This window comes from Roseibium sp. AWQ4_254 (genome assembly GCF_056161025.1).
The window spans coordinates 1-57,671 of the sequence record NZ_JBSWYH010000003.1 but is presented as its reverse complement, the minus strand read 5'-3'; the positions used below and the strand labels follow the sequence as shown (position 1 = coordinate 57,671).

Genomic DNA, 57,671 nt, shown 5'->3' with positions numbered 1-57,671 from the left:
AAGACGTTTGACCAGATCCTCTTCAAGGCGCGCCTGGAAGTTGATGCTTGAAGGCACCGCTTCAAACCGCAAAAGATCGTCGATCAAGATCGTGGTCAGTGCCGGAACACACATGGCCATCCGCTTCAGAAAAGCCTGCCCCGGAGCCGTCACCCGGCCTTTTGCGTCTCCCACGTAGATGGGACAGGACGTTCCAAGAGGCGGCCCGGCATCAAGATCCGTTGTCATCTTGTGGACGGTCCAGCGCGTCCAGGGATCGTTGCGCTCCTGAAGATCCCTATAGGGCTGCGCGCCAGCGCCATGGCCTGAGGGCAAATCAGCGGGATGAAAATTGATAACCCCAAATCTGGGGACTGCCAGAAGCTCCGTATCAAAAAGCTGGCCACAGCCGCAGACCAGAATGACATCGGGAGCCCATTCCAACAGCTGCCGGCGGAACCAGTCAATTTTCAACTCTCCCGTATAGACCGGCAGCCCGGCCATCAGGCCTGTCTCGATCACCTCTTCCGTCATCGTGAACCGCTCTTCGGGCTCGAAAAAGCGCCAGACCCGGCGGCGCCTGCTGATTTTCGCCACATCTTCGACCGCATCGTCCGTGCACACCGCAACCAGCTGAAGGTCTTTGGGCCGTTGCTGCTCAAGGGAGAGAAGCGTCTGCAGCATCTGCTCACCGACCTGAAAGGCCGCTACGGCAAGAACCTTGAGCCGCGCCGCCGCACGGGACTGCCGCTCCCGAGGCGCTGGCAGGATCAGCTCTCCCCAGCGGGAGCCATCGACATATTGAAATTCGCGGCCCGGCTGGTCATGACGAAGTGTCCGGTTCAAACGGTCCTGACTGATATCAACGGGCATGCGGCTCCCCCACTCGAATGCAGGCCAAGGACGGCACACGCACAAGCTGAAGCACCAGTTTCAGGTCACGTGCGCCAAAGTCAAGCCAACGCAGAGGCCACCTATACCAACCGCACTTAACAGCCCCCTCCGTGAGGGGATCGTCCATCGTTCCAGCGACAGAACCACAGATTTTGTTTGCCTTCAGAGGCGTTTCATTCAGCTGGTACGGCGACTGTCTCGGGGCCGGGCCCCTTTTCGGACACCTGCCGTTCGCTTCAACCGGCGTGAACTGGCGAGATGCGGACAATGCTGCGGTTCCGCAGTATTGCTGAAGTGGTATCGGCTAGGCGGATATTTCGGCGATGTGTTGCCCTGCCCGCGCTTGTGCAACTCAAAAGTCAAATGGCCGACAGCGTCGCGAAGACAACGATCAAAATGCCCGCGATGCCCAGTGTGAGCAACAAGGTGCGCGGTGGCGTCGATTCGCTCGCGGCCGTTCCGGCGTTCGCGCTTGCCAGCCGCAGACCAATAGCAATCACCGCCAGACCCAGTAAGGTCCCGATCCACTCCATTGCGGCCAACATTGTTGACATGGGGGTCTCTGCTATCGGGAAGATATGTGCAAGATCGAGTACATAGACCGCAACATAGGCCACACCTGCGATTATTGAGGTAATCCCCGCGTGGCCGGTGCGAAAGATGCGATAGCCCAGAACGAGACTTCCAATGCCGAGACAGGTGAGAAAGATATTGAAGGCGGCAAGCACAGCGACGCTATAGCCCGGAAACGTTCGGGTTTCGACAAATCCACCCGGGATCATCAAGGCGAGATTGACGGCACTCAGTATGACAAGGATGCATAGCGCACGAACAAGCGTCACAGGGAAATACCTTCCGTAAATTGAGAGGGGAGGAGCGGTGCCATCAGGAGCAAAAACGCGCGCTGCGAAAGAGCGGCTTCTGCGTCCTTTGACAAAGTGGACTCATTCAGGGCAAACCATCGATCCACGGTTGCGATCATGTTCAACTCAACCTCGGTCAGTAGCGTGACAGGAAGGTCATCGCGCACTGCGCCGATAGACTGACCTGCGACAAGCAAGTCATCAATAGAGCTGCGTAGCGCGGCCAGTGGTTCCGCGAAGGACTGTTGCGCGGCAGATTCCCGGTGCAACGTCCTGAGCAAGCTAGCAAGACGGTCGTCACCCTGAAGGGTTTTTGTAAACCGTGCACAAAGCGCACCAAGTTCGAGCCAATACCCTGTCGCGTTGGACGCAGAGGCTGCTTTGCTGACTTGATCAAGGAAATCGCATTGTCGAACGCGGCGCTCAAGCGTTGCGCAGAAGAGTGCGCCCTTGTCGGCAAAATAGTGATAAGTGCGCCCCTTGCTCTCTCCCGCGCGGGCAATGATGCGGTTCAGCGACGCCTTTTCAAACCCGTGCTCACAAAATTCCGTCTCGGCGGGATTAAGCCAAATGGCTTGCGCCTGCTCGTCCAGCGCCTCGAACCTTTGGCGCGCTGTTGTCGTTTCAGTCGGCATCTATGATCCAGTTAGACTGATGGTCTAAAGCCAACCAATAATTAGACCGTCGGTCTAATTCTGTCAATAAGGGCTCCAAGCAGACCTTACGCCGCGCGTGGCACCGGTGACCGCTCCGGGCCGAGAGCCACAGACCTAGCCGGAAGCTGGAGCCCAAGGAAGGGCTCTTTCTCCTCTTTCGCCGCATGGCACGCGAAGGCCAGTTTAAACGCTCGCGTCCGATCTCGCCCCAGCCGCAAGCGACCCCGCGTACGCCCCGCAGCATAAACATACAAAGCCCCGCCGCCGGAGACCCGGTGGCGGGGCTTTGAAAGCGGTCCGCCCCATGAGCCCTCTAGAGGGCAGGACGGACGGGTCTGAACAACTTTATAGGCGGCTTAGCCTTCGGCTGCGCCAGCCATGCCAAGCGCGTGCAGGTAAAGGTCGAGAACGGCCTCTTCCTCTTCCCGCTCATGGGGCTGCTTCTTGCGCAGGGACACCACCTTGCGCAGGATCTTCACGTCATAGCCGTTGCCCTTGGCTTCCGCATAGACATCCTTGATGTCGTCGGAAATCACTTTTTTTTCTTCTTCCAGACGCTCGATACGTTCCACAAAGGCGCGCAGCTGATCGGCTGCCACTCCACCCGGATCGGACATGAATTTCGTACTCCTTGTTTCTTCTTCTTTCTCGATCAAAACAGGTTCCGGAGATGAGCTGCCCCTCCGGGAAACCGATTAGGGACGTGCCGTGCCAGACTTGAGCGAGCCCGTCAAGCACACGGGCCCGACAGCAGGCGCTCCCGCGACAGGACCCGTTTCAGGTGTTGCGGCCCGGCCTCAGTGCTGCGGCTTGGCCTTCTCGAACGCCGCTTTCTGCTCGGCCGTGGCTTCGCTCTGGTATTGGGCTTTCCACTCGTCATAGGGCATGCCGTAGACGATTTCGCGCGCCGCCGCCTTGTCCAGATCAAGGCCCTTTTCTCCGGCCGCATCCTGATACCAGTTGGACAGGCAGTTGCGGCAAAATCCGGCCAGGTTCATCATGTCGATGTTCTGCACATCGCTACGCCCTTGCAAATGGGCGACCAGCCGCCGGAACACAGCTGCTTCCAATTCCAGTTTCGTCTGCTCATCCATCACACGAACTCCCTCATTTCTTGCGTCCAACGGGCCTGCCGCTCACTCCGTCTGCGTCCTTGAAGCGAAATGGCGCACGCTCCGGCACTCGGGCCGCTCCCGGATCCGGCGCAGAACCGGTTCCAGCCGATCCGCCCACGCGGCCTGACCGGCGGTGTCCGCAATCAGGTCCTGGCGCACTTCCAGAAGCGCTTGCGCCAGACCCCGGCGCGTGGCGTGCCGGTACATTGTGTCGTTTTTGAGAGCCCCGTCATAGGGCTCGTTGTCCCCCACGACAAGATCCTCCTGCGCCCTGAGCCCGGCCAGCATCGGCGCCACCGCCCGCAGGTCGCTGTCCCACAGCACCGTCACATGCCAAGGCCGGGGCACCCCTCGCCAGACGGGGGTAAAGCTGTGCATGGAAATGATCACCGGCGGCGGGCCAGCCTCCAGCATCCGGTCCAGCGTGGCATCGATCAGGTCATGATAGGGCTTGTGAAAGCGTTCGATGCGCCGCGCCCGCTCCTTGGCGTCCACCTTGGCGTTTCCCGGCACCACCGCTCCGTCCGACAGGCGCATGATCAGGGTCGGGTCGTCCTCGCCCCGGTTCGGGTCGATCAACAACCGGGAAAAGGTCGACAGACAGGCCGGAGCCTGCAGGCGCCGGGCCAGGTCCAGCGTAAGCGCGCGCGCACCGATATCATAACCGATATGCCGCTCGAACTGCTCAGGCGCAACGCCGAGATCACCATATTCCGTTGGAACCCGGTTCTGCGCGTGATCGCACAGAAGCAGCACGCCCGCGCTCAAGTCGCCTTGCACATATTCATAGGGCTGAAAGAGGTCGCCGGAGGTCTCTCTTGGCATTGCTGCGGTCTGTCTCATTGTCTGGCATCATGGAAAGGGGCGCGCGGCCCGCGGCTCAAGGCGCTCAGGTTTACGGCAAACGGCTGCCGGAACCAAGCCGGAATGCACAAAACCGGTCTTTGGATAGGATTTGATTCGAACGCCCGGACAATTCGGGACAGCCTTTGGAAAAGTCTGTGAATTCAAATATCTGCAGTTGCAGGAAATCCACTTGTCACCGCTTTATTCATGGCTAACCTCTTTGCGGGCGGAAACTGCCATGTTCCCGCCCCAATTCTGGCCACATAGGTGACAGTCTGGGTCCTGCGGGCAATTTTTCGGGGCAGTTTTAATAATTCCGGTTGGCGCAACGCCCGCACTTAAACCGGCGAACGGCGTTGACAAGACCCTGTTGTCGACGCAAAAAGCGAATGTCAGTAAAGCAGCAAAGTGAACGACTGCATATGGTTGAAGTTGGGGAAGGGTACCAGGGGTGGTCTCGGGCTCGGGTTGCCGCGCCTGTGAGAACCTGTGCCGCCGCTTTCCTCACCTTGCTGTTTCTCTCCGTAACCGGTAACGCCGCGAAAGCCGATCTCAGGCTTTGCAACAAGACCGACAGTCAGGTTGGTGTGGCCATTGGCTACAAGGACAAGGCGGACTGGGTCACCGAGGGCTGGTGGAATCTTGCCTCCAACTCCTGTGAAACGCTGGTCCCCGGCTCGCTTGTGTCGCGGTACTACTACATCTACGCGGTCGATTATGACCAGTTCGGCGAATGGGGGGGGCGCGCTTTCATGTGCACCCGGGAGAAGGAATTCACCATCCGCGGAATTGAGGACTGCGTGGCGCGCGGGTACGAACGGACAGGCTTTTTTGAAATCGACACGGGGGAGCAAAGCAGCTGGACGGTCCAGCTCACCGAACCCGTGCAACAAGGGACAGGTGGGCGATGAGGCGAAACCGGCGAGTCAAAATTCTGGCAACTCTCGGACCCTCTTCCTCAGAACAAGACATCATTGAAAAACTGTATCGCTCCGGTGCGGATGTGTTCCGCATCAACATGAGCCATACGGACCATGACCGTCTGAAAATGCTCGTTGAGCGCATTCGTTCTGTTGAGGAAACTATTGGGCGGCCGATCGGCATTCTGGCAGATCTGCAAGGCCCGAAACTGCGCGTGGGCACCTTCTCCGATGGTCCGGTGCAGCTGGAAAACGGCGCCACTTTCACGCTCGATGCAGACACGTCCGGCGGCGACGTTGCCCGGGTGCATCTGCCGCATCCGGAAATCCTCAAGGCTCTGGAACCGGGACACCGGCTGCTGCTGGATGACGGCAAGATCCAGCTGAAAGTGACCGAGGCCAGCAGCACCCGCGCCGTGACCGAGGTGGTTGTCGGCGGCAAGCTGTCGGACCGCAAGGGCGTCAGCGTACCGGATTCGGAAATCGCCACCAGCGCCATGACCGAGAAGGACCACAAGGACCTGATCGCCGCCCTCGACCAGAAGGTGGACTGGGTCGCGCTCTCCTTTGTTCAGCGTCCGGACGACCTTGCCGAGGTGCGCAAGATCACCCGGGGCCGCGCCGGGGTTCTGGCCAAGATCGAAAAACCCCAGGCCATTGGCCGCCTGGACGAAATCATTGAATTGTCCGACGCCATCATGGTCGCCCGTGGCGATCTGGGCGTGGAAATGCCTCTGGAACATGTGCCAGGCCTGCAAAAACGCATCACCCGCGCCTGCCGCCGGGCCGGCAAGCCGGTGGTGGTCGCCACCCAGATGCTGGAGTCCATGATCTCCTCCCCCGTGCCGACGCGCGCGGAAGTCTCAGACGTGGCCACCGCCGTGTTCGAAGGCGCCGATGCAGTCATGCTGTCAGCGGAATCGGCGGCCGGGGACTTCCCGGTGGAAGCCGTTTCCACCATGGACAAGATCGCCCAGCAGGTCGAGCAGGACGCCAACTACCGCACCATCATCGATGCCCAGCGGGCGGAGCCGGAAGCAACCGGCGCCGATGCGATTTCCGCAGCGGCCCGCCAGATTGCCGAAACGCTCAATCTGGCGGCTGTGGTCTGTTACACCACTTCCGGGGCCACGGGCCTGCGCGCCTCGCGCGAACGCCCGTCCTCGCCGGTGATCGTTCTGTCGCCGGTTCTGGCCACCGCCCGCCGCCTGTCCCTCGGCTGGGGGCTCCACTGCGTTGTCAGTGAGGATGCCGCCAGCGAGGAAGACATGGTGGACCGGGCCTGCCGGATCTCCTTTTCGGAAGGCTTCGCCAAGCCGGGCCAGCGCGTGATCGTGACCGCCGGTGTGCCGTTCGGAACGCCCGGATCCACCAACATGCTGCGCATTGCCTTTGTCGGCAATGACGGCCAGGGCGGCATCTGAGATCTGAAAAATCAGCATCCGGCCTGCCGAAGGACGAGCCGCCCCATGGGCGGCTCAAGTCTTTTCCGGAACCTTCCGGGCCCTTTCAGAGGGTATGGGCCCTTGCGCAGCGCCTGCCGGTGCTTTTCCTCCAGAAGCCTCTGAGACGACTGCCGCCACCAACTCCTCCAGAGCGCTGACAATCGTTTCGCCATGGGTGTGATGCGGCATGTGGCCAGCCCTGTCGAGCATAAGAAGCCGCGCGTTCGGTAAATCCCGGATCAGCCCCTCACAATGGATCGACGGCCATACGACCGTGTCTTCGGTACCCGTCACCACAAGCGCGGGCTGGGTCAGGCTAGTGTAGCGCTTGGACTGTTCGGCAATCACCCCTTTCAGCCTGGCGATCTGGCGGGCATTCGCCTGAAAGCTGGCAGGCCGGAACAGCAGCGGCAGGCGGATCTCCTGCGCATAGGTCTTGGGGGCCGGATCGGGAAAGAAGACATTATCCATGGACCGCCCGGCCAGCCGTTCCCCGGCCGGGACAACAAGCACCCAGGAAAACAGCGGCCCGATCACCGGCCAGGACGCCAAAGAGTAATACCAGGTCACGCCTCCGGGCCAGACATGGCTGACGGGCGCCAGAAAGGCAAGGCCCTTGACCCGGTCCGGCGCCAGAAGGCCAAGCGCCGCCGTTACCGCGCCACCATAGGAATGACCGATCACAATCGCCGACGAAATACCCAAATAGTCCAGAAGACCGGCCAGCACTTTTGCCTGCCCCGCCGGCACGTCATGCCGGCCGGGAATGGCCTCGGAAAATCCGAGCCCGGGCCTGTCGGCAAACAGCACAGAATAGCGGCCCTTCACCCGGTCCAGAAAAGCCATCCGCGCATCATAGGCATTGCCGCTGGCCCCATGGACAAAGACCAGCACGGGCCCGGCGTCAGCCTCCCCGTTCCCGGCCTCCCTGCTCAAAGGGTAATAATGATAGTGGACCTTGATCCCGTCGATCTGAGCAAACTGGCCATCAGGCTGAAGCCGGGCTGCAAGCTGCCGGGTCCTGAACAACGTGTAACAATATCCAGATAGAGCAAGGGCGGCGGCCAGAAGAACAAGCGTGATCATGGCGGAGACAGAGGACTACTCTTGGCTGGACGGAAAGGCGGACGGTCTCAGGCCGGTTCCCCCTCGGCGGTTTTTTCCAGATCCTCAATCGACTCGACCGCATTCTCCAGGCCGGGATTGATGTCCAGAGCCCTCCGGAACGTTTCCAGTGCGTTCTCCTCAAACCCGAGGCGGCGCTGAATGATGCCAAGCCCGGAAAGCGCCCCCCAATGACGGGGCTCCAGGGCCAGAGTGCGTTCAATATCCACCAGGGACTTGCCGAAGTCTTCACGCATATAAAAGACGGTCGCCCGGCGGTTCCAGCCCTCGGCATAGGAGGGTTTGAGAACCACGACCACGTCCAGCAAATCGAGGGCCAGAGACAGGTCTTCCGCCTGGATCGCCTTGCCTGCCCGGGACATCAGGATATCCACTGTGGGACTGCCGGAGTCCATCCAGATCCGCTGGATTTCGCGCGCCACTTTCTTGGCGGCGGAGGGATCATCGGCTTCGGCCAGATCGGAGAAGAGTCCGTCAAGCCTGGATAGTTCCTCTTCCGGGTCCGCTTCGTCGACGGCCACCTGACCGCCTTCTTCCGGCTGGTCTTCCGGCAACGGACTGAAATCCTCCACGGAGGGCGGTTCCACTTCCGGTCCAAGATCGGGAACAGGCTGCGCCGCCGCAAGGGCAGGCATGAGAGCTATCAGGGCTGTAAACACAAAAATCCGCATCCAACGATTATGGGACGTTGAATGCGGCGGTCAATCCGGGAATTTGACACAACTTCGTGCGCGTTTTTGTCTGGCGCCAGAAACGGTCATCTACAATCAGACAACCATCTGACGCCAAAGGACTTTCCGGGCCGACCCGAAGAGCCGCAGCGCAGGCGCTTAGCCCTGACGTGCCTTGAAGCGCGGGTTTTTCTTGTTGATGATGTAAACACGGCCTTTGCGGCGCACCATGCGGTTGTCGCGGTGGCGGGTCATCAACGCTTTGAGCGAGTTCTTGATCTTCATGTCACTGTCCCCCTGAAGGGCCCTGCTACTTTAAAACCAAATGAGCGCCTGAGGCGCTCACAATCGACTTGACCGATCCTAGAAGCAGCTGCAGGCCCTGCGCCTGTCTTCTGATCAATCCGCGCTTCATGAAACCTTCATTCAGCGCAACAATGGTGGGCGTGACAGGGATTGAACCTGTGACCCCTTCGATGTCAACGAAGTGCTCTCCCGCTGAGCTACACGCCCGAATTTCTCGGTAGTTGGCGCCGCCGCGCCGTGGTGGAGTGCGATATAACGGGGATCTTCCGCCAGTGCAACCCCCCTTTTTCACCGAACTGTCAAAATTTCCCCAGTCCAGTCAAACTCCTGCGAGGCGCCTGACATCAGGCCGCCAGCATGCGCTCCACTTCCTGCACGAGATCCTTCAAATGGAACGGTTTGGACAGCACCTTGGCATCTTTCGGCGCGTCCGATTCCGGATTGAGCGCGACCGCCGCAAATCCGGTGATGAACATGACCTTGAGATCCGGGTCCAGCTCGGTCGCCCGCCGGGCCAGCTCGATTCCATCCATCTCCGGCATCACAATATCCGTCAGAAGCAGGGAAAACGGCTCTTCCCGCAAGCGCTCATAGGCGCTTCTGCCATTATCGAACGAGACGACATCATGCCCGGCATTCTCCAGTGCCTTGGCAAGGAAGCGGCGCATGTCGTTATCATCTTCAGCAAGCAGGATACGCGGCATTTTCAACGACCAGTCTTCTTTTTAGGTTTGGTGGCGTAAGGTCACACCTTGTGTGGGTTATAGCTCGAATTCCACAGAATGATAGGGTGAATTGGTTCTCGAAAGGTTTTGATCCGGGGACTGTGGACTGCGTGTTGATTCCTTGGCACCATGGGCCAGGGCTTTGAGAACCGTTGAAACCGGCGGCCCCATGGTCACAATGTGCAGGACAGACCCTTTGACGGACGACAAGCAGTCTTCAAACACACCGCCGTTCGAGGCCGATTTCAATGGCCTGCCTGCCTTCGATGTCCTGTGCCCCGCTGACCAGCGCGTGCCTTTTGTGTTCAACTCCCCCCATTCCGGACGGCAATATTCTGACAGCTTCCTGGCCTCGTCCCGGCTCAACAGAACCTCCATCCGCCGCTCGGAAGATGCCTTTGTCGATGACCTGTTTGCCCATGTGGTGCCTCTTGGAGCGCCGCTCTTGCGCGCCCATTTCCCTCGCGCCTATCTGGATGTGAACCGGGAGCCATATGAGCTCGACCCGAAAATGTTCAACGGCCGCCTGCCGCCCTATGCAAATGTGCGCTCCATCCGGGTGGCTGGAGGGCTCGGCACCGTAGCCCGGATTGTGAGCGAAAATCACGAGATTTACCGGCACCGGCTGCCGGTGGAAGAAGCGATTGGCCGGATCGAGGAAATCTACAAGCCCTACCATTCCACCCTGCGCCGCCTGCTGGCCCAGACCCATGTCACCTTCGGCCATGCTGTGCTGATCGATTGCCACTCCATGCCCTCCAGCGTGAAGTGTCAGACGACCGATGCCCGGCCCGACTTTATTCTGGGGGACCGGTATGGGACGAGCTGCAACAGCGACCTGACCGAATATGCCTGTATGATCCTGCGGGGCATGGGCTACAGCGTCAGCCGGAACAAGCCCTATGCGGGCGGCTTCATCACCGAACATTACGGCCGCCCCGCCAGCGGGCTGCATGCGCTTCAGGTCGAAATCAACCGCGGCCTTTACATGAACGAGACCACCCAAGAGCCCTCAGAAGGCTTTGGCGATCTTTTTCACAATCTGAAGGATTTCGCCCAGCAGCTGGTGGCCATGCCCGACGCCGCCCTGCCCGCCGATCCGATTGCCGCTGAATAGAGCCAATCCGGCCCCGCACTCGCGCAAAGGTGATCGCGCCCTGCCAGGAAATGGACATAAAGACGCCACCACCCAGCCGCACACTCCGCAGCTGGTAAACTTAACAGGTGGACGGGCAGATATACATGACACGCAGAACTTTCATGAAAAGCGGATTGGCGGCCTTGATCTTGAAATTGATCCAGCCCCGTGCCGCACGGGCTGAACAGGATAAAACCCCAGATAGCCTAGCGCTTGTAACGGTGGATCTTCCAAGTCCGGCCCAGCTGCGCGGCGCTTGGGCTGCAGTGGCGGCCCTCCATGCAGCCTATGGCTGGACACAATTTGTCTATGCCACCCCGGAGCAATGGTATTTCCATGATGGCGGCGGCAACTGGGCATGCCTGCGCTTCAAGGCCAAGGGCCAGGCAGTGCTTCTCGGCCATGACCACGAATATTCTGATACCTATTTCCGGGAGGCCGCAGCCTATTTCCAGGAACAGGAAACGGATCTGCTCGCAGGTGCGCCGGACTGGTGGGGCTTCAACCTCGACCCGCAACCCTTCGGCGAGTGGATCGGCTTTATCTATGGCTGGAACGGAACCGGCTGGCAGCGGGCTCCTTATGAAACGAAGGACGGCTTCAACCACGTCGGACTGCTGCGGGACCTGGCCCCGGCGTCCATGGCCGAGTTTGCCGCACAAGCCCCCGGCAATGAGGGCCGCAAACCGGATGAAGATCTTTTGAAGGCTCTCATTGCCGCGGACGGCAACCTCACACATGAGATGCTGGAAAAGGCCGTGCCCGGCTGGAACTCAGAGGCAGGCCTTGAGGCTGCCGCAAAGTTTCTCCAAGCAGACGTCTAGTGACACAGCAGATTATTCTGAGAGTTTTTCCATAGATTTTTATGCGGCTCAAATTCGCCGACCACAGAACCAATCATCACAGCCGCTGAGGTCCTCCACGGGTTTGGATACGGACCGCAGATCATGATTTCCACTCGGGCCCAAGACAATTTCCGCTCTGGGAGGTGCCCGGACATCACGTGTCAGTCTTTGTGAAGGAACACGCAATGCCCACGACCCGAACCGCAGGTGCACGCCGCTACCATTTCATTCAAAGTGCCCTGGGCGCCGCCGCTCTGATCCTTGCTTTGCTTCTGCCCAAGCTGGTGCAAGCGCAGGAACCGCGCGACATACTTGACGACAACGCCGCCTCGATTGCTGTTGTGATCGGCAACCGCGATTACAGACAGACGGTGCCGGTCGAGTATGCGGTCAATGACGCTAACGCGATCACAGCCTATCTGATCGAGACCCTGGGTTTCCGCCGCGAAAATATCTTCGTGCTTGAAAACGGCACCCTGAGCGAGATGACCCAGATGTTCGGCTCGGTTGCGCGCCCGCAATCGGGCAAGCTCTGGCGCAGTGTCAAACCAGGCGCGTCGAATGTCTTCGTCTATTACTCCGGACACGGGGTCCCTGATCTTGTGTCGGGTGAAGCTTTTCTGCTGCCCTCCGACGGAGATCCGAACTCCGCCGACAGCGGCTACCGCCTGGACACGCTCTACCGTAATCTGGAACTCGTCCGCCGCAAGGTTGGCGAGGATCGCGATGTCATCGTCATGATCGATGCCTGTTTCACCGGCGAAACCGGACGGGGGGAAACGCTTCTGGCAGTCTCCGCCCCCGGCTTTACGCCCGCCCTGCCTGAAACCGGAGAGGGGGTGATCCGGCTTGTGGCCACGTCGGGCTCATCACCCGCGAACTGGGACGAAGAGGCCCAGCTCGGTCTTTTCACCAGCCGATTTCTGATGGGCGCTGCGGGACTTGCTGATGCGGACGGCCCGGTCAGCTGGGATGCCCTCAGCACCTATCTGGTCTCGTCCGTTACGGAAGCGGCCTTGCGCGAGACGGGGCGCCGTCAGGTGCCTGAGATCGATGCTGCACCGCTGGCCCTGCCGAAGGGAGCACCCGTTGCGCCTGTGGCTGGCGCCGTCGCAAGAGCTCTTGACGAACGTGCATGGACCGCAGCTCAAACCGATCGCTCCCGCCTTGAGCGCTATGTCGCGGAATGCGACGGCTGCCTGCACAAGGAAGAAGCGCTGGCAGAGCTTGCCTCACTGGCGCAAGGGGCAGCAGCTGAAGAGGACCGCACAACATGGCGCCGCCTGTCCGCTGCCAAGGACTACCAGGGCTATCTCGATCAATGCGGCACGGTCTGCGCCTATCGGGGTGTCGCCAATTCTTATCTATCGGCAGACAACCCGTCACGCGATGCGCGGGTCGCCCGCTGCGACAGCATGGCCGCCGCCCCGGCCGATTCTGACCGGCCCGCCACTGTGAACGGTGTCGCCTGGCCGGGCATGGACGGGCATGGCGCGCTTGAAGCCTGCCGGGAGGCCGCACAGGCCTATCCCGGCCTGCGCCGGCTCTCCTACCAGATGGGCCGCGCGCTCGACCGACTGGGCCGGTATGACGAAGCCCTTGAGGCCTATGGCCGGGCCGCTGACATGGGCTCGACGGCGGCGCTCAACAACATGGCGGCCCTGCATGAGAATGGCGAAGGGGTTCCGGCCTCTCCAGAAACCGCTTTTCCCCTTTATGTGCGCGCTGCCGAAGGTGGCGACCTTCTGGCCATGACCAATGCAGCCCGCATGCTCGAATATGGCCGGGGCACACAAAAGGACGTTTCGGCCGCGATTGACTGGTACAAGCGCGCCGCAGAGGCAGGCGACGGCTTTGCGATCTCCAAACTGGTTCCCTACTACATTGAGGGTGGCCCTGGGATCGCGCCGGACACCCAAAAGGCAATGGAGCTGTACAGGAAGGCCATTGACCTGCGTGCGCCGCTCGCAATGGCAAGCATGGCGGTCCTGATTGACAACGGCTTTGCCAGGTTCTTCCCGGACCTGACCTCCGAGCAGGTGCTGATGGACGCGCTGGCTGTCGGCGATGAAGGGGTTGCTGCCGTGGTCGCCACCTCCTCCGGACCGCAGCAGCTTTCGCGCCAGACAATCGCGCGGCTGCAGCGCAGGCTGATCGACAAAAGTTTCTACACCGGACAGGAAGACGGCACCTTCAACCCCCTGTTTCTCCGCGCGCTTGACGCCTATGCGCGCTCGGCCAGCAGCCAGAAAAATGACTGACCGGCCTGGCCGTCTCTTGCGGAGCCTGGCGCTGGCAGCCCTCCTGAGCAGCGCTGCCACGGCGGCAGGGGCCAGCGAGCTCGCCGCAATGATCGAGGACTTCGCGGCCTGCACCGGGATCTCAGCACCGGTGCAGGTTGTGGTCGCGGGCCTGCCAAACGGCCAATCGGTTCTCAGCAAAGATGAAGCGGACCGGCTACGGATCGGCGTTGAGGCAAAGCTGCAACGCACGAACCGCGTTCACATCTCCGCTGCACGCGACGTGCGGAAACTACGCGCACTGTTTGAGGCGTCCGGATCCGTAAACACGGCTGGCACCGGGCCCCTTCTGAGCACCGCCCATTCGGGTGATGCGGCGATTTTCATCATTGAGCCCGAGCGGCGCGGGGAAACCATCGCCTTCCGCCTTCAGGCCCTCTCCCCCGACGCCCGATGCAAGGTGATCAGCAAAGGTCTGGTAGTCTCGTTGCCGCCTGCAGGGGCCGAAAGCGCGGAACGCATTCTTGAGGCCGGACTTCGCCAGTTGCTGCAAACGGCACCCGATACGGACGCGCTGGCAGCCTGCCCGGTTGTCACCGAAGCAGGATATAGCGGGTGCGCGCGAGCTGTCCGCGACCGCCTGATCGCAACAGCAACCGAGCTGGCGGCCAGCTCGAACCGGATCCTGTCAGGGCGCAGGCTGAAGGTGGTCCGGCCCGGTCCGGCCGCCTGCGCGGCAGAGGCGCCTTTTGCAGACGCAACGGTGCGCTCTGTCGTCCGGCTGTCCCAAGATTCGGGCGGCGGCATGTGGCTCGCCCTGGAATTCCGGCGGGGCGCAGAAATTGTCTCTGCCGGAAAACGGACGCGGGTCGATTTGGTCCCCCTGGGCTGCGACGCAACGGTCCGGCCACTGCTTGACCATGTCAGGGTTACGGCCAGCCGCAACCCGCAGCGGCTTGACCTGACCGCGCCGCCGTTCCGGGCGGGAGACCGGCTGAATGTCCGTGTGGAGCTGGGCGAACAGGCGGCGCTTTATTGCATGATCATCGCCCCGGACCAGACCGCTTACGTGATGCTTCCGGCACGCGCATCGGCGGAGTTTCCGCCGGGCAAGTACAGCTACCCCGGAGACTTCGGATTGAGCGATGTGGTCCTGTCCGGCCATTTTGAGAATCTGTTCCACTGCTTCGCCCCCTCAAGCCCTCTGCCGGCCGGCCTCGAAACCCTCTGGCAGAAGACCGGGCCTGCCCTGGGCACGCCAAAGCTGCTCGATGCCACCGGGATCCGGACCTTGCTGGACCGGATGCGGGCGTTGCCGGGAATGGATGAAGCCACAGCCAGGATCATTGTGCGGGAAACGAAGTGATGATGGAGGATAGTGTTGACAGACGTGACCTGCCGCTTGGCCATGACGAGGTTTGCCTCGCCGATCTTCAGGCGGTTGTGCAGGGCCGCCTTCTGGATCGCGGTGACAGGTCCTGGCTTGCGCGGGCCGTCGCTGGCGCGGTCCGTCCCAGCCGGGACCGTCCGGTCTGGGATCTGGCCCACACGATTGCCGCTCTTGGTCTTGACGGGCTGGGACTGATCGATCTAGCACTGGACCCCCGGCTTGCCTCAGGCGCTGACTTTCAGGAACGGTTTCATGACCGGCCCGGGACGGATGAACGCGGCCTGCTTCTCTCAGAGCCTCGGGCCTGGCGCTGTTCGTGGAAGGGGCTGGCGCGGGTGATGGCGCTGGCTGAATTTCTGCTGACCGCCGATGAAATGGAGGGGTTTGCAGAGATTTCCAATGCGGTGGGACAGGGCCTTGCGCCAAAAGAGGCTCCCGCCTTCGCGCGGTGGCTGGCCGCCCGGCTGGCAGCCTACCGCAACGCTCATATGCCGGCCGCCCCGGTTGAGCAGCGGTTCCGGGCCATCCGGTCCTATTTGCGCGGACTTGGCCGGAGCAGCGGGTTTGATGACGATGATATTCTGGTGTTCTGGCAGACAAGACGCTCTGACGACACTCTGTATGCCACCGTCGTGGAGCACTTTATCACATATGACCGGGTTCGGGCCGAACTCGACACCCTGTCTCAGCTGACCGATGCTGAACGGCTGGAGACCTTAGAGACCTGGGACGCACGGCTTGAAGCGGCCGCGCAGCCCCATACGGATACACCCGTTCTGGCCGAGGCCCTCGCCCTGCTTCAGGGAACGCTTGATCAACCAAAGCTTTTGACAGGAACAGAGTTCAAGGCGCTCGAAGAAACGCTGCGCCTTGATCCCTTTCACAAAACCCGGCCTCTGACAGCTCTCAGAGTGCGGGTCTTCGGCCGCATTCAGTCGGGCATTGCGAACCGGTTGCGGCGCGGCTCCGGCGGGCCTGATATCGCCGAACGCGCCCGTTGCAGCGACGCAGATTACGGTTCGGCAGCCGAGACGGCCCGAAAGCTCTCAGACCATTTGCGCAATTGCCTGACAATCGCGCTGGCTCTGCGCAGCGGCGATGATGCAGATCCGCTTGTCGAAGCGGGCAAGCGGGCCCTGCGCACAACCCGGCGTGCAGGGTTCGATCTGCCTCGTGAACGACTGGCTGCAGCCATCGCGGAAGTGGACGATGCGTTGGCGACCACCGCCATGGCCCTGGAAGAGCACCGGGCCGGATTGGACCATCTGAACCGCGCCGAACCGCTGTCAGGCCGTCTGGAGCAGGACCGTGCGGCCTTCTCCAACACGTTTGCCACGATCTACAGCCAGCACATACAGCAGGAGGCCGTGCAATGACCGGCGCAGATGAGCATGATGAGGCCGGAATGGACGGCCTGATGGCAGCCATTCACATCGCCCGCCAGCTGTCACAGGCCCAGGGAACCGAAAGGATGCAAGCACCGGCAGCCGCCGAGCTCTGGGCCGAGGTCCGGCGGGCTGGAAGCGCACCTGTTTCGCTCGCCGTCGCACGCGCCTTGCGAGAGGATGAGGCCGCAGCCGCACGCTATCGCAAGATGCTGGCGGCCGTCGCCGTGGCCCACTCCCCGGTGGCGCTTGCAGCCTCAGATGGCGAGGTGACCCGCCGGATCGGCGAAACGGTGCTGCGGCTCTTGCCCGCAACGGGGGACGGCGCGCCCCTGCTGCTGCTGGAAGGCCACCAGGCAGCCACCGCTCTTGAGATGGTCGGAGAGGACGGCCAGACACTCCGGCTCGACCTGCCGCAACCGGATCAGGACACGGTCATTCTCGCGCTCGGCCCCGATCTGCCCGAGACGCAGGTGGCGCTCGATCTGCTGGCCAATCCCGGCACCGCACTTTATCTGCTTGCCTGATGGCGATGGGGCGGTTTTCGATCATCGTGCCGACCACGGGTGCGGCGCTTATCTTGCGCACGCTGGCCGCGCGCCCCGGCCTGCCCTATGGCGCGGCTTTTGCCGAAGGCGACTATCGGCCCCTGCCGCTGTCGGCTGACTACCGCGCCCTGAGTGGCCCGGAAGGCCCCATCGCCCGGGCCTTGCGCCGCACCATTCCACCGCACGAGTTGCGCCTGTCCGGCGCTCCCGACGGGGGAAAAAGCTGGGAAGCGCCCGTCGCGCTGGCGCATTTGCTTCTGGAGCAGGGCTGGACACTGGCCGGGCGGGACGAAGCGGCAGACATACTGATCTGGGCGACCGGAGCCGTGGATCTGGACCTCACCCTGCTGCCGGGCGAGTACGCACTGGAACAGAAGATCAAGCAGTCCCAGGACGCGATTTGCGGACCCGTCCCCTGCATAGCGGTCCTGCCACCTGGACCTGACCGGGAAGCAGCCAGCAAGATGTTGCATGCACTGGGGGTGAAGGTGCTGACTCCAGACCGGTTGGACGCTGTGCCCGCACGGCTTGCCGAAGCCCGCACCGGCCCCATGCAGGAAGCAGCTCCCCTTACCAGGAAGAAGCTCTGTTTTTTCATTGGACTGGCTGCTGCCCTCACGGCACCGGCAGCTGGCCTCGTCTGGAGCGGTCATCAACTGCCGGACACAGATCCGGCGCAAGCCAACGCGCCAACGCCCCCGGAAGACCGTTCACCCGCCCTTGTCTCAGCCCTGCCCAGCGCAAATGCGCCTGCAGATGCTGTCGCCGGACAGCGCGCAACCGGCACAGCAAGACAAGCCCCATCCGTTGCGCTTTTTGAGGTTCGGGCCCGGCCTGGAAGCTCCTGCCGCACCGCCCTGTTCAACCCGCCAGAGCGTATATTGACCCCTGTTCCCTGGGCTGAAAACGGATTTCCCCCGACCCGATATGGTGCTTCGCTCTGTGGCATCGCTCTGTCCGCTGGCACGGGGGCAGCAGTCCCTTCGATCTCGCCCGAGCCGCCATCGGCCTTTGTCGAGGCGCCATCACACGATGGCGCGCGCACCTTCTTCCTGCGCGGGGCCGTGCAAAACGCCGTCTACACATTCCCTGATCCGGATCGAGGCCCAGAAGCGCCTCCACTGCGCCATTCGATTGTATCCCCTGAGTGAGAGGAGAAACACCGTGCATTTGCCCCGAACTGCCCTCGCCCTTGCTGCCGTCTTACTGACAAACGCACCTTCCCAGGCCCAGATCGCGGCCTTCGAGCCAGACACATATGGCAAGTCCAATCTGTCCGTCCGCCAGAGCACCGGAGATGCCGCCGCGTTCATTGCCGCCAGCGAAGGCGGTGCATTCGAGCCAATCGTGGAATTGTCACCAAACGACCAGATGGCGCTGCTCGCACGGCCGGTCGGCCGGGTGGATATCCTGATGCGCGATCCCAAGACGGGCGACATGCTGGCCAATACCTGCACCGGTTCCTTGCTCGGGGGCGGACTCCTGATCACAAACCACCACTGCCTGCCCCAGGACGGGGGGCATGAGATCGTCAAGGCCTCGATCCTGATGGGCTACAACTCCCTGGATGGGGCCGGCGCCGAGCGTTTCGCGATGGAACCCGCTCCGGTCGAGTGGAGCGCGAAGCTGGACTTTGCAATCGCCCGCGTTGATCCCGCCGCCGAGGAACGCTGGGGGCACGTTGCTCTGGGGCCTCTGGTCAAGGGGGCGAGCCCGGCGAGGGTCGTCCTGCACCATCCGCTAGGCCGCCCCAAGGTGATGAGCCGTTTCCGCTGTTTTGTCTTCAACGACCGTGGAGCCCCACCCATCGTTGCCCACCGCTGTGACACGCTTCCCGGATCGTCCGGATCCTTGCTGTTCGACAACCGGGGCATCGCCGTGGCCCTGCACCGGGCAGGCGGGCTCAAAGCCTCTGATCCGACGAGCTTCAATATGGCCATCGACATGGACACCATTCTCAAGGCGAGCCGGGTGTTGTCCAAAACCCCCGCCTCGCTCGCAGCAGCGCAAACTGGCCATACAGCCGCATCACAAAAGAACCAGGCAGGCAGCGCTGACGCCTCCACCAGCGAAACCACCCGTCCCGCAGATGGAAGAGACGCAAGCCAGTCTCTCTCCACCGAGCAGATGAACAACATCTTGAGCGGCAACTAAGCGGATCTCACACAATTTCCGCTCTGACTTTCGCCTGTTCCCGATGAGGGCGCAATCAGGCCCTGAAAAGGAGAAACGAGATGAACAGAAAAGATTGGCTCTTATCCATTCCTGCCGCCCTGCTGTGCCTGTCGCTTGGCGCGCCTGCAGGGGCGCAGTCGCCTTTGAACGAAGCGGCTCCCGGCCTCGAAGACGGGCAGCCTGCTGCGGCAGCCCCTGCCACACAGCCAGGGAACGCAGCGGACACCGGGACCGAGGCCGGGCCGGCCTCCGGATCAGAAGTGAATTATGGCAAGACGGATGTCCCGGCGACCAGCATTGTCCGGGAACTTGCCCCCATGGCGGGAGGCAACCCGGGCGCACCACGCCAGGTGAAGACGCCGCGTGGCACCGTGACGATCGACGCGGCCCGCTCCATCGATCTCACGGTGTTTTTTGCCTTTGACAGTGACCGTCTGCTGCCGGAGGCCCGGACACAACTTAACGCCCTTGGCGTTGCCTTGAACGACCCGGCCCTGCGGCCGCATTCCTTCCTGATTGCCGGTCATACCGATGCAAAAGGGTCCCGCAGCTACAATCTCGACCTGTCCGGCCGGCGTGCCCTGGCCGTCGCCAGCTATCTGATCCGCTACCACCGTATTGCACCAGGGCGGCTCGCCGCCCATGGCTGGGGCGAAGCCCGGCTGAAACTGCCCTCCGACCCGCTGTCGGGCGTGAACCGCCGCGTGGAAGTTTCGTTGCTGCTTCCGGGCCGGAGCGACGTGACCGCACCGCTAGGAGACTGGCATCACAGCGCCCCCAGGGGCGACCTCCGGCGGGTGACCTGGATCCCGTTCATGGAGACCCCGATCCGCCAGACACGGCACTATCACGAATTGAGCGATCCCCGCTGGTGGCTGTCCTCCGGCGCGCTGGACGACTTCAACGCGGCCCCAACCCGGGCTGACGATTGACCCATTTGAACATAAGGAGTTTTTGAAATGCTCAGAACCTTTTCCCTTCTCGCCGGTCTCAGCGCCGCCCTGCTCGCCCCTGTTTTCCAGGCCTCCGCAGCCGAAACCCAGCCTCTCAACATTCTCATCATGGGAGAAGATGCAGACAAGGACAGCGTTCCGCGTGGCAACCGCGTCTTCAACCGTGTCATTTCAGCAATGAACGAGGAGCTGAATGTGAAAGGCTATCAGGTCTTCGACGAGACTGCGGTTGCGATGAACATCAACAAGGCCCACCGTGTCCGCCGCCGCGACAGTGAGCTGATCGATGTGGCCCGCGCGGTTCAGGCGCCCCCGCTTGATGTAATCGCGGTTTTCACCATCTATGCGTCGGTGCGAGAAGCCGCATATGCGGACATCAAAAGACCGAATGTACGCATTCCAGGCCGGCTGCTGAATGTGCGGACCGGGCAGCAAATCGGCTCCTTCGAGGTTTCCGGTCTCGAACTGCCCCCGCTGCCGGTGGAATGCCAACGCGAATGCTTGCTGGAAGAAGTGGGTAAAAACGCCGCGACACTCGGAGCAGAACTGGCCGATGCGCTCAGCCTGAAGCTTGCCGGGTTCACCACAGCACCGGCGCCGAACGCGTTGACAAGCCCCTCTGGCGCGAGCACGGCCGCCGCCACTGGCGATGGCTGCGGATCGCTGCCGACAGCCTATGTGATCCGCTTTGACGGTTTCGAGACAGAAGAAGTGACCGCGCTTGAGGAATACATCAACTCCTTCGCCTGTGTGGAAAGCGCCCGTGCGGTCCGCGCTTCGGGCCGCACGGCCGAGTATTGGTATGAAACCCGGTCGGATTCCTCGCGGCTGAACCGCAATCTTCGGCTGACGCTCGAGCATATGGGGGTTGAAGGGCAACTGAAATTTGCCGGCAACACCTTCGTGCTGGTCAAAGTCGCCACCCGCTGACCGGAACCAGAGGTTCCAGACTCATTGATCTCCCGGTGGCGCAGCTCCAGAGGCCGTGCCACCGGAAGCTTTGGGCCCGCTGCGAAGGCATGACGGGCCACTTGCAACGGCACCTGCGGCCTCTGCCCATCCCGCGCAGCGCGCAGCCTGTTCTTCCCCCAATCTTAAACAACTGCCCTGCCCCGAGGCCCCATAGCGTTGCGGAAACCGGTGCACAAAAAAAGAGGCCGCACTCAAATGAGGCGGCCCGAGTCTAGGGAGGAAACGCCCAAGGAGGGCGGCGCGATAACATATCGCACTGCAATAAAGTCGCATCGCACCGCACAAAGGTCAAGCAGGAAACAGAGAATATCCTGTATAAACTATGAGCAATTTATGCCGTTTTGCCGATTCAATTTTCAGCAGAAAGGGTTATACAAGCAGCAGACCGGTTGTCTTGAGACGCTTACAGGCATTCCACTAAAGGAAATTCCGATGACAGAGCCCGTTTACAGCTCGAACATGTTTGCCCCCTTTCTGGACCGGCTTGCAGATGCTTCCACAAAGGCGATCATGCCTCATTTCAGGCAGGCCTTTGCCATCGACAACAAGCTGGATCAGGGCTTCGATCCGGTCACCATCGCGGACCGGGACGGGGAAACCGCCATGCGGACCCTGATCAACAGCACCTATCCCGATCACGGCATCCTGGGGGAAGAGCATGGGCCGGAAAACCTGAGCGCAGATCATGTCTGGGTACTGGATCCGGTGGACGGAACCCGGGCCTTTATCACGGGACTGCCCACTTGGGGCACTCTGATTGGCCTGCGAAGTGGCAGTGTACCAAGTCTTGGCATGATGGTGCAGCCCTATGTCAATGAACGCTTTGCCGGAGACGGCAAAACAGCCTGGTACCGGGGCCCGCTTGGCGACAAAACCCTCACAACCCGGCCCTGCAGCCGCCTGGAAGACGCGACGCTGTTCACCACGACACCCGCTCTTTTTTCTGAAAAAGAACGCAGTGCCTATGACAAGGTGGAAGCCACAGCCCGCCTCGCCCGCTACGGCACGGATTGTTATGCCTATTGCATGGTGGCGGCCGGGCACGGGGACGCGGTGATTGAATCCGGCCTGCAGGCCTATGACATTGTTGCCCTGGTGCCGATTGTGGAAGGCGCCGGCGGCGTGGTCACCACATGGACCGGCGGGTCGCCCGCAGACGGCGGTCAGATCCTGGCGTCCGGAGACCCGCGCCTGCATGACCTTCTGCTGAGCGAGCTTGCCAAAGCCACCTGATCTCTCGATGTCGTTTGGTGCCTGCCTCTGCCGCTCAAGGCCAAACAGCCTTGCCTTTTGCCGCGATCTCTTTGAGGTCAAACAGCGAATGGCTCCGCGTCAGACTTCCATTCTCGCCGGATCTTCTTCCGCCTCAAAACCGGGAATGAAAGCATCAAAAGCAGCCCAGAACTGATCCCGGAACACATCGCGTTCCATCATCAGTTCATGGGCCGCCCCGGCAATTTCCAGATAGGCCGCCGCCCGGGTTCTTGACACAAATTCCTCAATCGCCGGGCTGGAGACGATCCGGTCCTCACCGGCGGCCAGCAACAGGCAGGGCAGTTTGACCGACGGCCCAAAACCCCGCTGGCGCAGAGCGGTCATGGTGCGGGCCGCCGCATTGAGCCAGCCAACCGTTGGCGCGCCGATCCCAAGCTCTGGCGCCTGCTCCAGCACCTTGCTGAACCGCTCAAACCGGACCTTGTCCGAGGTCTGCCGGTTGCCCTTGAACGGCAGGAGCACCTTGCTGTTGCCGCCGGGCACAAACAGGCGGCCCAGCCCGGCAAGGGACAGGGCCCGGGCCAGGGGAAAGCCGACTTTTTCCAGAAAAACCGATGTTTTGGGCTGCTGCGCTTTCAGCCGCACCTTGCCGAGCCAGCCAAGTGTGAGCTTGCGCAGGAGCCAGCACAGCCCCCCGGCAAGGTCCAGGGTCCAGGCCCCTGACGGCAGACCCAGAAGCGGTGCGGTGATCACAGCCCGGTCCAGCATGGTACGCAGGCGCTGGGCATCCGACAGCAGTACAAGGCCGCCGGTGGAATGGGCCAGGGCAAAATGCGGCCCCGGATAGGTCGCAAGAGACACCTCTTTCAGCACCGTGCGCAGATCCAGCCGGAATTTCCGGAAATTCGACACATGGCCGCGTTTCGGATTGCGTGTGAGCCGCTGGGAGCCGCCCTGCCCGCGCCAGTCAAATGTGACCACATCAAAGCCGCGCTGGCGCAGGTCCGTGACCACTTCAAAGTATTTTTCGATAAATTCGGCGCGCCCCTGAAGCAGCGTGACCGCCCCCCGCCGGGGATGGCCAAGCGCGGGCCAATGGGCGTAGCGGATCCGGATTTTGTCCACGGTTGTGACAAACCCTGACTGCGCCCCGTCCGGCACCGGATTTTCGGGATGATCGAACAGTTTCATGGGAAAAAGTGATAGCGGGCTTCGCCCGGCCCCACAACAAGCTTTCAGGCCAGCCCTGAGGAAGGACTGGCCTTGAAACCCTTATCCACCGGCAAAGCGGTTACCAGCGCGGCTGCCAGTATCCACGGCCGCCAACCGGGTGGCTGCGCACGATACGGGCATTTCGGGAATCAACTACCAGCCGCACAGGCATGCCGCGCCAGCCAATGGCCTTGACGATAAACATCGGGCCGCGCCGGTCCACAATCTTGATCCGGTGAAAACCGCGATGGCGCAGGCTGCGGCGAATCTGACGCGGGCCCATATGGGCATGGTGGCCATGCCAGCCCGGACCACCCCAATGGCCACCCCCATGCCCACCCCCATGCCCACCTCTGGGGCCGCCGCGATGACCGTCAAAATGCTGGCCGCGATGCCCGCCCCGGCGGCCGTCATGACCATGTCCATGGCGGTGCGGCCGGTCGCGGTCATGCACCTTGACGACGGGCGGCTGCGACGCTTTTTCCTGGAGCGCGGGGGCTGCTTGCGGGCCACTCAGCTGCGCAGCCCCTGAAAGCGGTGCGGCAGCCGCCGTATGGGCAAGGCCGAGCGAGGCGGCAAGAACCGCGGCTGCAATCGGAGCGGACAGTCGGGACAAAAAAGCGGGCATGGAACATCTCCTGATCCTGGGAACGTCTTGGGAACTCTTTGAACCGCCAGCGCCGGGCCGACGGTGAGTGCAAGATGCGCCGCGCCGCTTGAACCGGACCGGAAGGCTCCATTCATCTACCGTTCATCTGCACAAGACCGGCCAGGTTCCGGGCCTCTTGAAATCAATTCCCGCAATGCCCACCTCAGTTTTGCAGGCGCCGCTATGGGTCTGCGAAAACCTTCTGTCCCGCCACATTGGGGGACAGGAAACCGATGAAAACAGTCGTGAAGTATCTGTTGCTCACAGGAGGACACTTAAATGCGTCACTTGGATTTCTCCCCCCTTTACCGGTCTACCGTCGGGTTCGACCGCCTCTTCTCCATGCTGGATGCCGCCGGAAACGACGCTCCCAGCTATCCGCCCTATAATATTGAGCGCACCGGCGAAAACGCCTACCGCATCACCATGGCCGTGGCCGGGTTCACCGATGAGGAACTCTCGGTGGAAGCCAAGGAACATGTTCTGACCATCAAGGGTGAGAAGTCGGAAGAAGACAGCGACCGCGAGGTGCTCTACCGGGGCATTGCCTCGCGCACTTTCGAACGCCGGTTCCAGATTGCCGAACATGTGCGCGTTGACGGGGCACTGCTCCAGAACGGCCTGCTCCATGTGGACCTTGTGCGCGAGCTTCCCGAAGCGATGAAGCCGCGCAAGATCGAGATCACGTCTGGAACTGCAACCCGGCAGATCGAATCTCAGGCGCACTAAGCCGTTTCGAAAGACATAACAATGTTCATCTGAACGTTGTTATGTGATGATTGCGCGGCTGGCATATCGCCAGCCGCGCTTTTCTCAAAAGAAACACCTCACGCGGCTCGCCCCGAAGGTGACACGCGGCTGAGTAGGAAGTCCTGTTTCAAACCTTCCCTCAGACAGACACGCTCTCTCATCTTGAGAAAACGGAGCGCGGCAGTCTCATGACACGCCACAAGCCGCCGGTTCCCCGTGTCCTCACGCATTCGCGCCGAATGCAGTCAAAAAGGCCGTCACATCCTCATCCGTAGTGGCAAAGCTTGTAACCATGCGGAAGCAGATCTCGTCTGGCTGCACGGCATGGTCCGGCTCCAGGTTCTTGGCAGGCCATTCATATATCTTGGCACCTGCGGCCGTGAGCCTTTCGAACAGCTCCCGTTTGACAATCGGAAACACTTCGTTCGCTTCCACTGGCCAGGCCGTGCGCCCGCCTCCAGACCGGATGCCCTCCGCCAGCTTCTGTGCCATTCTATTGGCATGGCTTGCCGTGGCCAGCCAGGCGTCATCGTCGAAATAGCCCTCCAGCTGCGCGGAGACAAAGCGGCTTTTGGAAAACAAATGCCCGGCCCGTTTGCGGAAATATTCAAACCCCTTGGCCACGTCCAGATCAAAGAAAACAACGGCCTCGGCGCACCAGCAACCATTCTTGGTCGCGCCGAAGGAGAGCACATCCACCCCCGTCTTCCAGGTCATCTCCGCCGGTGTGCAGCCCAGTGTGACCAGGGCATTGGCAAAGCGGGCACCATCCATATGAAGCGGAACGGACCGGGAGCTGGCCGCATCCTTGAGCGCTGCAATTTCCTCCAGCGTATAGACCGTGCCGCTTTCGGTGGCCTGGCTGATGGAAACCGAGGCCACCTGACCATGATGCACCACCCCGTCCGGAAAGGCGGACATGGCCTCCGATAGCGCCTCAGCGGTCATTTTCCCGCCAGGGCCTGCAACACTTACCAGTTTGTTGCCGGAGGTCATGAATTCAGGGCAATTGCACTCATCCACCTGAATATGGCTGTCCGAATGGCAGAAAACCGCCCCACCCGGCTTGGCCAGCGCAGCCAACGCCAGCGCATTGGCCGCCGTGCCTGTGGCCACGTAGAAGACGGCGACCTGCCGCTCGAATATCTCGTTGAACCGCTGATGGATACGGTCGGTGGGCGGGTCGATGCCATAAGACGGCTCGAACCCGGAATTGTGGCGGGCCAGCGCCGACATCACCGCCGGAGCTGCACCCGCCCAGTTGTCGCTGGCAAAGTTCATGGTTCCGGTTTAAGCACCCTGGCTTTCACCCGGCAACCGGATTTTCAGGACTTGGCCACGTTTCACCCGCGTGCCTAGTAGTAGAGTTCCCGCTGCCGGTAGTAACGCCCCAGGAGAAAGTCCAGGGAAATCACCCCGGGCCCTTTCAGAGCCGGGACGAGCAGCAGGAAGATCCAAAGCAGGCGGTCATCGGCAATGATCGCATAAGGCTGGCCGTCAAACAGCGCCCCGATGGTTTTGGCATCCGCCCCGTGTCCGTAAACATCCACGTAACTCATAACAATGATGAAGACGATCATGCCAAGGCTGGCGAACCGGGTGAACAGGCCCAGCACCACCATCACCGGCAAGATAAATTCTCCCCAGGTCCCGGCCAGAACCATCAGACCATAGGGAAAGAAAGGCAGCTGGCTCGGATCGTAGCTGACCTGCTCCATGAGCTTGGGCAACATCTGGGCATAGGCCCCGGCCGTTGGGGAAAAGAGGTTCATGAAATCGCCGCCGATTTTCGTCAGGGCCGAGTTCCAAAAAAACTGAAACAGCACGGCCGCAAAAATGAAGCGTGCGGCAAATCCCATCAGCCAGCCATTGGTCAGCCGTTCCAGCGTGCCGAACACCGCCGTATACAACCGCACAAAAAAACCCGCGAGTGCGCCCATGAAATACCCCTTCCCTTGTCCATGTCAGGACCCCGGCCATCTTGGCTCAGTCAAATAAAAGGCCCTTGAAAACACCTTTTGAAAGACAATCCGACAGACAGCCGGACAGTGAAAACGTGGCCGTGTGTGCCACCGCCTGCGTTGCGGCCTCGCCAAGCATGGCGCCTTCCAGCAGCGCCGTCACGAAAAGACCGCCCCCGGGAGGCAGAAGATGCAGACCCACCTCCAGATCCGGACGTGTGACCAGAACCGATTGGGGCCGGTCCAGATCTGGCACAGATGCGTCTTCCGGCGCAAACCGGTTCGCCCGCGCCAGATCGAGAACCGGCCAGGGCGACACGACCACCGCAGTGGCCGGATGGGCGGCGAAACGGACGCCGCCAAGCCGGGCCGGATCCACCTGCCCCAACACTGCCGGATCCAGCGGCGCGGCATCTGCCGCATGATAAGACTGCAGCCACGCCCATTCCAGCCGGGCGACATCGGCCAAATATGGATAGGCCTTGAGCGGCTCAAAGCCGTCGATGAACGCCGCGAAGTCCTGACCGTACCAGATCAAAACCGGGGAAGCGGGCGGATGTTGGGCAATAAAGGCGCGCGCCAGCGCGTTGAAATAGTCTTCGCCCAGGAGAGAGGACAGGGCGGGAAATGTCTGCCGGAGCGCTTCACACAGGGAAACGATGACGTTGTTGCGGTAGATATTGAACCGCTTGGGCGCAGGCGCCCCATCCGGGCCTGTCAGGCCGGCCGGGGGGGCCGCCTGCGGGTCCCACAGGGCCGCCCCAAAAGCCTTGGCTCCGACACTACGGCTCCGTCCGGCTGCACCCATGTCAGACCACCCGTTGCAAAGAAGGGTGTCCGGCCCGGGTCAGCAGCCGGTCGGCGGCCTGCACTTCGGCCTGCAAAACCGGCCAGGCGGGCACGTCATTGTCCCACTCGATCAGGGTCGGCAGCGCCCCGGTTTTCTGAAGCACTGTGTCATAAAGCGCCCAGACGGCCGCATCCACTTCCCGGTCATGGGCATCGATCAGCAGCGGACGGCCCTGATCATCCGTGTCTGGCGCATGGCCACCCAGATGGATCTCCTCGATCAGTGACAGCGGAAAGGCCGCCAGATAGTTCAGCGCCGACTGCTGGTGGTTGGTACACGAGACATGGACGTTGTTGACATCCAGAAGCAGGCCGCAGCCGGTGCGCCCGGCCACCTCGCCCAGAAACGCCAGTTCGCTCATGGTGCTTTGTTCAAACGCCACATAGGTGGACGGGTTTTCCAGAAGCATCCGGCGCCCGAGCGTTTCCTGAACCTCGTCAATATGGTCACAGACCCGGTCAAGCGCTGCCTTGTCATAGGGAACCGGCAGAAGATCATTGAAATAGGTGGTGTCATGGGTGGACCAGGCCAGATGTTCTGAAAACAGGCCCGGCTCGTAGCGCCGGTTGAGCGCGGCCAGCCGCTGCAGATGGTCCTTGTCCAGTGGACCTTCCCCGCCAATGGAAAGGCCAACCCCGTGAAGAGACAGGGGATAGTCGGCCCGCACCGCTTCAAGCTGGCGGTGAGGCACACCGCCCGCGCCCATGTAATTTTCCGCGTGAATTTCGAAAAAACCGATCCGGGCCCGGCTGTCGAGAATCGCGCCAACATGCTCCGCCTTCAACCCGGCTCCGGCCCGGGCCGGAATGGCGGCGGCAACACGCTGGCGGGACGGGTCAGATCGCTGATCAGACATGGCTGTCTCCCTGGCTAGGGACGCAGAGGGCAAGAACGGAAAAGACACGGGCAGGCGGTCACTGTCCGCCGGCCCATACTCGCATCCCGGACGCTTGCCGGGCGGGCCCTGGTCAGGCTTTCGGCAGGTCGCGCTGCAATTCGGTCAAAGACCCCGTGCGCCCATCGGGAAGTTTCATGGTGGTGCAGGTGCCTTTGGGCACAAGCGTCCAGGCATTGCCCTGATAGTCAACGGTGGAGGTTCCGGCACAGGTGGTGCCCGGCCCGGCCTTGCAATCGTTCTTGCCCTTCAGGGATACGCCGTAGCATTTTTCCTTTGCCTGCGCCTGTGCAGGGCTGGTTGTGGCAAGACCGGCCACCGCAGTGGCAACAGCACCGGCAACGATTGCCGCAGACATAGCCTTGTGTTTCATTTCAGTCTCCTCTCATGAATAAAATCAATGTCTGCCTGCACAGTCCTGATCCCGTACGGGCACAAAAGTTACATGAGCCTATCGAGCTTCAATGGGAAATCAAAGGCCTGTGACCAATTTGCGAGCACATCGGACCAGAATTCCGCCGACGAAATATTCTTGCCAAAAACACGCTTGAATCGACCTTTCGAGATAATTGGCACAAGCAACATGAAACAATTATAATGAGGCAACGCAGAAAGACCCTTGCCCCTGGCGGGGAAATCTGTCATGTTCCGACCGCCTAGAATAGGACAGGTATACTGTCCCAATTACGGGGGTGCTGGTGGGGAGAGCCGGACACCGCCAAACAAACGGCGATCAGACCAAGCGGTCGACGGATCCGGGGAGGATTCGCTGACACGACGGAACACATCAGTTTCGGCAGCGGTCAGTCCGCTGCGGCGATGTGGTGGTTTGTTTTCATGAACCGCCGCGGTAAATACAACGACAGAGCCGGGGCAGGAAAGCCAGGGTTCGCCGAGCCGCATTCTTGATGGAATGCGACCCGAACGGAACCCGACGCTTCAAGCCACGGCAACACTGGGCTTAACAGTGAGGGCGCACATGACGAGAGACGAGCTGACGACCAGCACAGCCATGCAGGCAGGCGGCGGGCAACACACGGGAACCGCACCCAAGACACTTGCCGAACGACTGGGCACGGCCGCCGAAAAAGGGCTCTATGATCCGTCACGCGAACACGATGCCTGCGGTGTTGGCTTTGTGGCCCATATGAAGGGTGAAAAATCTCACAAGATTGTGGCCGATGGCCTTCAGGTGCTGGAAAACCTGACCCATCGCGGCGCCGTTGGCGCGGACCCGCTGATGGGCGATGGCGCCGGCATGCTGGTGCAGATCCCGCACCGGTTCTTTGCCGAAGAAATGGACCAGGCCGGAACGCCCCTGCCCGAGGTGGGCCAATATGGCGTCGGTTTTCTGTTTCTGCCCCAGGATGACACCTTGCGCGCAACATGCGAAGAGATCGTGGAACGGGTGATCAAGGCCGAAGGTGAAGACCTGATCGGCTGGCGCACCGTTCCGGTCGACAATGCGTCCCTGTCCAAGGCCCCCGACATTGCGGCCACCGAACCGGTGTCCCGCCAGGTCTTCATCAAGCGCAAGAGCTGTGAAGACCCCGATGCGTTCGAGCGCCGTCTTTATGTGCTGCGCAAGGTGATTTCCAACACGGTGCGCGCAGAGACCGATGCGGTCGAGAAGGGCTTTTACATCGTCTCCCTGTCAAGCCGCACGCTGGTTTACAAGGGCATGTTCCTGGCCTATCAGCTGGGCGCCTATTATGCCGACCTGAAAGATGAGCGTTTCACTTCCGCTCTTGCGCTGGTGCACCAGCGTTTTTCCACCAACACCTTCCCCTCCTGGGACCTGTCTCATCCCTACCGGATGGTGGCCCATAACGGGGAAATCAACACCCTGCGCGGCAATGTGAACTGGATGGCCGCCCGTCAGGCCTCCGTTTCCTCCGCGCTTCTGGGCGACGACATTTCCAAACTCTGGCCGATTTCCTATGAAGGCCAGTCGGACACGGCCTGTTTCGACAATGCCCTGGAATTCCTGGTCATGGGCGGCTACTCGCTGGCCCATGCCGCCATGATGCTCATCCCGGAGGCCTGGGCAGGCAATCCGCTGATGGATGAAAACCGCCGCGCCTTTTACGAATACCACGCGGCTCTGATGGAGCCGTGGGACGGCCCCGCTGCCGTTGCCTTCACCGACGGGCGCCAGATCGGCGCAACGCTGGACCGCAACGGCCTGCGCCCAGCCCGCTACATTGTGACCGACGACAATTTTGTCATCATGTCCTCCGAAGTCGGTGTCCTGCCGGTAGCCGAAGAGCGCATTGTCCAGAAATGGCGGCTGCAGCCGGGCAAGATGCTGCTGATCGATCTGGAGGAAGGCCGCATCGTCTCCGACGATGAAATCAAGCGCCAGCTGTCAACTGCCAATCCTTACAAGGACTGGCTGCACCGCAGCCAGATCGTGCTGGAAGACCTGCCGGGCGTGCGCCAGCGTGCGCCTGTAGCGGGGGAAAGCCTGCTCGACCGCCAGCAGGCCTTTGGCTACACTCAGGAAGACATCAAGCTTCTCATGATCCCGATGGCCACCGTCGGCCAGGAAGCAATCGGTTCCATGGGCACCGACACGCCGATTTCCGCGCTGTCCGACAAGTCGAAGCTGCTCTACACCTATTTCAAGCAGAACTTTGCCCAGGTCACCAACCCGCCGATCGATCCGATCCGGGAAGAGCTGGTGATGAGCCTGGTCTCCTTCATCGGCCCGCGCCCGAATATTTTCGACCTGAAAGGCCTGTCCACTTCCAAACGCCTGGAAGTGCGCCAGCCGATCCTGACCAATGAGGATCTTGAGAAGATCCGGGCCATTGGCGACATTGCCGACAACCAGTTCTCCGCCAAGACGCTCGACATCACCTACAACGCCGAAAAAAGCGCCCATGGTATGGAAGGCGCGCTGGACGAATTGTGCGAACGGGCGGAAAAGGCCGTGCGCGACGGCTACAACATCATCATCCTGTCCGACCGGCTGATCAGCCGGTCCCGGATCGCGATCCCCGCACTTCTGGCGACTGCCGCCGTGCACCATCACCTGATCCGCAAGGGCCTGCGCACCTCCGTCGGCCTTGTGGTGGAAACCGGCGAAGCGCGTGAAGTGCATCACTTCTGCGTTCTGGCCGGGTATGGGGCGGAAGCCATCAACCCCTATCTGGCCTTCGAAACGCTGCTGTCCATGCATATGGAAATGGACTTCCCGGAAGAAGTGGACCAGTTCGAGGTTGTCGAGCGCTACATCAAGTCCATCGACAAGGGCATCTTGAAGGTCATGTCCAAGATGGGCATTTCGACCTACCAGTCCTATTGCGGCGCGCAGATCTTTGACGCGGTCGGCCTCGGTACGGACTTCGTGAAGAAATATTTCTTCGGCACCGCCACCATGATCGAAGGCATTGGCCTTGCGGAAGTGGCCAATGAAACGGTGCTGCGCCATTCCGAAGCCTTCGGGGACGTCGCCATCCTGCGCCGCTCGCTTGAGGTCGGCGGCGAATATGCCTACCGGACCCGGGGCGAAAGCCATATGTGGACCCCGGACTCCATCGCCCAGCTGCAGCATGCGGTGCGCTCAAATCTGCCCGAGATGTACCGGGCCTTTGCCGAGGAAGTGAACGGCAAGAGCGGGCGCTATGCGATTCGCGGTCTCTTCCGCATCAAGGGTGCTGAGGAAATCGGCTCCAGCCCGATTGCGCTGGACAAGGTGGAACCGGCGGAAAGCATCGTCAAACGCTTTGTCACCGGCGCCATGTCCTTCGGCTCGATTTCCCGCGAGGCCCATACGGCGCTCGCCGTTGCCATGAACCGGATCGGCGGCAAGTCGAACACCGGCGAAGGCGGCGAAGAGCCGGAACGGTTCAATCCACTGCCCGACGGGTCCCAGAACCCCCGGCGTTCAGCGATCAAGCAGGTCGCCTCTGGCCGCTTCGGGGTGACCACCGAGTATCTGGTCAATTCCGACATGATTCAGATCAAGGTGGCTCAGGGGGCCAAGCCCGGCGAAGGCGGGCAGCTTCCCGGCCACAAGGTCGATGCGGTCATTGCCAAGGTCCGCCATTCCACGCCGGGGGTTGGCCTGATCTCGCCGCCGCCGCACCATGACATCTATTCCATCGAGGATCTGGCTCAGCTCATTTATGACCTGAAAAACGTCAATCCGGCTGCGGACATTTCCGTCAAGCTTGTCTCCGAAGTCGGGGTTGGCACCGTGGCGGCCGGGGTGGCCAAGGCCCGCGCGGACCACATCACCGTGTCTGGCTATGACGGCGGCACCGGCGCCTCCCCGCTGACCTCGATCAAACATGCGGGCAGTCCGTGGGAAATCGGCCTTGCGGAAACCCAGCAGACGCTGGTGCTCAACGGCTTGCGTTCGCGCGTCGCACTTCAGGTCGATGGTGGCCTGCGCACGGGCCGGGACGTGATTGTCGGCGCGCTTCTGGGCGCCGATGAATTCGGCTTCTCCACCGCACCGCTGATCGCGGCCGGCTGCCTGATGATGCGCAAGTGCCACCTGAACACCTGCCCGGTCGGCATTGCCACCCAAGACCCGGTTCTGCGCAAGCGCTTCAAGGGCACGCCCGAACATGTGATCAACTACTTCTTCTATGTCGCTGAGGAAGTGCGGGAGATCATGGCCGGGCTCGGGGTGGAAAAACTGGACGACCTGATCGGCCGGTCCGACTATCTCGACAAGAATGCGGCCATTGAGCACTGGAAAGCCCAGGGTCTCGACTTCACGCGGATCTTCTTCCAGCCGGACGCCGCGCCGGAAGCCACCCGCTGGACCGAGACCCAGGACCACCCGATTGACGACATTCTCGACCGCCGCCTGATTGCCGCCGCCAAACCGGCCCTTGAGACCAAGGAACCGACGGTGATCGAGGAGACGATCTGTTCCGTCGACCGGTCTGTCGGCGCCATGCTCTCCGGCGAGATTGCCAAACGCTATGGCAGCAAGGGTCTCAAAAAGCCCGACACGCTGACAATCAATCTGAAGGGCACCGCCGGTCAGGCCTTTGGTGCCTTCGTCTCCCGCGGCGTGACCATCAATCTGGTCGGCGATGCAAATGACTATGTCGGCAAGGGCCTTGCCGGTGGCAAGCTCATTGTGCGGCCACCGGATAACACCCGGATTGTTGCTGAAAACTCCATTATTGTCGGCAACACGGTGCTCTACGGCGCGACCGAGGGGGAATGTTATTTCCGCGGCGTGGCCGGGGAACGCTTCGCCGTCCGCAACTCCGGCGCCATTGCCGTTGTGGAAGGAGTAGGCGACCATGGCTGCGAATACATGACCGGCGGGGTCGTCGTGGTGATCGGCCAGACTGGCCGGAACTTCGCGGCCGGCATGTCCGGCGGCATTGCCTATGTTCTTGATGAGGACGGCACGTTCGGCTCCCGCTGCAACCTGGCCATGGTCGATCTGGAACCGGTGACGGAAGAGGACGACCTTCTGGAAAAGCTGCACCACCATGGCGGCGACATCGAGCACAAGGGCCGCGTCGACCTTTCCTCCGACATGACCCGCCATGACGATGAGCGCCTGCGCCAGATGCTGGCCAAGCATTTGGAACTGACCGGCTCTGCGAAAGCGCAGGCCATTTTGGACGACTGGACCAGTTTCCGGCCGAAATTCGTCAAGGTCATGCCGGTTGAATACCGCCGCGCGCTGCGGGAAATGGAAGAGCAGCGCCTGGGCATGGTCGCCGCCGAATAGGGCCAACAACACAAAAGGCTCTCGGCCGCAGCGCGCGGCCGATTGCAGCCGACTTGAGGACGCACACAGTTGAGGAGGTCACCTTGGGCAAGGTAACCGGTTTTTTGGAAATCGACCGTCAGGAACAGAAGTATCAGCCGGCTTCTGACCGCATCCGCCATTTCCGCGAATTCACCATTCCGCTGAATGAGCAGGAAGTCGCCAACCAGGCGGCCCGCTGCATGGATTGCGGCATCCCATTCTGCCATGGACCGACCGGATGTCCGGTCAACAACCAGATCCCGGACTGGAACGATCTGGTCTATCAGGGCGACTGGGACATTGCCCTGCGCAACCTGCATTCCACCAACAACTTCCCCGAATTCACCGGCCGCATCTGCCCGGCGCCCTGTGAAGAAGCCTGCACGCTGAACCTGGAAGACATTCCCGTCAATATCAAAACCGTGGAACAGGCCATTGCCGACAAGGGCTGGGAAGAAGGCTGGATCGTGCCCGAACCCGCAGCCAGCAAGACCGGCAAGGCGGTTGCGATCATCGGTTCGGGCCCGGCTGGCATGGCCGCCGCCCAACAGCTCGCCCGGGCGGGCCACACGGTGCATGTCTATGAGCGCGAGGCCAAGGCCGGCGGCCTGCTGCGCTACGGTATTCCCGATTTCAAGATGGAAAAACACTATATCGACCGGCGCGTCGCCCAGATGGAAGCCGAAGGTGTGACCTTCCACTATGGGGTTAATGTGGGCGTCGATACGTCGCTGGAAGAACTGGCCGAACGCCATGACGCGGTTATCCTGTGCGCCGGGGCCGAGCGCCCGCGCGATCCGGGTGTCTCGGGCATGGAACTGGAAGGCTGCCACTGGGCCATGGACTATCTCGTCCAGCAGAACCGCCGAGTCGGCGGCGAGCCGGAAGGCGACGCCCAGCCGGTCTGGGCAGGTGGCAAGCATGTGGTCGTGATCGGCGGCGGCGACACCGCGTCCGACTGTGTCGGTACCGCGTTCCGCCAAGGGGCGCTGTCCGTTACCCAGCTGGACATCCGCCCGATCCCGCCGCTGAAGGAAGACAAGATGGCGGTCTGGCCCTATTGGCCGACCAAGTTCCGCACCTCCTCCTCACAGGCAGAAGGCGCGGAACGGGAATTTTCCGCAGCCACCCTTGGCCTTGTGGGCGAAGACGGAGTGGTCACCGGCGTAAAATGCGCCCGGGTGGACGAAAAGCGCCGCCCGATTGAAGGCACGGAGTTCATCCTGCGCGCCGATCTGGTGCTGGCGGCCATCGGCTTTTCCGGACCGCTGCTGGAAACCTATATCGCCGAAGCCGGGGACAAGCTGGAACTGGACGGGCGCACCAACGTGAAGGCCAATACGGACGACTACAAAACCAGCATGAAAAAGGTTTTTGCTGCAGGCGACGTGCGCAAAGGCCAGTCGCTGGTCGTCTGGGCCATCCGGGAAGGCCGCCAGGCCGCCCGCTCGGTAGACGAATTCCTGACCGGGTCCTCGGACCTGCCGCGGTAAGCGCCCCGCAAAAGATAAGGCGCGCTTAGAGCATCGTGCGATCAGTCTGCACCAGTTGATGCTGGAAAGCAGATCATCCGGCAAGGCGCATCGCGCAGCGCGATGCGGTGTATCGGGCAAGCGACGCAACGCTGCCGATGGGCTGCTTTCAATCACCCCAGGGGCCGGTCTGCTTTGCCCGCTGACATCGTTGGATCGAACTTGTGGTGGGAAACACCACGGCGCGCGATCCGCCTCCTCAGCAGACAAAGCAGATCCGGTCAAATGGTGCAGACTGATCGCACGATGCTCTAAGAGCCGCTGGGAACCGCACCACCCAGGGCCGATGTGCCGTCGGCCTCCATATATGGATCATCCACCCGGCCCGGCACGGGCTGAAGCGGCTCGCCCTTGACGAAAAAGCGGTAGGCGGCGCTGTCTGTATCGATTTCGCGCTGATCGTCCTCACCACCCAGCAGCAAGCCCTCAGGCGAAGTGGTCCGGCCGGTCAGCACGATGAAATTCGGGTCGTCCTCAATGCCCTCATAGGCAAGCCCGCCATATCCGCCCAAAAGCCGCAAAAGTTCCCGGTCAACAAAAAACGCCACCTTGCGGTAGCCCGGCCATGAAAAGCCGATCCGGTCCTGGGTCCGCAATCGTGTGTTCTTGCCGTCCACATCCGGGCCAAAGGAAGAGTAGCTGCCATCTTCAGCCAAAAAGATATCCCAGATATCCACATACCGGACCCGCCGGTCTTCGGACGCCGACTGGAAAATGGCATTCAGCTGGGTGAAATCCGCATTGACGCTCTTCTTGCTGGTGGGCGGCAGGCCGACCCAGACAATCGGCTTCTTCTCCTGGCGCACAACACGCACCAGCGCTTCCACCTTCTTGCGGTAGGCCGAGGTCCAGTCCTCGCTCATATATTCGATTAGCGGATCTTCCTCAAAGAGCTTGCCGAGATCCCTGCGGCCGATCATCACCACCATCGCCTTTACATCCGCGCCGCGGATCTTGGCCAGCACCTTTTCCGGCCAGTCAGGGCCCGCTTTTCCGGCAAATCCGGCCTTGTCCTCTGTCAGACGTTCCACCCGGATCTGGGGTTTGTCAGCCAGAATGTAATCGAGCCCGTCCGCGACCCCGCGCGCCATGCGGTCCCCCACCACCAGAATGGCACCGGCATCCGGGTTCTTGGGCTGGATCTGGAGCCTGGGCGGCGCCCCGGCGGCCCGGGAGGACGTGCTGCGCTTCTGGATGCTGCCCGGCGGCCGCTTCGTCTTGCGCCGTTCCTTGTTGCCAAAGAGCTTTTGCAGGGGAGCAAACGGATTGAAGCCACGCAAAAGACCATTTTGGGCAACTACAATGCCCTTGTGCGCCCCTTGTCCGCCCGCAGGCTCCTCTGCGGCGGCAGGTGCCAGCCCCGCGCCCAGAACCAGGATGCATACAGCCAAAGCCAGCGGACACGCCAGCCCGGTCCGAATCTTCCAGAAATCGGTCACAAAAAACGCAGACACGGTCACCCTACTCTCCAGGAAGGACAGATCTGCGCCTAGCTTACCCGCCCATTTTCAGATGCGCCAGCAAAACCACGGACGGATAGCCATCCGGCACAAGGCCACGTGCACTTTGATAGGCCCGTATCCCTCTGCGTGTGGCCGGACCAGCCTTGCCATCTGCAGATCCGACAGAAAAACCCTGCCGGTTCAGGAGATTTTGCAGCTCTGCGGTTTCAGACCGGTTCAGCGGCAAATAATCCCGCGACCAGTCCCCCGCCAGCGGCCCGCCGCCGATCAGACGGTCTGCCAGATGCCCGACCGCAAGCGCATAGGCGGTCGCATTGTTGTAACGCTTGATGACATAGAAATTGCGCAGCATCAGAAAGGCCGGTCCCTTTGCCCCTGCAGGTAGAACCATGATTGCCTTGTCGGAGCGGCGCGGGAATCCCTTGCCATTGGACCTGCGCACGCCGCGCTTGGCCCACTCGCCAAGGGTCATGGTCAGATCGCCATCGGCCAGATGATAATCGAACCCGGCGGGCAGCTTGACTTCATAGCCCCAGGTCTTGCCGGTCTGCCAGCCGTGCTTTTTCAGATAGTTTGCCGTGGAGGCAAGCGCATCGGGCACGGATGTCCAGATGTCCCGGCGGCCATCGCCGTTGTAATCCGCCGCATAGGCCTTCCAGCTGGACGGCATGAACTGGGTATGTCCCATTGCCCCGGCCCAGGACCCTTCCATATCCTGAAACCGCACATGGCCCGCCTGCACAATGGCGAGGGCAGTCAGAAGCTCCCGGTTCCAGAATTTCTTGCGCCTTGGCGCCGCATAGGCCAGCGTGGCCAGCGCCTGGATCACATTGTGGCGCCCCATATAGCCGCCATAATTGGTTTCCATACCCCAAATCGCCAGAACGGCTTCCCGGTCGACCCCGTAGCGGGCCTCGATCTGCGCCAGGACCGGCCCATATTTCTTGAGCAGCTCCCGGCCTTTTTCGACCCGGCTTTCAGACACCGCGCTGTCCAGATAATCCCAGATCGGCTTGACGAATTCCGACTGCTTGTTCATCAGCCGCAGGGTGTCGTCATCCGGCTTCATGCCGGTGAACACAGCGTTATAGGTGTTGGCGGAAATCCCGGCCGCCTTGGCTTTTGGCCAGAAATCACGCACGAACCGGTCAAATCCCGGATCGGCGTGGGCCGGGCACAACGTGGCTGTCAGCCCAACGGCCACGAGCAGGCCACCGGCCAGCCGTTTCAGTCCACCTGCCGGCCAGATGGTCCGGGGCATCACCACAATTGCCTTCGCAGTCCGCAGCACAAAGCTCCGCATCAGGGCCTCCTATGCCCAGGTCCGTGTTCGCTTCTGCCCCCGCCCCATGAATGGCCGTTTTTTGGTTACCGTAAAGTTAATGACGGAACCGAAGACCGGCTTCCACTGCGTTTTCCGTGTAATCGCTTGCCTCTTCGGAACTGTCGAACCTGCGGTGGGTATAGTCCGCCGTCAGTGCCACGTTTCTGGTCAGGGCAAATGTCACGCCGCCAAACCCGGTCAGGGTCCGTTCCTCAATGGAAACGCCCTCATAGGTCCGGTAACTGTAGCCTGTGCCTGTTTCAGCAACGAGACGGTCGCTGAACGCATGGGCCAGACGCAGATCTCCTGAATAGATGATCGAGCCACTCGCCATGTCAATATCCGTTGCTTCAAAACGGGTGCCAACACCGGCCGTCACGGTTGTCAGGCGGCTGGGCGACCAGACCAGCGACCCGTCCACAATCAGCCCACTGAGATTGTCGAGCCGTCCGTCTTCCAGATCCTCGATCCGCCAGCCAGCCCCAAGGGTGCCGGTCACCTTGGGACCGGACGCAATGGCCAGGCCCCCGCGCAGCTGATAACCATTGGCATTGCGCTTTTCGCACAAGGCGTCGCTGCAGCTCTCGTCATAACGGCGCAGCAGCAAAGCCCCTTCCACAAAAGGCGTCAGAACACTGCCGGTATCCGCATCCAGACGCAGGCTGGCGGAATAGAGCGTGTTGTCCCGGCCTCTATCTTGCGTGTCATCGGACGTATAGACGCTGCGGTCCACAGCAAAGGACGTGGTCACGGCCACCAGCCCTACGGCCCGGCTTGCGCCCAAAGATCCCGAATAGGTTTGGATATGATCGGTCTCCGAAGACGTTGATTCCGCACTGCCGTCTTCTTCGCGCGAATAGGTGTAGCTGACGCCAGACGTCACCTGGGTGGCGTCGCTGACATCAAGCCGCAGACTAGCGGCCGCAGAAACGCTGCCGTCATTGTCATCCGGCTTCTCCGGATAGCCGGTATAGCTGCCCCGCAAGGAGGCATCGAACCGGTGCCGGGACCAGTTGGACGTAAGCGCCAGATCCGGCGAGATCCGGTAAAGAGCCCCGGACGTGCCGGAGGCGGACTGGGCCGTGTTGTCCGTCCAGCCGGTGGAGACTGTGACTTGCGGAGTGAAGGTAAACGTGCCCAGCCGGATGCCCTGAGCCTCGTCAAAGGTGGTGTCCCCGCCGAACACACTGTCGTCAACAAGGTCATCGGAGAGCGGCACGGCCCGGTTCACAGCCGCCAGCCGGTCGGAAAAGGGCCGCACCGGCAGCACCTGCCCGTTCGTGCCGAGCCCGTTTGAGCCGGTTTCTGCTTCCGCACTGTTCAGGCTGCGGCGCAAGGCAAAAACATTCGACTGCACCGGAGTGCTGTCCGCCGCTTCCACTGCCTGGTCAGAGGCCTCTTCGGAGCCCAGCCCATCCTCTGCTGAACCGGACCCACGCAAGCCCGTCACCGTCTGCGCAAACGGTGACCCCACCTGAAAGGCGGTCAGACAAACAAGGATAGGCAGAATACGGCGCATTCACATCTACTGTTCAAATCGCTCGAAACCGGCCGGTTCCAAGAACAGCCCCAACCTGACGAATGATGGTTAATGCTTCGTTTCCGTGTTGCAAATTGCCACAGGATTCCCTTTGGAGGAGATCTCACTCCGCCGGGTACCAGGCCTGGTCAACGCCATCGAAAAACCACAAAAAACGGCAGAGTTCTTGATCCTGGCGAGCGTCTGGCATAGTCCTAGGCAGACCGCGCCCGGGGCGCTGGACGGGCGGCCAGTCCGTAAGCCCCACGTCCGGTAAACCATGCGCCAAATACAAAGACAAGAAAGCCACAATGGCCACATCCCCAACCAATTCTCAATCCGGCCCGGTGTCAGAGACACTCGCCCAATGCCTTGTATCCGCTGAACGGACCTTCGAAACGGAAATTGCCGGTCTCAGCGCCGTTAGGGCCGCTTTGAAAAATGGATTGGCGGAGCCTTTCAAGCAAACCTTCGATCTGATCTGCAACAGCAAGGGCCGTGTGGTCGTCACCGGCATCGGCAAAAGCGGCCATATCGGCACCAAGATTGCCGCCAGCCTGGCCTCAACCGGCACGCCGTCCTTTTTTGTGCATGCGAGTGAAGCCAGCCATGGCGACCTTGGCATGGTCACCGGCGATGATGTGGTAATTGCCCTGTCCTGGTCCGGCGAGACCCAGGAACTGGCCAGCATCGTCAACTATTCAAGGCGCTTCAAGGTGCCGCTGGTGGCCATCACATCGCGCAGCGACAGTGCGCTTGGCCGGGCGGCAGATGTGGTGCTGAAGCTGCCAAGCGTGGCTGAGGCCTGCCCCCACGGGCTGGCGCCGACGACCTCTGCCCTCATCCAGTTGGCCATCGGCGATGCGCTTGCCGTTGCCCTTCTGGAAGGACGCGGCTTCACCGCTCAGGATTTCCGGGTGTTCCATCCGGGCGGCCGCCTTGGTGCCAGCCTGAAGACCGCCCGGGACATCATGCATACTGGCGATCATTTGCCGCTGGTCCCGCAGTCAATCCCCATGAGCGAGGGCATCGTGCTGATGACCCAGCGGGGCTTCGGCGTCCTGGGCGTCACGGATGAGCTCAACCGGCTCATCGGCATCATCACCGATGGGGATTTGCGCCGCCATGTGTCTGCAAATCTTCTGGAAAAGACGGCTGGCGACATCATGACCCGTGAACCGAAAACGGTCGCGCCCGACACCCTGTCCGCCTCGATCCTGGAGCTGGTGAACAGCCTGTCGATCACCTCCGTTTTTGTGATTGAGGACGGCCGGCCGGCCGGCATTGTCCATCTTCACGACCTGTTGCGCATTGGCGCCGCCTGACCTGACCGGTCTGGCGCGCCTCCTTTTTCCGCATTTTCACGGAGCAGGGACACTGAAAAGTTGATTTTCAGGCCCGCAAGGCGCGCCGCATTAGGATTTGATTAGCCATAGCGCCCTTAGACTGCAGCCAAGTTCAACCGGCATGATGCCGCAGACCTTGGTGTGTAGACAGAATGGATCTGGCGACCTTAATCGGAATTGTTGGTGCCTTCGGCATTGTTGTCACCGCGATTTTCCTTGGTGGCAGCTTCGGGCAGTTCGTTGACGTGCCTTCGATCCTCATCGTGATCGGCGGCGGTCTGGCCGCGACCCTGATTCGTTTTCAGATCTCGGACATTGCCGCCGCCTTTGTGACCGGGTTCAAGGTGGCTCTGGCCGGGCGGGGCGCCAGCCCGCGCGACCTGATCTCGGAAATCACCAATCTGGGTGAAATCGTGCGCAAGTCCGGCCCGCTTGGTCTGGAAAATGTCGATGTCTCCGATCCGGTGCTGGCCAAGGGTGTCCAGTATATCGCCGACGGCTACGAACTGGACTTCATCAAGGAAGCGATGGAGCGGGAACGGGACCTGCAATTGTCGCGCCTGTCGGAAGGCAAGCGTGTCATGAAGGCCCTTGGTGATTCCGCTCCGGCTTTCGGCATGATCGGGACCCTTGTGGGTCTGGTTCAGATGCTGGCCAATATGGATGACCCGGCCGCCATCGGCCCCTCCATGGCCGTCGCCCTGCTGACCACGCTCTACGGCGCCCTGATCTCCAACATCATCTGTCTGCCGCTGGTGGACAAGTTGGACGCGAAATTTGATGTCGACGAGCTCAACCAGACCCTGATCATCGACGGTGTCTGCCAGATCCGCGAATCCAAGAGCCCGGCACTCATCAAGGAAATGCTCATCGCATACCTTCCGGAAAAGGCCCGCGCCGAGCTGGCGGACGCCGCCTGACGCAGCGCACAGGAACGGACCAACAAGATGGCCAAGAAAAAACAGCAAGGCGGTGGCGGCGCTCCCGATTGGCTGGTCACCTTTGCCGATCTCATGTCCCTGCTTGTGTGTTTCTTCGTTCTGATCATTTCCTTCTCGATCCAGGACAAGGAAAAGCTGCAGGTTGTGGCCGGGTCCATGCGCGAGGCCTTCGGCGTGAAGGAAACCTCCAGCCGCACCGGCATCATCGAGGTCGAAGGCATTCCGATCCGCGACTACATGAAGGATATCAGCCAGGTCGAACAGGAAATGGATTCCGACTTTGCCACCGCGCGCCACGAGAAGCGGCGCAAACAGGGGCCGGAAGCCAACACCCACGACACGATGGAAGCCGATATCGAAAAGCCGCGCCAGTTCGCAACGGCAGCGGCCTCCCTGCGCCAGGCCTGGCAGGAAATGCCCGAAATCACGGAAGTCTCAACCAACATCATTCTGGAAGAGAGCGAGGATGGCCTGAACATCATGCTGGTCGACCAGGATGGCCGCTCCATGTTCCGCGAAGGCTCCAAATATCCTTATGAGACCACCCGGCGGCTGATCGCAAAGATGGCCCCGGTTCTGGCCCGTATGCCCAACCGGATCGAAATCACCGGCCACACCACCTCCGGCCAGCAGACAAGCGATCCGAGCTATACCGGCTGGGACCTGTCCACCGAGCGGGCAAACGTGGCCCGGCAGATCCTGTCCGAATATGGCGTACCGGATGATCAGTTCTATGCGGTGGTCGGCAAGGCGGACACCGAGCCGCTGTTTCCCAACGATCCCTATCTGGCCGCCAACCGGCGCATCGGCATCCTGCTGAAAGCCGAAGAGCCGCCAATCCCGCCGGGCCACAAGCTCTAAGACTGACCTGTTCAGGCTCATACCAACCTGAATAGATAGAAACCCATCTGATGGCGCTGGTCCGGTTTGGCCGGCAAGGCGCGTTGCGCAGGACGGCCTGGTTGGCCGTTCAAGCGGCGCAACGCAGTCCGGCGGGCCGGAGCAGGCCACCGAGGCCGTGTTTGAGGACTGTTCAGCTGCGTCCCAGGTTTTGAACGATAAACCATATCGCCCAGCAACCTGCTCCTTGCCGAACAGCCCCCAAACACGGTCAGATCGGTTCCTATCTATTGAGGTTGGTATCAACAAAGCCGCAGCGCCGGGAACCCATTTGAAAGCTGAAGGAGCCGGGCCGTTTTATCGTCCGGTCCGGGCCCGGTTCCCGTTACTCCGAGGCAGACACCACCAGCCGAGCGCCGTCCACCGCCTCGACCCGCACCTTTGTGCCTGCAGGCAGGTCCGGTCCAGTGATCCGCCAGACCGTATCGTCAATCGAAAGATTTCCCGCGCCGTCGCTCAAGGGTTTTTCCAGCGTGAATTTCCGGCCCACATAGCGGCTGCCGCGCCGGTTTAGGCCGGGATCACCGCTTTCTGAAGACAGGTTCACCATCAGGCGGCGCCCGATCAGAAGGCTTGTGATGGACAGCACCAGAAACAGGGTGATCATCACCTGCCAGCCCGGATCGGCGATCAGCGCGACGGCGCCCACCACCAGGGCCGCCAGGCCGAACCACAAGAAGATGCTGCCCGGTGCCACGATTTCCAGCCCCAGCAGGACAAGACCCAGGACAAACCAGCTCCAGGGTCCAAGGGCCGCAATGGTGCTTTCGATCAGCGTCACAAATTGCCTCCCTCAGGGCGCCCAAAGCCAGTGTTGGGAATACGGGAACCGCTCTGGCCCTCCTCATTGCGGCCGTCCTTGCTGAAGGCTTCCTTGGCAATCTCGCCGATGCCGCTCAAGGACCCGAGCAGCGAGGTCGCCTCCATGGGCAGGATCAGGGTTTTCTGATTGCGCGAGGTGGCCAGGGCGGTGAAGGCCTCCACATATTTGTTGGCCACAAAGTAGTTGATCGCCTGAACATCCCCGGCTGCGATGGCTTCGCTGACCATGCGGGTTGCCTTGGCTTCGGCTTCTGCCTCGCGCTCACGGGCTTCCGCGTCGCGGAAGGCGGACTCCCGGCGGCCTTCCGCCTCCAGAATGAGCGACTGTTTTTCACCTTCCGCCTTCAGAACTTCAGACTGCCGCTTGCCTTCCGCTTCCAGGATCGCCGCGCGCTTGTCACGTTCGGCCTTCATCTGCCGGGCCATGGCGTCTACCAGATCCCGGGGCGGGTTGATGTCCTTGATCTCGATGCGAGTGATCTTGACACCCCAGGGCTCGGCGGCCGCATCGACCACACGAAGGACCTGGGCATTGATTTCATCGCGGTTGGACAGGAGCGAATCCAGATCCATGGAGCCCATGACCGAGCGGATATTGGTCATGGTCAGATTGAGGATCGCATTTTTGAGCCCGAGCACTTCATAGGCCGCCCGCGCCGCATCCAGCACCTGATAGAAGGTCACCCCGTCGGCGGTCACCGTCGCGTTGTCCCGGGTGATCACCTCCTGGGAGGGCACATCCAGCACCTGTTCCATCATGTTCAGCTTGTGTCCAATCGTATCGATGAAGGGAATGATGAAATTCAGACCGGGAGTCAGTGTCTTGCGGTATTTTCCGAACCGTTCGACCGTAAAATTATACCCCTGGGGAACGGTCTTAACCCCGGCAAAAAACACCAGGACGACAAGAACAACAAGAAAGATCAGAACAACACTGTATGCATCAAAACCCGGCATGAATTTCTCCCGCTAAAGCCTGAGCCCCAGCACACCCGCCAAGGCGCGCCCAAGAGGCCCTCAGAGTCGGAATGGGATCGTCTTCACGATGGTCAATCGCCCCCTTTGACCATCCCGTGATCCACAAAACCAAAGTCACTATGCGCCGATCAGGCGCAAGCTTCCAGTGTCTTTCCCGCGTCTTCCCAGACACGGTAAAACACCGTCAGCGCAAATCTCGTTCCCCCGGATTTGCCTTTCGCAGCCTGAGATCGCAGATTTCAACGCAAAGACAAAATGGTTTGAGCCCCTATAAACGCGACACGATATAGAAGTGCCTTAAGTGCGATAAAGTCACGATACTCAAACGTCTTGTCCCAGTTACGAAAACACCTGCCCCGCCCTGTTATGGCGGAGCATAGCCAGACCACTCTCTTATTCTGGCCTCATCTCAAGACTTTTTGACGGCAGCCCGCGTTCGATTCGGGCGCCAGATAAGAAATATGGGGCCTCTGTGTTGGGTTTGCCAGAATTACCAGTTCCGAAGCCTTGAGGATCAGCGCGTTATTTCACGTCGCATTTCATCGGATTAGCCTGTTGCTGGCTGACTTCAGAGCAGTCAACGCAACAGACAAAACAGCGTGTCCCGATTGAACGCGGCACGCTGCCTAGAGCCAGCCGCCAAGCTCACGGCGGACAATATGCTCAATCACCTTCATGCCAAGATCACTGTCATTGAGGCAAGGAATGTGGCTGAAATGGCCGCCGCCATTCTCCTCGAAGATCTCGCCCGCTTCTCCGGCGATTTCCTCAAGCGTTTCAAGACAGTCGGACACAAAGCCCGGGTTCATAACCGCGACATTCTTGACCCCGTCCTTGGCCAGCTGCTCCACGGTCTTGTCCGTATAGGGCTGCAGCCATTCTTCCGGGCCGAAGCGGGACTGAAACGTTACCCGCAGCTTGGCTTCGTCCCAGCCGAGCACATCGCGCATCAGCCGTGTCGTCTTCATACAATGGCAATGATAGGGGTCGCCGCGCTTGAAATAGGACTGCGGAATACCGTGATAGGAAGTCAGCACCACATCCGGTTCAAAATCGAGACTGTCCAGATGCTCCTTCACGGACGCGGCCAGCGCATTCACATAGACCGGATCGTCGTGATAGGGCGGCACCGTGCGGATGGCTGGCTGCCAGCGCATCTCCAGAAGCGTCTTGCAGACCACGTCATTGACGGTTGCTGTCGTGGTTGCCGAATATTGCGGATAGAGCGGGAACACCAGGATCCGGTCGCAGCCTTCCTCCTTCATCGCCTTCAGCTTGTCTGGAATGGAAGGCTGGCCATAGCGCATGGCCCAGTCCACCGTCAGGGATCTGCCCTCAGTCCCCAGCATCCCGGCCAGTTTCTCCGACTGGCTGCGCGTGATCGTCCGAAGCGGAGATTCGTTCTTGTCGTGGTTCCAGATCTCGTCATAGGCCTTGCCGGACTTGCCCGGCCGGGTCATCAGGACGATCCCGTAGAGGATCGGATACCAGATCGCCCGCGGCCATTCGATCACCCGCTTGTCCGACAGAAACTCACGCAAATACCGGCGCATGGGCCAGTAATCCGTCGCATCCGGAGTTCCAAGATTGACCAGCAGAACGCCGGCCTTACCGCTTTTCACCGGCGGATGATCCTGTGGCAAATGCAGTTTGCGGAACTCTGCTGCCGTATCAGCAGCAAGAGGTGCGGTCGGATGAACGGTCATGGGTGTGGGATCCCTGAATGCGGTATGGTCTTTTGCCTTACATAGGCCAAGCGGAGGCCAACGCCAATGCGGCAAATATCATACGCGCCACAATCGCGCCGGATCACCTGTGCCCGCATGTTGCGGCCGGCCCCCTATTCAGGCTTTGCCGTCAGCCATAGTCCCTCTCATCGGCAATGACCTTGCCGTCATTGGGCAGCGCGCCGGGAGCCACCAGCTCCACCTCCCCCTTCAACCGGGTGACATCCCGCAAGGTCGCTGCGACCCGCTCCGCAAGCCCGCCGGCCGGGGCATCGCCCGGGGCTTCGGTTTCCACCGACAGGGTCATGGCGTCGGTCTCGCCCGCGCGACTGACCGCCAGGCGTGCCTTGCCGACTTCCGGATGCGCCGCCACGATCTGCGCGATCTGGGCAGGGTCCACAAACATACCCTTGACCTTGGTGCGCTGGTCGGCCCGGCCCATCCAGCCCGCCAGCCGCATATTGGTGCGCCCGCACGGGGACTCTCCCGGCACGATGCATGACAGATCTCCGGTCGCAAAGCGGATCAGCGGATAAAGACGGTTGAAATTGGTGACCACAAGCTCGCCGACCTCTCCGTCGGCCACCGGATCTCCGGTGCCCGGACGGACAATTTCAACAAGATAGTCTTCATTGACGACCATGCCGTCCCGGGCCTCGGTCTCATAGGCGATCACGCCCAGATCGGCAGTTGCATAACACTGACTGACCCGAATGCCCTGGTCCTCATAGTCCTGCCGGAGTGAGGGAAACAGAGCCCCCCCGGACACAAGCGCCTTGGTGATGGAGGAGACATCGCGGCCCTGCTCCCGGCCCCTGTCCAGGAGGATCTTGAGATAGTCCGGGGTGCCGACAAATCCGGCGGGTTTCAAGACCTCGACAGCCTCCACCTGCATATCCGTGTTTCCGACGCCCGCCGGAAACACGGTGCAGCCAAGCGCAACGGCGCCCTGGTCCAGAATGAACCCGCCCGGCGTCAGGTGGTAGGAAAAGGCATTGAGAACAGTGTCGCCCTTGCGGAACCCGGCCGCATAAAGGCTTCGCGCACCGTTCCAGGCATCAAGGCCCGGCGCCTGCGGCTCCCAGATGGGCCCCGGCGACATGAACACCCGCGCGGCCTCCGACAGATCTCCCGCCAGGAACCTGCCAAAGGGCGGATCGGCCTTCTGCCGCTCCATCAGGACTGATTTGCGCAAAACCGGCAAGCGGGCCAGAGCAGACCGGCCGGACACGCCGGCCAGATCCTGTCCGGAGAGCTGCTCCGCCCACCCCGGTGCGGCGGTGGCCGCGTGGGCCAGCAGCTCCGGCAACCGGGCAAAAAGATCCCGTTCACGCTGAGCGGGGTCCTGCCGCTCGCGCGCATCAAACTGTTCGTTGCTCATGGTCTACTCCGCGTGTTCGGCCCCGGGTGCCCGGTCAGGCCAGCCAGCGTTTCCTTCGCTTGTAATGTTTGACATTCCGGAACGACCGGCGGCCTTCGCCGCCAACGCCCAGATAAAATTCCTTCACATCCTCGTTCTCGCGCAACGCCTTGGCGTCCCCATCCAGGACGATCCGGCCCGATTCAAGGATGTAGCCATAAGTGGCGTATTTCAGCGCCACATTGGTGTTCTGTTCCGCCAGCAGAAAGGACACGCCTTCCTTTTCGTTCAGCTGCCGGACGATCTCGAAAATTTCTTCGACCAGCTGGGGCGCCAGGCCCATGCTGGGCTCATCCAGGAGGATCATTTTCGGCCGGCTCATCAGGGCCCGGCCAATGGCGCACATCTGCTGTTCACCACCGGATGTGTAGCCCGCCTGGCTTTGCCGACGTTCGCGCAGGCGCGGGAAATAGTCATAGACCATCTCAAGATCGGCCTTCACCGCCCCATGGCCATCCTTGCGGGTATAGGCACCGGTCAGAAGATTCTCTTCAATAGACAGATGGCCGAAACAATGGCGGCCTTCCATCACCTGAATGCAGCCGCGCCGCACCAGTTCATTGGGGGACAGGGCCTGAACCTCGTCTCTGTCGAACAGAATTGTGCCCTTGGTCACCTCCCCGCGCTCAGCGCTCAGAAGATTGGAGACCGCCTTCAAGGTCGTGGTCTTGCCCGCGCCATTGGCCCCCAACAGCGCAACAATGCCGCCTTTCGGCACGGTCAGGGACACCCCTTTCAACACCAGGATAACGTGGTCGTAGATCACTTCGATATTGTTGACCGAAAGGATCGTCTCCGCAGCCTCCGCCGGGGTCTTCGAACCGGTCTGATCTTCGTCCAGCAGTGCCATTCCATCCTCGCAAGGTTCCACACGCCCCAAAGCTGCAAAAGGGGCTGCAAAGGGCGTCAAGCGCCTCTCCAGTCCGGAGAGGGACGTCCCGGGTCCGGATGGGGGCAGACGGACCGGGCCTGCCGCTCCTTCCGTCCCCATCCCGGCACTTCCGCGTCCAGGCGGAGAGCCTTCAAGTTCCTGCCCTGCCGAACCTGTTGCAATCGGCTGGTCCGGCAAGGCAAGTCCGCCCGTCAGTTCGGGCAGGGTTCCGTGCGCTCCGGCCAGGGCGCATTCTTTTCCGCGTATTCGGCTGCGGCCTTTTCCAGAAGCGGGCGCACCAGATCGGTCATCGGCTCGATCCAGCCGGAGGCCTGGCGCCATTTTTTGCCGTCCCACTCCTGAATGAACACCGGATGGCTGCCCGCATGATCTTCACAAGTCACTTTCATGGGATGGGCAAAACCGGACAGGCCCAGCTCCTTCAGACGGGCTTCGTCCAGATTGAGCGCTTCCAGGCCCATGCGCATGTCTTCACCGGTGATGACTTTCTTGCCGGTGAGCTGCTGCGCACTGCGGATGCCTTCGGCAATGATGACCGAATTCAGGACACCCCGGTTGTAGAGCGTGCCACCGATGGTCTCCGCATCCGTGGAGCTCAGCCCCGCATCAACGACATATTTCCTGATGTCGTCCAGCGCCGGGAAGTCGCCGCCCACGCCGGAGAAGTTCATGGCCTTGTAGCCTTTTGCCCCGGCCCCGCCGGCGGCGGCATCATCGTCACCGGCCGACCACCAGACCCCAATGAACTTGTCCATCGGGTAGCGGATTTTCACCGCTTCCTTGATTGCCGTCGGGTTCATGGCGCCCCATCCCCACATGACCATGTAGTCGGGGCGGTCCCGGCGCACATTCAGCCACTGGGACGACTGGTTCTGCATTTCCTTCACACCAACCGGATATTGCAGCAATTCAAAGCCGTATTTCTCCGACAGCTGTTCCAGAAGCGGGATCGGCTCGCGGCCATATCCGGCATCCAAGAAGATATAGCCGATCTTCTTGCCTTTCAGATTCTCAAGACCGCCTTCCTGCTCGCCAATATATTTGATGGCCACCGAGGCACCGTCCCAATAGGTGTCCGGCACATTGAACACCCAGGGGAAGGTGGAGCCCACCGCCGCCGCCGACAGGCCATAGCCCATGGACAGGACCGGGATCTTGTCGACCCCTGCCTTGGGGATCAGCTGCAGGGTAATACCGGTGGAATAGGGGTTATAGACCAGCGCGCCTTTGCCCTTGGTGGCCTCGTAGCACTCAACTCCCTTTTGGGCGTTGTAGCCAGTCTCGCATTCTTCCAGCGCCAGCTTGACGCCGCCAATGCCGCCATCGCGCTCGTTCAGCATTTTCAAATAGTCATGCATGCCGTTGGCAATGTGAATACCGGACGCGGCGAACGGGCCGGTGCGGTAGGTCAGCAGCGGAACATAATTGGTGTCTTCCGCATAGGCAGCCGGTGTGGCAAGGCCGGACAAGGCGACCCCGCAGACTACCGCCGTTCCCAGCGCAAGTTGCTTGATGCTTTTCATATTTCACCTCCCATGCGGTCCCGGACCACCCGGCACCGCCAGACCAGTTGCGCCATTCCTCACCGGACCGGTCCAAGCCCGGATGGCGTTGCGAAGGGCCTGTCCCGTCAATACGGGAAGGGCCAGACCCTCAGTTTCTGCTTTGCGATCTGCCAGAGCCGGGCGAAACCGTGGGGCTCGACGATCAGGAAAAAGATGATCAAGGCTCCGACAATCATGAAGGTGACATGCTCGACCGTTTCGGCCGCCACGTCGATGCCCATCATGCCGGGAACAAATTTGAGAAAGACCGGCAGGATCCAGATGAAAGCGGCTCCCATGAAGGCCCCGCCAAGACTGCCCAGCCCGCCCAGGATCACCATGAACAGGATTTGAAAGGACAGGGAAATCGAATAGGAAGACGGCTCGGCCGCGTTCAGCCAGAAGAACACCATCATCGCGCCTGCAACACCGCAGATGTATGAGGACACCGCAAACGCCATCAGCTTTGTCTGGAGCGGACGGATGCCCATCAGCTCGGCGGCGATGTCCATATCGCGGATCATCATCCAGGAACGGCCGATACGCCCGCGCAGCACATTTGCCATCAGATAGGCAATCAGTGCGGTGATGCTGAGCACAATGAAATAGCGCACGATCGGTGTGGCCTCGGCGCCCGAGACCACCAGGCCGAAGGCTTCGCGGTGAGGCACTTCAATCGCGCCCGACGCATTGTCATTGTAGAGCCAGGAAATGCGGATAAAGCACCATTCCAGAAAGAACTGCGCCGCCAGCGTGGTCACGGCCAGATAGAGCCCCTTGATGCGCAGGCTCGGAAGTCCGAAAATCGCGCCAATGGCTGCTGAAAACACCCCGGACAACAACACCATCACGATGACATTGGCCTCGGGAAAGATCGTGGTCAGCTTGTAGGCAGCGTAGGCCCCCACACCCATGAACGCGCCCGTTCCGAGAGACAGCTGACCGCAGAACCCCGTGAGCACATTGAGGCCGATGGCCGCCAGCGAAAACACCAGGAACGGGATCATGATCGAGGTGAGGAAAAAGTCATTGGCAAAGAAGGGGATAACCACAAAGGCAAGGAGCAGGATCACCGTCAGGCCGATCCGGTCCTGCAGGATCGGCAGCAGGGCCTGATCCGCCTTGTAGCTTGTCTTGAATTGGCCAGCTTCGCGATAAAACATGAGGTCTTGTCTCTTGTCCGTTAGATGCGCTCGATGATGCGTTCGCCGAAGAGGCCTTGCGGGCGGAACAGGAGGAACACCAGGGCAATGATATAGGCGAGCCAGGATTCAATGCCGCCGCCCACCAGACCACCCCAATAGAGTTCGCCGATCTTTTCGCCGAAGCCGATGATCAGACCGCCGACAATGGCACCGGGTATGGAGGTAAAGCCTCCGAGGATCAGAACTGGCAGCGCCTTGAAAGCAACAATCTCCAGCGCGAAGGACACATCCGAGCGCGCGCCCCACATGATCCCTGTGGCCAGAGCCACCAGCCCGGCGGCAAACCATACGATTGCCCAGATCTGATTCAGCGAGATCCCGACGGAGAGCGCGGCCTGGTGGTCATCCGCCACCGCCCGCAGCGCCCGGCCGATGCGGGTCTTGTTAAAGAAGATACCGAGCGCGGCCACCATGAGAACAGCAATCACCGCAGCAGCGATATCGATATGCTGCAGGATGATCAGGCCGCCATCGCCGAATTCGAACGCTGTCGACCCGGTGGGCAGGCCCAACTCCTCGGTGATCATCTGTTTCGGCTCGCCGCCAAAGACAAATTCGCCGAAACCGATCAGGAAATAGGTCAGACCGATGGTCGCCATCAGCAGAATGATGTCCGGCTGGTTCACCAGCGGCCGCATGACAACCCGCTCCACCCCATAGGCCAGAACGCCCATGGCGACGATTGTCAGCGCCAGCGCCAGATAGGCCGGAACACCGTTTTCATGGAGGCCCACCAGCGTCAGACCGGCAAACACCACCATGATGCCCTGGGCGAAGTTGAACACGCCCGAGGCCTTGAAGATCAGCACGAAGCCGAGCGCGATCAGGGCATACAGAATTCCCGCGACGAAGCCTTCCCACAGGACCTGCAGAAAGAAGTCCGGCATCTGGTACATCTGAACGAAGGGATCGATGAAAATGTCGTAAAGCATGGTCCTGTCCCCTCTAGTGACTGACGCCGAGATAGGCATCGATCACGTTCTGATTGGCCTGTACTTCTTCCGGCGGGCCATCTGCGATCTTCTTGCCGTAGTCGAGAACAACCACCCGGTCGGACAGGTCCATCACAACCCCCATGTCATGTTCGATCAGGGCAATGGTTGTCCCGAATTCCTGGTTCACATCGAGAATGAACCGGCTCATGTCTTCTTTTTCTTCCAGGTTCATGCCGGCCATCGGCTCGTCCAGCAAAAGAAGATCCGGCTCCATGGCCAGGGCCCTGCCCAGCTCCACCCGCTTCTGCAAGCCATAGGGCAGACGGCCCACCGGCGTCTTGCGGATCGCCTGAATCTCCAGGAAGTCGATAATGTCCTCCACCTTGCGGCGGTGCTCGATTTCCTCCTGCTCCGCGGGCCCGCGCCAGATCAGCTGCCAGAAGAAATTGCGGTGCATCTTCAAGGACCGGCCGGACATGATGTTGTCCAGCGTGGTCATGCCCTTGAACAGCGCCACATTCTGAAAGGTGCGGGCAATGCCCTGGCTCGCCGCCTCATAGGGTTTCATCTTGCGCCGCTGCTGGCCGTGCCAGGTGATCGTGCCTTCCTGCGGGTGGTAGAACCCGTTGATGACATTCAGCATGGAGGTCTTGCCGGCACCGTTGGGTCCGATGATTGCGCGGATTTCCCCTTTCAGGATGTTGAAGGAAATGTTGGTGATCGCTTTCACCCCGCCAAAGGAGAGCGACACATTGTCGACCCGCAGCAATTCCTCCCCGGAGGCCGATGCAGCGGCCCCGGCGGGGGCAATCGCCTTGTCGGTTACAAAGGCATTCATTCGGCGGCCTCCTGAAATCCGGTGCCGGGCGCATGCGGGGTCATGTCCCGGATCTCGACCGTTGCCTCAATGGCCCCCTTGCGGCCATCTTCAAAGGTCACTTCCGTGCGCACATGTTTTGAGGACGAGCCGTCATAGAGCGCCTCGATCAGGGGCGCATAGCGGTCGGCGATGAAGGACCGGCGCACTTTCTGGGTGCGGGTCAGTTCGCCATCATCTGCATCAAGTTCCTTGTGCAGGATCAGGAACCGCCGGATCTGCGCCCCGGCCATCATCGGCTCATTGGCAAGATCCCGGTTCACCTGATCCACATGGCTTTCCACCATGCCGTAAACATCCGGATGGGCGGCCAGCTCCTGATAGGAAGCGTAATTGACATTGTTGCGCTCCGCCCAGGAGCCGACGGCCGTCAGATCGATATTGAGAAAGACGGAGACCCTGTCCCGCTCATGGCCGAAAGCAACCGCCTCCTTGATATTGGGGAAGAACTTCAACTTGTTCTCGATGTATTTGGGGGCAAACAGGGCACCATCGGTGAGCTTGCCCACATCTTTGGCCCGGTCGATGATCTTCAGATGGCCGTTCTCGGTGATGATCCCGGCATCCCCCGTATGCACCCAGCCATCGGCCGTCTTGGTTTGGGCAGTGGCCTCGTCATTTTTGAAATAGCCCACAAAGACCCCCGGCGAGCGGTAGAGCACCTCGCCGCTTTCGGCAATTTTCAGCTCCACATCCGGGGCCGGTTTGCCGACCGTATCGCCATAGATCTCACCGTCCGGCTGGAGGGTGATATAGACGCTTGCTTCTGTCTGGCCGTAAAGCTGTTTCAGGTTGAGGCCAAGCGAGCGGTAAAAACGGAAGATCTCCGGCCCGATGGCTTCGCCTGCCGTGTAGCCGACCTTCATACGGGTCAGGCCCATGCGGTTTTTCAGCGGACCATAAACCATCAGCTCGCCAAGCCGGTAGCGCATCCGATCGCCAAAAGCGACCTCCTCACCGTTCAGGATCTTCTCGCCGACCTTGCGGGCAACTCCCATGAAATAGTCGAACATGGCCCGTTTGGTTGTGCCCGCATCTTCCATACGCACCATGATCTGGGTGAGCATGCTTTCAAACACCCGGGGCGGGGCGAAGAAGTAGCTCGGCGCGATCTCCCGCCGGTCTACATCGATTGTATCCAGGCTTTCCGGACAATTGACGCAATAGCCGGCTGTGAAGGCCTGGGCGAGCGAGAACACGTGATCGCCGATCCAGGCCATGGGCAGATAGGCAAGCACCTCCTCGGTCTCGTTGAGGTGATCGAACTTGTTGGCGTTGCGCGCGGACACCGCCAGATTGTCGAAGGAGAGCATCACCCCCTTGGGACGCCCGGTGGTGCCGGACGTATAGAGCATGACGGCAATGTCCTTGCCCGCGGCCTCGGCAAATCCTGCTTCCCAGCGAGCGGCCAGGGCGCCATCGGCCACAAGCAGCTCCCGGCCCTTGTCCTGAACCGCATCATAGGGGTGCAGGCGGCTGTGGTCATAGTCGCGCAGACCGCGCTGCTCATCATAGATGATGTGTTTCAGCCCTGGCACCTCTTCAGTCATGGACAGAAGTTTGTCGACCTGCTCCTGGTCTTCCACAACGGCGAAGGCAACCTCGGCATGGCCCAGCACGTAGGCCATTTCCTCGGCGACGGAATCCGCATAGACCGGCACCGGAATGGCCCCGAGCGCCTGGGCCGCCACCATAGCCCAGTATAGCCGCGGCCGGTTGGCCCCGACAATTGCCACCTTGTCTCCGGGCGCCAGCCCGAGGGTTTCAAGTCCGATTGAAAATGCGCGGATTTCTTCACACACCTCGGACCAGGTCCAGCTTTGCCAGATCCCGAAATCCTTTTCCCGGAACGCGGTCCGGTCTCCGAAAACCGCCGCGTTGCGCAGCAGAATTTTCGGAAAGGTGTCCTCCCCGCGCGCAGACGCGCTGGCCAACCCTACCATGCTTCGTTTCTTCCCTCCGGAGACTGTTCCAGGGGCCGTTCAGCCCGGCCGGACAGTGTCCTGTTTTGAGTTGCCCGCCGCTTCTTGTGACGAAGCTGGCCGGCCATCAAAGCGCCCCGTTTTCGAGGTCATTCTTTCAAGGAGCATGAAACAATCTAAAGCTGCAGGCTTCAACCTCTAAATGGTCAGCTGCAGACAGGAAGCCGGTCCACACTCCTCACCACCAGACGCTAGAGCAGCGGATTTGCAGCATTATGTGCCAATCCTATCGAATTGTTACAAATGCGCTGCGGGTGCGAAATCAAGACCCGAGACTGCAAGCTGCCTCCTCGGCTCTTTTGGGTATCAGACCGCAGGTTTTCAGGCTCGGGCGCCCTCTGCTACCAAGCGCAATTGATGATTTGGCCGTCTGTAAGCAGCTGCTTGTGGACAGCAACCGCTCCAGGAATGAGGTTGCGGCAGGCTGTCGCGAGACATTTTGCCAGGGCTCAATTCAGTGAGCCTGCGGTATTGTTTGCAGCACTTGTTGTGCAGTGCCCTTCGAAAGGCCAGGCTGTCTCTCAATGCCTCTGGCCCGCCTGGACCATTTGAAACTGAATTCATGCGTGGCAGAAGCCACCTGCCGCAGCTTGAGCTCAAAGGATTTTTATTGTGCGCTTTTCGCTGAACCGCCGCCGTTTCCGGGATTTAACCGAGCAGGAAATACTGGCTCTTGCAATTTCTTCAGAAGAGGACGACGCCCGGATCTATCGTCTTTATGCGAACCATTTGCGATCGCTTTATCCTGACAGCGCTCAGCTGTTTGACGGTATGGCCAACGAGGAAGACGGCCACCGGCAACGGCTGATCGACCTGCACCGCGCCCGGTTCGGTGACGTTATTCCGCTGATCCGCCGCGAGCATGTGGCCGGATATTATGCACGCAGGCCTGTCTGGCTGATGCAGAATCTGGGGGTTGAGCGCATTCGCGAAGAAGCGGACGCGATGGAACGGGAGGCCGAAACGTTCTACCGCAAAGCCCTGGAACGCACATCGGATGCAGCGACCCGCAAACTGCTCGGCGATCTTGCCGCCGCAGAATCTGAGCATCGCGATTGGGCAGAAAGCCTTGCCAGAACCCATCTTGATGACGGACACAGAGACCGGGAGAACGAACACGCCCGCAGACAGTTTCTGCTCACTTGGGTACAGCCGGGCCTTGCCGGTCTGATGGATGGATCGGTGTCCACGCTAGCTCCGATCTTCGCAGCAGCCTTCGCGACCCAGGACACCACAACCACCTTTCTCGTTGGATTGGCGGCCTCGGTTGGTGCAGGAATTTCCATGGGTTTCACCGAAGCAGCATCTGATGATGGAGAACTGTCCGGCCGTGGGTCTCCACTCAAACGCGGTATCGCCTCCGGGATCATGACGACTGTCGGCGGCCTTGGCCACGCATTGCCCTACCTGGTTCCTCATTTCTGGACAGCCACGGCGATCGCGTTTGCGGTTGTCTTCCTGGAACTCTGGGCCATCGCCTGGATCCAAAACCGGTTCATGGACACGCCCTTCCTCAGGGCCGCGTTCCAGGTTGTTCTGGGCGGGTCGCTTGTCTTTGCCGCCGGTGTCCTGATTGGCAGTGGCTGAGGCCATCCTTTCCCAACTGGCGGTCCCGACCCGACTTGAAGACGGTCACATCCGTCTTGTCCTTCAGGCAGTACAGCGTCGCCGGACGATGCGCGCCCTCGGCGCGCTTGGCCCCGGTTTCCACCACACTAGAGCATTTCCCAAAAAGTCTGAATCGTCTTGGGTTCCCTTTTGTGGTGAATAGTGATTCAAGCTGAGGGCTGGACAAGGAGGCCAGCCT

At 61.0% G+C, this 57,671-nt stretch carries 51 protein-coding genes and 1 tRNA gene (1 of these 52 running past the window's edge); 20 read left to right on the top strand and 32 right to left on the bottom strand.

Translation table 11 applies throughout. From position 1 onward, the window contains the following. The 7 genes from ACXAIC_RS03165 to ACXAIC_RS03135 form a co-directional block, all read right to left on the bottom strand. On the bottom strand, positions 1-852 hold the 5' portion of the coding sequence (locus tag ACXAIC_RS03165) for a formyltransferase family protein (protein WP_475173535.1). The gene continues 15 nt to the left of window position 1, outside the view; the window shows 852 of its 867 coding nt (coding positions 1-852); its start codon is at positions 850-852; its stop codon lies beyond the left edge, outside the window. Positions 853-912: 60 nt separating this feature from the next. After that, entirely contained in the window at positions 913-1,020 is a 108-nt protein-coding gene (locus tag ACXAIC_RS03160) for a twin-arginine translocation signal domain-containing protein (protein ID WP_475173533.1), read from the bottom strand. Positions 1,021-1,232: 212 nt separating this feature from the next. Further along, entirely contained in the window at positions 1,233-1,715 is a 483-nt protein-coding gene (locus ACXAIC_RS03155) for a DUF8051 family protein (protein WP_475173531.1), read from the bottom strand. After that, on the bottom strand, positions 1,712-2,371 hold the full coding sequence (locus tag ACXAIC_RS03150; protein ID WP_475173528.1) for a TetR/AcrR family transcriptional regulator: 660 nt from the start codon (positions 2,369-2,371) through the stop codon (positions 1,712-1,714). Before ACXAIC_RS03150 ends, ACXAIC_RS03155 begins: the two co-directional genes overlap by 4 nt. 377 nt (positions 2,372-2,748) lie before the next feature. Next, complete coding sequence (locus tag ACXAIC_RS03145) at positions 2,749-3,009, bottom strand: DUF2312 domain-containing protein (protein WP_475173525.1); 261 nt, start codon at positions 3,007-3,009, stop codon at positions 2,749-2,751. Positions 3,010-3,189: 180 nt separating this feature from the next. Next, positions 3,190-3,486 (bottom strand): DUF1244 domain-containing protein, encoded by a 297-nt coding sequence (locus ACXAIC_RS03140; protein ID WP_475173523.1) that lies wholly within the window; start codon positions 3,484-3,486, stop codon positions 3,190-3,192. A gap of 42 nt (positions 3,487-3,528) precedes the next feature. Then, on the bottom strand, positions 3,529-4,350 hold the full coding sequence (locus ACXAIC_RS03135) for an N-formylglutamate amidohydrolase (protein WP_475173521.1): 822 nt from the start codon (positions 4,348-4,350) through the stop codon (positions 3,529-3,531). Positions 4,351-4,775: 425 nt separating this feature from the next. Between ACXAIC_RS03135 and ACXAIC_RS03130 the strand changes: the two genes are divergently transcribed. Further along, on the top strand, positions 4,776-5,264 hold the full coding sequence (locus tag ACXAIC_RS03130; protein ID WP_475173519.1) for a DUF1036 domain-containing protein: 489 nt from the start codon (positions 4,776-4,778) through the stop codon (positions 5,262-5,264). After that, positions 5,261-6,697, top strand: a complete 1,437-nt coding sequence (pyk, locus tag ACXAIC_RS03125) for a pyruvate kinase (protein ID WP_475173516.1) — start codon at positions 5,261-5,263, stop codon at positions 6,695-6,697. Before ACXAIC_RS03130 ends, pyk begins: the two co-directional genes overlap by 4 nt. Before the next feature lie 54 nt (positions 6,698-6,751). Here the strand turns inward: pyk and ACXAIC_RS03120 are convergent, their stop codons facing one another. The 5 genes from ACXAIC_RS03120 to cpdR all read right to left on the bottom strand — a co-directional run bounded on the left by ACXAIC_RS03120 (position 6,752) and on the right by cpdR (position 9,524). Beyond that, positions 6,752-7,804, bottom strand: a complete 1,053-nt coding sequence (locus ACXAIC_RS03120; RefSeq protein ID WP_475173515.1) for an alpha/beta fold hydrolase — start codon at positions 7,802-7,804, stop codon at positions 6,752-6,754. A 47-nt stretch (positions 7,805-7,851) separates the two neighbouring features. Next, positions 7,852-8,478: a tetratricopeptide repeat protein gene (locus ACXAIC_RS03115; RefSeq protein WP_475173513.1), complete on the bottom strand. Its 627-nt coding sequence runs from the start codon at positions 8,476-8,478 to the stop codon at positions 7,852-7,854. A gap of 195 nt (positions 8,479-8,673) precedes the next feature. Next, on the bottom strand, positions 8,674-8,799 hold the full coding sequence (gene ykgO / locus ACXAIC_RS03110; protein ID WP_006932207.1) for a type B 50S ribosomal protein L36: 126 nt from the start codon (positions 8,797-8,799) through the stop codon (positions 8,674-8,676). A 153-nt stretch (positions 8,800-8,952) separates the two neighbouring features. Continuing rightward, a tRNA-Val gene (locus tag ACXAIC_RS03105) sits at positions 8,953-9,027 on the bottom strand. Positions 9,028-9,164: 137 nt separating this feature from the next. Next, positions 9,165-9,524, bottom strand: a complete 360-nt coding sequence (cpdR, locus tag ACXAIC_RS03100) for a cell cycle two-component system response regulator CpdR (protein ID WP_006932209.1) — start codon at positions 9,522-9,524, stop codon at positions 9,165-9,167. Between the two features lie 274 nt (positions 9,525-9,798). On the opposite strand from cpdR, the gene ACXAIC_RS03095 reads away from it, so the two are divergent. The 11 genes from ACXAIC_RS03095 (at position 9,799) to hisN (ending at position 22,424) form a co-directional block, all read left to right on the top strand. Then, positions 9,799-10,662: an N-formylglutamate amidohydrolase gene (locus ACXAIC_RS03095; protein ID WP_475173855.1), complete on the top strand. Its 864-nt coding sequence runs from the start codon at positions 9,799-9,801 to the stop codon at positions 10,660-10,662. 125 nt (positions 10,663-10,787) lie between these two features. Next, entirely contained in the window at positions 10,788-11,507 is a 720-nt protein-coding gene (locus tag ACXAIC_RS03090; protein WP_475173511.1) for a hypothetical protein, read from the top strand. 206 nt (positions 11,508-11,713) lie between these two features. Further along, positions 11,714-13,789 (top strand): caspase family protein, encoded by a 2,076-nt coding sequence (locus ACXAIC_RS03085; RefSeq protein WP_475173509.1) that lies wholly within the window; start codon positions 11,714-11,716, stop codon positions 13,787-13,789. Beyond that, positions 13,782-15,134 carry a hypothetical protein gene (locus ACXAIC_RS03080; RefSeq protein ID WP_475173506.1) on the top strand — a complete coding sequence of 451 codons (1,353 nt, stop codon included), beginning with the start codon at positions 13,782-13,784 and terminating at the stop codon, positions 15,132-15,134. The genes ACXAIC_RS03085 and ACXAIC_RS03080 overlap by 8 nt, the downstream gene beginning before the upstream one ends. Then, positions 15,134-16,534 (top strand): hypothetical protein, encoded by a 1,401-nt coding sequence (locus ACXAIC_RS03075; protein WP_475173504.1) that lies wholly within the window; start codon positions 15,134-15,136, stop codon positions 16,532-16,534. Before ACXAIC_RS03080 ends, ACXAIC_RS03075 begins: the two co-directional genes overlap by 1 nt. Next, on the top strand, positions 16,531-17,070 hold the full coding sequence (locus ACXAIC_RS03070; protein WP_475173502.1) for a hypothetical protein: 540 nt from the start codon (positions 16,531-16,533) through the stop codon (positions 17,068-17,070). The genes ACXAIC_RS03075 and ACXAIC_RS03070 overlap by 4 nt, the downstream gene beginning before the upstream one ends. Continuing rightward, complete coding sequence (locus ACXAIC_RS03065) at positions 17,070-18,242, top strand: hypothetical protein (protein WP_475173500.1); 1,173 nt, start codon at positions 17,070-17,072, stop codon at positions 18,240-18,242. The genes ACXAIC_RS03070 and ACXAIC_RS03065 overlap by 1 nt, the downstream gene beginning before the upstream one ends. A gap of 13 nt (positions 18,243-18,255) precedes the next feature. Next, entirely contained in the window at positions 18,256-19,245 is a 990-nt protein-coding gene (locus ACXAIC_RS03060; RefSeq protein WP_475173499.1) for a trypsin-like serine peptidase, read from the top strand. An 80-nt stretch (positions 19,246-19,325) separates the two neighbouring features. Next, positions 19,326-20,198 (top strand): OmpA family protein, encoded by an 873-nt coding sequence (locus ACXAIC_RS03055; RefSeq protein WP_475173497.1) that lies wholly within the window; start codon positions 19,326-19,328, stop codon positions 20,196-20,198. Positions 20,199-20,225: 27 nt separating this feature from the next. Further along, positions 20,226-21,149, top strand: a complete 924-nt coding sequence (locus ACXAIC_RS03050) for a hypothetical protein (protein ID WP_475173494.1) — start codon at positions 20,226-20,228, stop codon at positions 21,147-21,149. 474 nt (positions 21,150-21,623) lie between these two features. Beyond that, positions 21,624-22,424 carry a histidinol-phosphatase gene (hisN, locus tag ACXAIC_RS03045; RefSeq protein WP_475173491.1) on the top strand — a complete coding sequence of 267 codons (801 nt, stop codon included), beginning with the start codon at positions 21,624-21,626 and terminating at the stop codon, positions 22,422-22,424. Between the two features lie 99 nt (positions 22,425-22,523). Here hisN and ACXAIC_RS03040 read toward each other — a convergent pair whose 3' ends face one another. After that, complete coding sequence (locus ACXAIC_RS03040) at positions 22,524-23,597, bottom strand: alpha/beta fold hydrolase (RefSeq protein WP_475173488.1); 1,074 nt, start codon at positions 23,595-23,597, stop codon at positions 22,524-22,526. A gap of 100 nt (positions 23,598-23,697) precedes the next feature. Beyond that, positions 23,698-24,246, bottom strand: a complete 549-nt coding sequence (locus tag ACXAIC_RS03035) for a hypothetical protein (protein ID WP_475173487.1) — start codon at positions 24,244-24,246, stop codon at positions 23,698-23,700. A 300-nt stretch (positions 24,247-24,546) separates the two neighbouring features. On the opposite strand from ACXAIC_RS03035, the gene ACXAIC_RS03030 reads away from it, so the two are divergent. Continuing rightward, complete coding sequence (locus ACXAIC_RS03030) at positions 24,547-24,996, top strand: Hsp20 family protein (protein WP_475173485.1); 450 nt, start codon at positions 24,547-24,549, stop codon at positions 24,994-24,996. Positions 24,997-25,239: 243 nt separating this feature from the next. On the opposite strand, the gene ACXAIC_RS03025 is transcribed toward ACXAIC_RS03030, so the two are convergent. The 5 genes from ACXAIC_RS03025 to ACXAIC_RS03005 form a co-directional block, all read right to left on the bottom strand. Beyond that, positions 25,240-26,298: a threonine aldolase family protein gene (locus tag ACXAIC_RS03025; RefSeq protein WP_475173482.1), complete on the bottom strand. Its 1,059-nt coding sequence runs from the start codon at positions 26,296-26,298 to the stop codon at positions 25,240-25,242. Between the two features lie 74 nt (positions 26,299-26,372). Next, positions 26,373-26,957 (bottom strand): DoxX family protein, encoded by a 585-nt coding sequence (locus ACXAIC_RS03020; RefSeq protein ID WP_475173479.1) that lies wholly within the window; start codon positions 26,955-26,957, stop codon positions 26,373-26,375. A 46-nt stretch (positions 26,958-27,003) separates the two neighbouring features. Continuing rightward, positions 27,004-27,786, bottom strand: coding sequence for an HvfC/BufC N-terminal domain-containing protein (locus ACXAIC_RS03015; RefSeq protein WP_475173476.1), 783 nt, complete (start codon positions 27,784-27,786; stop codon positions 27,004-27,006). 1 nt (position 27,787) lies between these two features. Then, entirely contained in the window at positions 27,788-28,684 is an 897-nt protein-coding gene (gene bufB / locus ACXAIC_RS03010; protein ID WP_475173474.1) for an MNIO family bufferin maturase, read from the bottom strand. Positions 28,685-28,796: 112 nt separating this feature from the next. Beyond that, on the bottom strand, positions 28,797-29,096 hold the full coding sequence (locus ACXAIC_RS03005) for a BufA1 family periplasmic bufferin-type metallophore (protein ID WP_475173472.1): 300 nt from the start codon (positions 29,094-29,096) through the stop codon (positions 28,797-28,799). 639 nt (positions 29,097-29,735) lie between these two features. Here ACXAIC_RS03005 and gltB point away from each other — a divergent pair. Both gltB and ACXAIC_RS02995 read left to right on the top strand, forming a co-directional pair. Beyond that, positions 29,736-34,436, top strand: a complete 4,701-nt coding sequence (gene gltB / locus ACXAIC_RS03000; RefSeq protein ID WP_475173852.1) for a glutamate synthase large subunit — start codon at positions 29,736-29,738, stop codon at positions 34,434-34,436. Positions 34,437-34,519: 83 nt separating this feature from the next. Next, positions 34,520-35,950: a glutamate synthase subunit beta gene (locus ACXAIC_RS02995; RefSeq protein WP_475173469.1), complete on the top strand. Its 1,431-nt coding sequence runs from the start codon at positions 34,520-34,522 to the stop codon at positions 35,948-35,950. A 290-nt stretch (positions 35,951-36,240) separates the two neighbouring features. Here ACXAIC_RS02995 and ACXAIC_RS02990 read toward each other — a convergent pair whose 3' ends face one another. From ACXAIC_RS02990 to ACXAIC_RS02980, 3 genes are all read right to left on the bottom strand, one after another. Further along, entirely contained in the window at positions 36,241-37,443 is a 1,203-nt protein-coding gene (locus ACXAIC_RS02990) for an SGNH/GDSL hydrolase family protein (protein WP_475173466.1), read from the bottom strand. Positions 37,444-37,483: 40 nt separating this feature from the next. Further along, a complete protein-coding gene (locus ACXAIC_RS02985; RefSeq protein WP_475173848.1) occupies positions 37,484-38,713 on the bottom strand; it encodes a lytic murein transglycosylase in 1,230 nt (409 codons plus the stop codon). A 118-nt stretch (positions 38,714-38,831) separates the two neighbouring features. Further along, on the bottom strand, positions 38,832-40,295 hold the full coding sequence (locus tag ACXAIC_RS02980) for an outer membrane beta-barrel protein (RefSeq protein ID WP_475173463.1): 1,464 nt from the start codon (positions 40,293-40,295) through the stop codon (positions 38,832-38,834). Between the two features lie 311 nt (positions 40,296-40,606). On the opposite strand from ACXAIC_RS02980, the gene ACXAIC_RS02975 reads away from it, so the two are divergent. The 3 genes from ACXAIC_RS02975 (at position 40,607) to ACXAIC_RS02965 (ending at position 43,443) form a co-directional block, all read left to right on the top strand. Continuing rightward, on the top strand, positions 40,607-41,620 hold the full coding sequence (locus tag ACXAIC_RS02975; RefSeq protein ID WP_475173460.1) for a KpsF/GutQ family sugar-phosphate isomerase: 1,014 nt from the start codon (positions 40,607-40,609) through the stop codon (positions 41,618-41,620). Positions 41,621-41,793: 173 nt separating this feature from the next. Further along, a complete protein-coding gene (locus ACXAIC_RS02970) occupies positions 41,794-42,561 on the top strand; it encodes a motility protein A (protein ID WP_475173457.1) in 768 nt (255 codons plus the stop codon). A 27-nt stretch (positions 42,562-42,588) separates the two neighbouring features. After that, the gene (locus tag ACXAIC_RS02965; RefSeq protein WP_475173455.1) at positions 42,589-43,443 is read left to right on the top strand and encodes a flagellar motor protein MotB; all 855 of its coding nucleotides are present in this window, start codon (positions 42,589-42,591) and stop codon (positions 43,441-43,443) included. 364 nt (positions 43,444-43,807) lie between these two features. Here the strand turns inward: ACXAIC_RS02965 and ACXAIC_RS02960 are convergent, their stop codons facing one another. The 10 genes from ACXAIC_RS02960 to ACXAIC_RS02915 form a co-directional block, all read right to left on the bottom strand. Further along, on the bottom strand, positions 43,808-44,263 hold the full coding sequence (locus tag ACXAIC_RS02960; protein WP_475173452.1) for an NfeD family protein: 456 nt from the start codon (positions 44,261-44,263) through the stop codon (positions 43,808-43,810). Then, complete coding sequence (locus ACXAIC_RS02955; RefSeq protein WP_475173449.1) at positions 44,260-45,261, bottom strand: SPFH domain-containing protein; 1,002 nt, start codon at positions 45,259-45,261, stop codon at positions 44,260-44,262. Before ACXAIC_RS02955 ends, ACXAIC_RS02960 begins: the two co-directional genes overlap by 4 nt. A 647-nt stretch (positions 45,262-45,908) precedes the next feature. Then, positions 45,909-46,988 (bottom strand): ferrochelatase, encoded by a 1,080-nt coding sequence (hemH, locus tag ACXAIC_RS02950; RefSeq protein WP_475173447.1) that lies wholly within the window; start codon positions 46,986-46,988, stop codon positions 45,909-45,911. A 151-nt stretch (positions 46,989-47,139) separates the two neighbouring features. After that, a complete protein-coding gene (locus ACXAIC_RS02945; RefSeq protein WP_475173444.1) occupies positions 47,140-48,390 on the bottom strand; it encodes a phenylacetate--CoA ligase family protein in 1,251 nt (416 codons plus the stop codon). A gap of 34 nt (positions 48,391-48,424) precedes the next feature. Further along, complete coding sequence (locus ACXAIC_RS02940) at positions 48,425-49,279, bottom strand: ABC transporter ATP-binding protein (RefSeq protein ID WP_475173441.1); 855 nt, start codon at positions 49,277-49,279, stop codon at positions 48,425-48,427. Between the two features lie 233 nt (positions 49,280-49,512). Then, the gene (locus ACXAIC_RS02935) at positions 49,513-50,844 is read right to left on the bottom strand and encodes an ABC transporter substrate-binding protein (RefSeq protein WP_475173439.1); all 1,332 of its coding nucleotides are present in this window, start codon (positions 50,842-50,844) and stop codon (positions 49,513-49,515) included. 107 nt (positions 50,845-50,951) lie between these two features. Continuing rightward, a complete protein-coding gene (locus ACXAIC_RS02930) occupies positions 50,952-52,028 on the bottom strand; it encodes a branched-chain amino acid ABC transporter permease (RefSeq protein ID WP_475173437.1) in 1,077 nt (358 codons plus the stop codon). 20 nt (positions 52,029-52,048) lie between these two features. Continuing rightward, complete coding sequence (locus tag ACXAIC_RS02925; protein WP_475173434.1) at positions 52,049-53,002, bottom strand: branched-chain amino acid ABC transporter permease; 954 nt, start codon at positions 53,000-53,002, stop codon at positions 52,049-52,051. Between the two features lie 13 nt (positions 53,003-53,015). Beyond that, positions 53,016-53,843, bottom strand: a complete 828-nt coding sequence (locus tag ACXAIC_RS02920) for an ABC transporter ATP-binding protein (protein ID WP_475173432.1) — start codon at positions 53,841-53,843, stop codon at positions 53,016-53,018. Next, positions 53,840-55,825: an AMP-dependent synthetase/ligase gene (locus tag ACXAIC_RS02915; protein WP_475173430.1), complete on the bottom strand. Its 1,986-nt coding sequence runs from the start codon at positions 55,823-55,825 to the stop codon at positions 53,840-53,842. Before ACXAIC_RS02915 ends, ACXAIC_RS02920 begins: the two co-directional genes overlap by 4 nt. A gap of 642 nt (positions 55,826-56,467) precedes the next feature. On the opposite strand from ACXAIC_RS02915, the gene mbfA reads away from it, so the two are divergent. Continuing rightward, positions 56,468-57,451, top strand: coding sequence for an iron exporter MbfA (gene mbfA / locus ACXAIC_RS02910; protein WP_475173846.1), 984 nt, complete (start codon positions 56,468-56,470; stop codon positions 57,449-57,451). Positions 57,452-57,671: the final 220 nt, after the last annotated feature.

Bases quoted from the DNA above. Each gene is read 5' to 3' on its own strand.
- ACXAIC_RS02925 (WP_475173434.1), bottom strand. From the start codon at position 53,002: ATGCTTTACGACATTTTCATCGATCCCTTCGTTCAGATGTACCAGATG.
- ACXAIC_RS03020 (WP_475173479.1), bottom strand. From the start codon at position 26,957: ATGGGCGCACTCGCGGGTTTTTTTGTGCGGTTGTATACGGCGGTGTTC.
- ACXAIC_RS03040 (WP_475173488.1), bottom strand. From the start codon at position 23,597: ATGAAACTGTTCGATCATCCCGAAAATCCGGTGCCGGACGGGGCGCAG.
- ACXAIC_RS03135 (WP_475173521.1), bottom strand. From the start codon at position 4,350: ATGAGACAGACCGCAGCAATGCCAAGAGAGACCTCCGGCGACCTCTTT.
- ACXAIC_RS03030 (WP_475173485.1), top strand. From the start codon at position 24,547: ATGCGTCACTTGGATTTCTCCCCCCTTTACCGGTCTACCGTCGGGTTC.
- ACXAIC_RS02930 (WP_475173437.1), bottom strand. From the start codon at position 52,028: ATGTTTTATCGCGAAGCTGGCCAATTCAAGACAAGCTACAAGGCGGAT.
- gltB (WP_475173852.1), top strand. From the start codon at position 29,736: ATGCAGGCAGGCGGCGGGCAACACACGGGAACCGCACCCAAGACACTT.
- ACXAIC_RS03065 (WP_475173500.1), top strand. From the start codon at position 17,070: ATGGCGATGGGGCGGTTTTCGATCATCGTGCCGACCACGGGTGCGGCG.
- hisN (WP_475173491.1), top strand. From the start codon at position 21,624: ATGACAGAGCCCGTTTACAGCTCGAACATGTTTGCCCCCTTTCTGGAC.
- ACXAIC_RS03150 (WP_475173528.1), bottom strand. From the start codon at position 2,371: ATGCCGACTGAAACGACAACAGCGCGCCAAAGGTTCGAGGCGCTGGAC.
- ACXAIC_RS03055 (WP_475173497.1), top strand. From the start codon at position 19,326: ATGAACAGAAAAGATTGGCTCTTATCCATTCCTGCCGCCCTGCTGTGC.
- ACXAIC_RS03050 (WP_475173494.1), top strand. From the start codon at position 20,226: ATGCTCAGAACCTTTTCCCTTCTCGCCGGTCTCAGCGCCGCCCTGCTC.
- ACXAIC_RS03115 (WP_475173513.1), bottom strand. From the start codon at position 8,478: ATGCCTGCCCTTGCGGCGGCGCAGCCTGTTCCCGATCTTGGACCGGAA.
- ACXAIC_RS03070 (WP_475173502.1), top strand. From the start codon at position 16,531: ATGACCGGCGCAGATGAGCATGATGAGGCCGGAATGGACGGCCTGATG.
- ACXAIC_RS03130 (WP_475173519.1), top strand. From the start codon at position 4,776: ATGGTTGAAGTTGGGGAAGGGTACCAGGGGTGGTCTCGGGCTCGGGTT.
- ACXAIC_RS03145 (WP_475173525.1), bottom strand. From the start codon at position 3,009: ATGTCCGATCCGGGTGGAGTGGCAGCCGATCAGCTGCGCGCCTTTGTG.
- ACXAIC_RS02945 (WP_475173444.1), bottom strand. From the start codon at position 48,390: ATGAGCAACGAACAGTTTGATGCGCGCGAGCGGCAGGACCCCGCTCAG.
- ACXAIC_RS02965 (WP_475173455.1), top strand. From the start codon at position 42,589: ATGGCCAAGAAAAAACAGCAAGGCGGTGGCGGCGCTCCCGATTGGCTG.
- ACXAIC_RS02915 (WP_475173430.1), bottom strand. From the start codon at position 55,825: ATGGTAGGGTTGGCCAGCGCGTCTGCGCGCGGGGAGGACACCTTTCCG.
- ACXAIC_RS03025 (WP_475173482.1), bottom strand. From the start codon at position 26,298: ATGAACTTTGCCAGCGACAACTGGGCGGGTGCAGCTCCGGCGGTGATG.
- ACXAIC_RS03140 (WP_475173523.1), bottom strand. From the start codon at position 3,486: ATGGATGAGCAGACGAAACTGGAATTGGAAGCAGCTGTGTTCCGGCGG.
- ACXAIC_RS03075 (WP_475173504.1), top strand. From the start codon at position 15,134: ATGATGGAGGATAGTGTTGACAGACGTGACCTGCCGCTTGGCCATGAC.
- ACXAIC_RS02920 (WP_475173432.1), bottom strand. From the start codon at position 53,843: ATGAATGCCTTTGTAACCGACAAGGCGATTGCCCCCGCCGGGGCCGCT.
- ACXAIC_RS03090 (WP_475173511.1), top strand. From the start codon at position 10,788: ATGACACGCAGAACTTTCATGAAAAGCGGATTGGCGGCCTTGATCTTG.
- ACXAIC_RS02970 (WP_475173457.1), top strand. From the start codon at position 41,794: ATGGATCTGGCGACCTTAATCGGAATTGTTGGTGCCTTCGGCATTGTT.
- ACXAIC_RS03120 (WP_475173515.1), bottom strand. From the start codon at position 7,804: ATGATCACGCTTGTTCTTCTGGCCGCCGCCCTTGCTCTATCTGGATAT.
- ACXAIC_RS02975 (WP_475173460.1), top strand. From the start codon at position 40,607: ATGGCCACATCCCCAACCAATTCTCAATCCGGCCCGGTGTCAGAGACA.
- ACXAIC_RS03015 (WP_475173476.1), bottom strand. From the start codon at position 27,786: ATGGGTGCAGCCGGACGGAGCCGTAGTGTCGGAGCCAAGGCTTTTGGG.
- ACXAIC_RS02985 (WP_475173848.1), bottom strand. From the start codon at position 38,713: ATGCCCCGGACCATCTGGCCGGCAGGTGGACTGAAACGGCTGGCCGGT.
- ACXAIC_RS02980 (WP_475173463.1), bottom strand. From the start codon at position 40,295: ATGCGCCGTATTCTGCCTATCCTTGTTTGTCTGACCGCCTTTCAGGTG.
- cpdR (WP_006932209.1), bottom strand. From the start codon at position 9,524: ATGCCGCGTATCCTGCTTGCTGAAGATGATAACGACATGCGCCGCTTC.
- ACXAIC_RS03005 (WP_475173472.1), bottom strand. From the start codon at position 29,096: ATGAAACACAAGGCTATGTCTGCGGCAATCGTTGCCGGTGCTGTTGCC.
- ACXAIC_RS03035 (WP_475173487.1), bottom strand. From the start codon at position 24,246: ATGCCCGCTTTTTTGTCCCGACTGTCCGCTCCGATTGCAGCCGCGGTT.
- bufB (WP_475173474.1), bottom strand. From the start codon at position 28,684: ATGTCTGATCAGCGATCTGACCCGTCCCGCCAGCGTGTTGCCGCCGCC.
- ACXAIC_RS03080 (WP_475173506.1), top strand. From the start codon at position 13,782: ATGACTGACCGGCCTGGCCGTCTCTTGCGGAGCCTGGCGCTGGCAGCC.
- ACXAIC_RS02935 (WP_475173439.1), bottom strand. From the start codon at position 50,844: ATGAAAAGCATCAAGCAACTTGCGCTGGGAACGGCGGTAGTCTGCGGG.
- pyk (WP_475173516.1), top strand. From the start codon at position 5,261: ATGAGGCGAAACCGGCGAGTCAAAATTCTGGCAACTCTCGGACCCTCT.
- hemH (WP_475173447.1), bottom strand. From the start codon at position 46,988: ATGACCGTTCATCCGACCGCACCTCTTGCTGCTGATACGGCAGCAGAG.
- ACXAIC_RS02940 (WP_475173441.1), bottom strand. From the start codon at position 49,279: ATGGCACTGCTGGACGAAGATCAGACCGGTTCGAAGACCCCGGCGGAG.
- ACXAIC_RS03085 (WP_475173509.1), top strand. From the start codon at position 11,714: ATGCCCACGACCCGAACCGCAGGTGCACGCCGCTACCATTTCATTCAA.
- ACXAIC_RS02955 (WP_475173449.1), bottom strand. From the start codon at position 45,261: ATGCCGGGTTTTGATGCATACAGTGTTGTTCTGATCTTTCTTGTTGTT.
- ykgO (WP_006932207.1), bottom strand. From the start codon at position 8,799: ATGAAGATCAAGAACTCGCTCAAAGCGTTGATGACCCGCCACCGCGAC.